At 63.5% G+C, this 55,548-nt stretch carries 57 protein-coding genes (1 of these 57 running past the window's edge); 31 read left to right on the top strand and 26 right to left on the bottom strand.

Annotated elements, in window-relative coordinates; all coding sequences use genetic code 11:
* Window positions 1–293: 293 nt before the first annotated feature.
* Window positions 294–1,667, bottom strand: a complete 1,374-nt coding sequence (locus M2281_RS10265; RefSeq protein ID WP_280820957.1) for an ammonium transporter — start codon at window positions 1,665–1,667, stop codon at window positions 294–296.
* A 91-nt stretch (window positions 1,668–1,758) separates the two neighbouring features.
* On the bottom strand, window positions 1,759–2,097 hold the full coding sequence (locus M2281_RS10260) for a P-II family nitrogen regulator (protein WP_280820956.1): 339 nt from the start codon (window positions 2,095–2,097) through the stop codon (window positions 1,759–1,761).
* On the opposite strand from M2281_RS10260, the gene M2281_RS10255 reads away from it, so the two are divergent.
* On the top strand, window positions 2,075–2,266 hold the full coding sequence (locus M2281_RS10255) for a hypothetical protein (protein WP_280821186.1): 192 nt from the start codon (window positions 2,075–2,077) through the stop codon (window positions 2,264–2,266). The two genes, M2281_RS10260 and M2281_RS10255, sit on opposite strands and share 23 nt — an antisense overlap.
* Window positions 2,267–2,310: 44 nt before the next feature.
* Here the strand turns inward: M2281_RS10255 and M2281_RS10250 are convergent, their stop codons facing one another.
* The gene (locus M2281_RS10250) at window positions 2,311–3,186 is read right to left on the bottom strand and encodes an acyl-CoA thioesterase (RefSeq protein WP_280820955.1); all 876 of its coding nucleotides are present in this window, start codon (window positions 3,184–3,186) and stop codon (window positions 2,311–2,313) included.
* Between the two features lie 107 nt (window positions 3,187–3,293).
* On the opposite strand from M2281_RS10250, the gene M2281_RS10245 reads away from it, so the two are divergent.
* The 3 genes from M2281_RS10245 (at window position 3,294) to M2281_RS10235 (ending at window position 5,789) form a co-directional block, all read left to right on the top strand.
* A complete protein-coding gene (locus M2281_RS10245; protein WP_280820954.1) occupies window positions 3,294–4,541 on the top strand; it encodes a ubiquinone biosynthesis hydroxylase in 1,248 nt (415 codons plus the stop codon).
* Between the two features lie 110 nt (window positions 4,542–4,651).
* Window positions 4,652–5,089, top strand: coding sequence for an OsmC family protein (locus tag M2281_RS10240; protein WP_280820953.1), 438 nt, complete (start codon window positions 4,652–4,654; stop codon window positions 5,087–5,089).
* Window positions 5,090–5,246: 157 nt separating this feature from the next.
* Complete coding sequence (locus M2281_RS10235) at window positions 5,247–5,789, top strand: hypothetical protein (protein WP_280820952.1); 543 nt, start codon at window positions 5,247–5,249, stop codon at window positions 5,787–5,789.
* Window positions 5,790–6,060: 271 nt separating this feature from the next.
* Here M2281_RS10235 and M2281_RS10230 read toward each other — a convergent pair whose 3' ends face one another.
* Both M2281_RS10230 and M2281_RS10225 read right to left on the bottom strand, forming a co-directional pair.
* The gene (locus tag M2281_RS10230; protein ID WP_280820951.1) at window positions 6,061–7,128 is read right to left on the bottom strand and encodes a TraB/GumN family protein; all 1,068 of its coding nucleotides are present in this window, start codon (window positions 7,126–7,128) and stop codon (window positions 6,061–6,063) included.
* Between the two features lie 67 nt (window positions 7,129–7,195).
* On the bottom strand, window positions 7,196–8,137 hold the full coding sequence (locus M2281_RS10225; RefSeq protein ID WP_280820950.1) for a tyrosine recombinase XerC: 942 nt from the start codon (window positions 8,135–8,137) through the stop codon (window positions 7,196–7,198).
* A 116-nt stretch (window positions 8,138–8,253) separates the two neighbouring features.
* Between M2281_RS10225 and rimM the strand changes: the two genes are divergently transcribed.
* The 7 genes from rimM (at window position 8,254) to leuC (ending at window position 14,831) form a co-directional block, all read left to right on the top strand.
* Entirely contained in the window at window positions 8,254–8,829 is a 576-nt protein-coding gene (gene rimM / locus M2281_RS10220; RefSeq protein ID WP_280820949.1) for a ribosome maturation factor RimM, read from the top strand.
* Window positions 8,826–9,554, top strand: coding sequence for a tRNA (guanosine(37)-N1)-methyltransferase TrmD (trmD, locus tag M2281_RS10215; RefSeq protein ID WP_280820948.1), 729 nt, complete (start codon window positions 8,826–8,828; stop codon window positions 9,552–9,554). The genes rimM and trmD overlap by 4 nt, the downstream gene beginning before the upstream one ends.
* A 192-nt stretch (window positions 9,555–9,746) precedes the next feature.
* Window positions 9,747–10,289, top strand: a complete 543-nt coding sequence (gene rplS / locus M2281_RS10210; protein WP_280820947.1) for a 50S ribosomal protein L19 — start codon at window positions 9,747–9,749, stop codon at window positions 10,287–10,289.
* A 78-nt stretch (window positions 10,290–10,367) separates the two neighbouring features.
* A complete protein-coding gene (locus tag M2281_RS10205) occupies window positions 10,368–11,189 on the top strand; it encodes a class I SAM-dependent methyltransferase (RefSeq protein ID WP_280820946.1) in 822 nt (273 codons plus the stop codon).
* 167 nt (window positions 11,190–11,356) lie between these two features.
* Window positions 11,357–12,154: a basic amino acid ABC transporter substrate-binding protein gene (locus tag M2281_RS10200; RefSeq protein WP_280820945.1), complete on the top strand. Its 798-nt coding sequence runs from the start codon at window positions 11,357–11,359 to the stop codon at window positions 12,152–12,154.
* Window positions 12,155–12,301: 147 nt separating this feature from the next.
* Entirely contained in the window at window positions 12,302–13,117 is an 816-nt protein-coding gene (locus tag M2281_RS10195) for an amino acid ABC transporter permease (protein WP_280820944.1), read from the top strand.
* A gap of 304 nt (window positions 13,118–13,421) precedes the next feature.
* Window positions 13,422–14,831 (top strand): 3-isopropylmalate dehydratase large subunit, encoded by a 1,410-nt coding sequence (gene leuC, locus M2281_RS10190; RefSeq protein WP_280820943.1) that lies wholly within the window; start codon window positions 13,422–13,424, stop codon window positions 14,829–14,831.
* Between the two features lie 23 nt (window positions 14,832–14,854).
* On the opposite strand, the gene M2281_RS10185 is transcribed toward leuC, so the two are convergent.
* On the bottom strand, window positions 14,855–15,172 hold the full coding sequence (locus M2281_RS10185; protein WP_280820942.1) for a hypothetical protein: 318 nt from the start codon (window positions 15,170–15,172) through the stop codon (window positions 14,855–14,857).
* A 248-nt stretch (window positions 15,173–15,420) separates the two neighbouring features.
* On the opposite strand from M2281_RS10185, the gene M2281_RS10180 reads away from it, so the two are divergent.
* Window positions 15,421–16,611, top strand: a complete 1,191-nt coding sequence (locus M2281_RS10180; RefSeq protein ID WP_280820941.1) for a GGDEF domain-containing protein — start codon at window positions 15,421–15,423, stop codon at window positions 16,609–16,611.
* A gap of 12 nt (window positions 16,612–16,623) precedes the next feature.
* Here the strand turns inward: M2281_RS10180 and M2281_RS10175 are convergent, their stop codons facing one another.
* On the bottom strand, window positions 16,624–16,974 hold the full coding sequence (locus M2281_RS10175; protein ID WP_280820940.1) for a hypothetical protein: 351 nt from the start codon (window positions 16,972–16,974) through the stop codon (window positions 16,624–16,626).
* Window positions 16,975–17,155: 181 nt separating this feature from the next.
* On the opposite strand from M2281_RS10175, the gene M2281_RS10170 reads away from it, so the two are divergent.
* The 8 genes from M2281_RS10170 to msrA all read left to right on the top strand — a co-directional run bounded on the left by M2281_RS10170 (window position 17,156) and on the right by msrA (window position 23,285).
* Window positions 17,156–17,557: a hypothetical protein gene (locus tag M2281_RS10170; RefSeq protein WP_280820939.1), complete on the top strand. Its 402-nt coding sequence runs from the start codon at window positions 17,156–17,158 to the stop codon at window positions 17,555–17,557.
* 275 nt (window positions 17,558–17,832) lie between these two features.
* The gene (sdhC, locus tag M2281_RS10165; RefSeq protein ID WP_280820938.1) at window positions 17,833–18,237 is read left to right on the top strand and encodes a succinate dehydrogenase, cytochrome b556 subunit; all 405 of its coding nucleotides are present in this window, start codon (window positions 17,833–17,835) and stop codon (window positions 18,235–18,237) included.
* Between the two features lie 2 nt (window positions 18,238–18,239).
* Entirely contained in the window at window positions 18,240–18,623 is a 384-nt protein-coding gene (sdhD, locus tag M2281_RS10160; RefSeq protein WP_280820937.1) for a succinate dehydrogenase, hydrophobic membrane anchor protein, read from the top strand.
* 3 nt (window positions 18,624–18,626) lie between these two features.
* Window positions 18,627–20,465: a succinate dehydrogenase flavoprotein subunit gene (sdhA, locus tag M2281_RS10155; RefSeq protein WP_280820936.1), complete on the top strand. Its 1,839-nt coding sequence runs from the start codon at window positions 18,627–18,629 to the stop codon at window positions 20,463–20,465.
* 15 nt (window positions 20,466–20,480) lie between these two features.
* Window positions 20,481–21,260 carry a succinate dehydrogenase iron-sulfur subunit gene (locus M2281_RS10150; protein ID WP_280820935.1) on the top strand — a complete coding sequence of 260 codons (780 nt, stop codon included), beginning with the start codon at window positions 20,481–20,483 and terminating at the stop codon, window positions 21,258–21,260.
* Between the two features lie 43 nt (window positions 21,261–21,303).
* Window positions 21,304–21,831 carry a hypothetical protein gene (locus tag M2281_RS10145; RefSeq protein WP_280820934.1) on the top strand — a complete coding sequence of 176 codons (528 nt, stop codon included), beginning with the start codon at window positions 21,304–21,306 and terminating at the stop codon, window positions 21,829–21,831.
* Window positions 21,832–21,887: 56 nt separating this feature from the next.
* Entirely contained in the window at window positions 21,888–22,523 is a 636-nt protein-coding gene (locus M2281_RS10140; protein ID WP_280820933.1) for a YceH family protein, read from the top strand.
* A 153-nt stretch (window positions 22,524–22,676) separates the two neighbouring features.
* Window positions 22,677–23,285, top strand: coding sequence for a peptide-methionine (S)-S-oxide reductase MsrA (msrA, locus tag M2281_RS10135; protein ID WP_280820932.1), 609 nt, complete (start codon window positions 22,677–22,679; stop codon window positions 23,283–23,285).
* Window positions 23,286–23,343: 58 nt separating this feature from the next.
* Here msrA and lpdA read toward each other — a convergent pair whose 3' ends face one another.
* The 11 genes from lpdA to M2281_RS10080 form a co-directional block, all read right to left on the bottom strand.
* A complete protein-coding gene (gene lpdA / locus M2281_RS10130; RefSeq protein WP_280820931.1) occupies window positions 23,344–24,747 on the bottom strand; it encodes a dihydrolipoyl dehydrogenase in 1,404 nt (467 codons plus the stop codon).
* A gap of 21 nt (window positions 24,748–24,768) precedes the next feature.
* Window positions 24,769–25,524 (bottom strand): SDR family oxidoreductase, encoded by a 756-nt coding sequence (locus tag M2281_RS10125; protein ID WP_280820930.1) that lies wholly within the window; start codon window positions 25,522–25,524, stop codon window positions 24,769–24,771.
* On the bottom strand, window positions 25,524–25,952 hold the full coding sequence (locus tag M2281_RS10120; protein WP_280820929.1) for a VOC family protein: 429 nt from the start codon (window positions 25,950–25,952) through the stop codon (window positions 25,524–25,526). Before M2281_RS10120 ends, M2281_RS10125 begins: the two co-directional genes overlap by 1 nt.
* A gap of 148 nt (window positions 25,953–26,100) precedes the next feature.
* Window positions 26,101–27,378: a 2-oxoglutarate dehydrogenase complex dihydrolipoyllysine-residue succinyltransferase gene (odhB, locus tag M2281_RS10115; RefSeq protein WP_280820928.1), complete on the bottom strand. Its 1,278-nt coding sequence runs from the start codon at window positions 27,376–27,378 to the stop codon at window positions 26,101–26,103.
* Window positions 27,379–27,413: 35 nt separating this feature from the next.
* Window positions 27,414–30,404, bottom strand: coding sequence for a 2-oxoglutarate dehydrogenase E1 component (locus M2281_RS10110; protein WP_280820927.1), 2,991 nt, complete (start codon window positions 30,402–30,404; stop codon window positions 27,414–27,416).
* A 131-nt stretch (window positions 30,405–30,535) separates the two neighbouring features.
* Entirely contained in the window at window positions 30,536–31,438 is a 903-nt protein-coding gene (sucD, locus tag M2281_RS10105; protein ID WP_280820926.1) for a succinate--CoA ligase subunit alpha, read from the bottom strand.
* A gap of 4 nt (window positions 31,439–31,442) precedes the next feature.
* Window positions 31,443–32,639 carry an ADP-forming succinate--CoA ligase subunit beta gene (sucC, locus tag M2281_RS10100; protein WP_280820925.1) on the bottom strand — a complete coding sequence of 399 codons (1,197 nt, stop codon included), beginning with the start codon at window positions 32,637–32,639 and terminating at the stop codon, window positions 31,443–31,445.
* Window positions 32,640–32,652: 13 nt separating this feature from the next.
* A complete protein-coding gene (gene mdh, locus M2281_RS10095) occupies window positions 32,653–33,621 on the bottom strand; it encodes a malate dehydrogenase (RefSeq protein WP_280820924.1) in 969 nt (322 codons plus the stop codon).
* A gap of 211 nt (window positions 33,622–33,832) precedes the next feature.
* The gene (zapE, locus tag M2281_RS10090; protein ID WP_280820923.1) at window positions 33,833–35,038 is read right to left on the bottom strand and encodes a cell division protein ZapE; all 1,206 of its coding nucleotides are present in this window, start codon (window positions 35,036–35,038) and stop codon (window positions 33,833–33,835) included.
* Between the two features lie 79 nt (window positions 35,039–35,117).
* Window positions 35,118–35,660 carry a protease inhibitor Inh/omp19 family protein gene (locus M2281_RS10085; protein WP_280820922.1) on the bottom strand — a complete coding sequence of 181 codons (543 nt, stop codon included), beginning with the start codon at window positions 35,658–35,660 and terminating at the stop codon, window positions 35,118–35,120.
* A 202-nt stretch (window positions 35,661–35,862) separates the two neighbouring features.
* Complete coding sequence (locus tag M2281_RS10080; RefSeq protein ID WP_280820921.1) at window positions 35,863–36,300, bottom strand: hypothetical protein; 438 nt, start codon at window positions 36,298–36,300, stop codon at window positions 35,863–35,865.
* A 170-nt stretch (window positions 36,301–36,470) separates the two neighbouring features.
* Between M2281_RS10080 and M2281_RS10075 the strand changes: the two genes are divergently transcribed.
* The 8 genes from M2281_RS10075 to M2281_RS10040 all read left to right on the top strand — a co-directional run bounded on the left by M2281_RS10075 (window position 36,471) and on the right by M2281_RS10040 (window position 43,735).
* The gene (locus M2281_RS10075; protein ID WP_280820920.1) at window positions 36,471–37,487 is read left to right on the top strand and encodes an MBL fold metallo-hydrolase; all 1,017 of its coding nucleotides are present in this window, start codon (window positions 36,471–36,473) and stop codon (window positions 37,485–37,487) included.
* Window positions 37,488–37,583: 96 nt separating this feature from the next.
* A complete protein-coding gene (locus tag M2281_RS10070; protein WP_280820919.1) occupies window positions 37,584–38,105 on the top strand; it encodes a Dps family protein in 522 nt (173 codons plus the stop codon).
* 86 nt (window positions 38,106–38,191) lie between these two features.
* Window positions 38,192–39,073 carry a diaminopimelate epimerase gene (dapF, locus tag M2281_RS10065; protein WP_280820918.1) on the top strand — a complete coding sequence of 294 codons (882 nt, stop codon included), beginning with the start codon at window positions 38,192–38,194 and terminating at the stop codon, window positions 39,071–39,073.
* Window positions 39,073–40,356: a tRNA (N(6)-L-threonylcarbamoyladenosine(37)-C(2))-methylthiotransferase MtaB gene (gene mtaB, locus M2281_RS10060; protein ID WP_280820917.1), complete on the top strand. Its 1,284-nt coding sequence runs from the start codon at window positions 39,073–39,075 to the stop codon at window positions 40,354–40,356. The genes dapF and mtaB overlap by 1 nt, the downstream gene beginning before the upstream one ends.
* A gap of 11 nt (window positions 40,357–40,367) precedes the next feature.
* Window positions 40,368–42,122 carry a signal recognition particle-docking protein FtsY gene (gene ftsY, locus M2281_RS10055; RefSeq protein ID WP_280820916.1) on the top strand — a complete coding sequence of 585 codons (1,755 nt, stop codon included), beginning with the start codon at window positions 40,368–40,370 and terminating at the stop codon, window positions 42,120–42,122.
* A 57-nt stretch (window positions 42,123–42,179) separates the two neighbouring features.
* Window positions 42,180–42,827 (top strand): septation protein A, encoded by a 648-nt coding sequence (locus tag M2281_RS10050; RefSeq protein ID WP_280820915.1) that lies wholly within the window; start codon window positions 42,180–42,182, stop codon window positions 42,825–42,827.
* A 72-nt stretch (window positions 42,828–42,899) separates the two neighbouring features.
* Window positions 42,900–43,430 (top strand): NADPH-dependent FMN reductase, encoded by a 531-nt coding sequence (locus tag M2281_RS10045; RefSeq protein WP_280820914.1) that lies wholly within the window; start codon window positions 42,900–42,902, stop codon window positions 43,428–43,430.
* A gap of 137 nt (window positions 43,431–43,567) precedes the next feature.
* On the top strand, window positions 43,568–43,735 hold the full coding sequence (locus tag M2281_RS10040; RefSeq protein WP_280820913.1) for a DUF1127 domain-containing protein: 168 nt from the start codon (window positions 43,568–43,570) through the stop codon (window positions 43,733–43,735).
* Between the two features lie 43 nt (window positions 43,736–43,778).
* Here the strand turns inward: M2281_RS10040 and M2281_RS10035 are convergent, their stop codons facing one another.
* The 5 genes from M2281_RS10035 to ccmA form a co-directional block, all read right to left on the bottom strand.
* Complete coding sequence (locus tag M2281_RS10035) at window positions 43,779–44,837, bottom strand: DUF2332 domain-containing protein (protein WP_280820912.1); 1,059 nt, start codon at window positions 44,835–44,837, stop codon at window positions 43,779–43,781.
* Window positions 44,838–44,869: 32 nt separating this feature from the next.
* Complete coding sequence (locus tag M2281_RS10030; protein ID WP_280820911.1) at window positions 44,870–45,451, bottom strand: DsbE family thiol:disulfide interchange protein; 582 nt, start codon at window positions 45,449–45,451, stop codon at window positions 44,870–44,872.
* On the bottom strand, window positions 45,448–45,618 hold the full coding sequence (gene ccmD, locus M2281_RS10025; RefSeq protein ID WP_106723249.1) for a heme exporter protein CcmD: 171 nt from the start codon (window positions 45,616–45,618) through the stop codon (window positions 45,448–45,450). The genes M2281_RS10030 and ccmD overlap by 4 nt, the downstream gene beginning before the upstream one ends.
* A gap of 197 nt (window positions 45,619–45,815) precedes the next feature.
* Window positions 45,816–46,481, bottom strand: coding sequence for a heme exporter protein CcmB (ccmB, locus tag M2281_RS10020; protein WP_280820910.1), 666 nt, complete (start codon window positions 46,479–46,481; stop codon window positions 45,816–45,818).
* Window positions 46,481–47,086 carry a heme ABC exporter ATP-binding protein CcmA gene (gene ccmA / locus M2281_RS10015; RefSeq protein ID WP_280820909.1) on the bottom strand — a complete coding sequence of 202 codons (606 nt, stop codon included), beginning with the start codon at window positions 47,084–47,086 and terminating at the stop codon, window positions 46,481–46,483. Before ccmA ends, ccmB begins: the two co-directional genes overlap by 1 nt.
* Window positions 47,087–47,366: 280 nt before the next feature.
* Between ccmA and acnA the strand changes: the two genes are divergently transcribed.
* From acnA to M2281_RS10000, 3 genes are all read left to right on the top strand, one after another.
* Window positions 47,367–50,057: an aconitate hydratase AcnA gene (acnA, locus tag M2281_RS10010; protein WP_280820908.1), complete on the top strand. Its 2,691-nt coding sequence runs from the start codon at window positions 47,367–47,369 to the stop codon at window positions 50,055–50,057.
* A gap of 227 nt (window positions 50,058–50,284) precedes the next feature.
* Window positions 50,285–51,055: a DUF1223 domain-containing protein gene (locus M2281_RS10005; protein ID WP_280820907.1), complete on the top strand. Its 771-nt coding sequence runs from the start codon at window positions 50,285–50,287 to the stop codon at window positions 51,053–51,055.
* A gap of 424 nt (window positions 51,056–51,479) precedes the next feature.
* On the top strand, window positions 51,480–51,869 hold the full coding sequence (locus M2281_RS10000) for a DUF2794 domain-containing protein (protein WP_280820906.1): 390 nt from the start codon (window positions 51,480–51,482) through the stop codon (window positions 51,867–51,869).
* A gap of 15 nt (window positions 51,870–51,884) precedes the next feature.
* Here the strand turns inward: M2281_RS10000 and M2281_RS09995 are convergent, their stop codons facing one another.
* The 3 genes from M2281_RS09995 to M2281_RS09985 all read right to left on the bottom strand — a co-directional run.
* Window positions 51,885–52,457, bottom strand: coding sequence for a GNAT family N-acetyltransferase (locus M2281_RS09995; protein ID WP_280820905.1), 573 nt, complete (start codon window positions 52,455–52,457; stop codon window positions 51,885–51,887).
* 126 nt (window positions 52,458–52,583) lie between these two features.
* Entirely contained in the window at window positions 52,584–53,363 is a 780-nt protein-coding gene (locus tag M2281_RS09990) for a Bax inhibitor-1/YccA family protein (RefSeq protein WP_280820904.1), read from the bottom strand.
* A gap of 233 nt (window positions 53,364–53,596) precedes the next feature.
* Window positions 53,597–55,548: the 3' portion of an ABC transporter permease gene (locus tag M2281_RS09985; RefSeq protein WP_280820903.1), read on the bottom strand. It continues 598 nt past the right edge of the window; 1,952 of the gene's 2,550 nt are visible here — the last part of the coding sequence; its start codon lies off the right edge, out of view; it ends in the stop codon at window positions 53,597–53,599.

Genomic DNA, 55,548 nt, shown 5'->3' with positions numbered 1-55,548 from the left:
CGCCACATAAGAGGCCTATCTGAGGCAACTGTGGCAGATATGTCATAATCGGAGGACCTGACCAAATTAGTCATTTTCTCCATACTAGTTGGTCATTTTTTCCATACCAGGAAGCCAAATGACCCAGAGGATGCCGAATCGGCAGTCGATTCGTTTCGTCGGGTAAAGACCGCGATTCGGTCATGCTCAGAAAAAAGGAGGCCCGGACGAACCGGGCCTCAAGCGCGTGACACGGCTCCTTCAAACCGGTCACGACGGGATCGGTTTCCGGCGGGCGCACCGCCGGATAGAACTCAAGCGTGATAGGCAACCTCGCCGTGCGAGCTGAGGTCGAGGCCCTGCGACTCGGATTCCGCCGTCGGGCGCAGTCCGACAAGCACGTCAACGATCTTGTAGAGGATGAACGAGCCGACACCGCACCAGACGATAGTGACAAGCACTGCGATGACCTGCGTGCGCACCTGGCCAGCCATCGTCACGCCATCGGCATAGCCGACGCCGCCAAGCGTCGTCGAGGCAAAGACGCCCGTGCCGATCGCGCCGATGATGCCGCCGATGCCATGCACACCGAACACATCGAGCGAGTCGTCATAGCCGGCCCGGATCTTCACGACCGTGACGAAGTAGTAGCAGACGACGCTGGCAATCGCGCCAAGGACGATGGCGCCGACCGGCCCGACATAGCCGGCGGCCGGCGTGACGGCGACGAGGCCGGCGATCATGCCGGATGCGGCGCCCAGCATCGACGCCTTCTTGCGGGCAAGCGATTCCACCACCACCCAGGCGATGATCGCGCCGGCCGTCGCGGTGAAGGTATTGATCATGGCAAGTGCCGCGCCGCCATTGGCTTCAAGGTTCGAGCCGGCATTGAAGCCGAACCAGCCCACCCACAGGATTGAGGCGCCGACCATGGTCAGTGCCATCGAGTTCGGCGCCATGTTGTCACGCCGGTAGCCATTACGCTTGCCGACCAGGAGAGCGCCGACCAAACCGGCAATGCCGGCATTGATGTGAACGACCGTGCCGCCGGCAAAATCCAGCGCGCCCCAGTTGAACAACAGGCCATGCGAATCCCAAACCATGTGGGCGATGGGGAAATAGACGAAGGTGACCCAGAGCATCACGAACAGGATCACCGCCGAGAATCTGACGCGCTCTGCGAAGGCGCCGATGATCAGCGCCGGCGTGATGCAGGCGAAGGTCATCTGGAAGCAGATGTAGACGAACTCGGGAATGACGACGCCATTGGTAAAGGTGGGCGCGGTGCTGTGCGGGGTCACGCCTGCAAGGAATAGCTTCCCGAGGCCACCCCAGAAGGGGTTGGTGCCGCCGCCGAATGCGAAGGAATAGCCATAGAATACCCAGATGATGATGACGACGGCGACGATCATCGTGCACTGCACGAGAACCGAGAGCATGTTCTTGGCCCGCACGAGCCCACCATAGAAGAGCGCAAGCCCCGGCAGCGCCATGAACAGCACCAGCAGGCTGGACACCAGCATCCAGGCCGTGTCGCCCTTGTCGGGCACGGGAGTCGCAGCCGCGGCGCCCGTGGCAGCCGGCGCCGCTTCCTGCGCGAAGGCCGAGAGCGTGCCCAGGGCGCCGAGTGCGAGCGCGCCTAAAATGGCGGCGCGCACCATCGGCGGAAGAAGGGACGGAATCTTCATCGAAATCTCCATCGGATGTGGGTTGCCCGGATGCGGCGCTGTTCGTGGCTTGAAAGCAGGCGGCGTCGCGAAAGCGCCTGCGCCTGGAAATTCAGAGGGCGTCGGCGTCGGTTTCGCCGGTGCGGATACGCACGGCCTGGTCGATGCTGAAAACGAAGATCTTGCCGTCACCGATCTGGCCGGTCTTGGCCGTGGCGATGATTGCCTCGACCACTTTTTCCGCCATCTCGGAAGGCACAGCGACCTCGATCTTCACCTTGGGCAGGAAGCTCACCGCGTATTCGGCCCCGCGATAGATCTCCGTATGCCCCTTCTGGCGCCCGTACCCCTTGACCTCGGTGACGGTCAGCCCCTCCACGCCAACAGCCGTGAGCGCTTGCCGCACCTCGTCCAGCTTGAACGGCTTGATGATTGCCATCACTATTTTCATCAGCTTTACCCCTTGCTGGTGCGGAATCCCGCGCTTGCGTGACGTCGCCGGCGCGCTGCCGGACGGCGTTCAGGGTAAATCAAGCTCCGTGCCAGTTTGGACGGAGGCAATCAACTTATTGAAAATAAAAGGGTATCTCCCACAGAGCGAGCTGAACCGCACCGCGTAGCAGCACTCTGTTTGATTATGAATTAGGCAGTCTCTAAAAACTGCCTATTCCGTAGGCGACTGCCGGAGCCGGATAAGCCCTTCCTGGGCTACGGAGGCGATCAGCGTGCCGTCCTGCGCATAGAGCGCGCCGCGCGTAAAGCCGCGCCCGCCCGAGGTGGAGGGGCTGTCCTGTGTATAGAGCAGCCAGCCGTCGAGCGGATGGGTGCGATGGAACCACATGGCATGGTCGAGGCTGGCCGCCTGGATGTCGCGGTCGAAAATCGCCCGGCCATGCGCAAAGGTCGAGGTATCGAGCAGCGTCATGTCGGACAGATAAGCGAGCACCGCCGCTTGCGTGGCCCGGTCCGACGGCACCGGTCCGGTGGTGCGGATCCAGATCTTCTGTTCGGGCGCGAGTTTTTCGCGGCTGGTGTAATGCTTCAGCATCACCGGCTTCATCTCGATGGGCCGGTCGCGCTCCCAGTAGCGCCGGATGCCCTCTGGCACCGCGTCGCCAAACTTGGCGATCAGGTCCTGCTGGGTGCCGAGCGTCTCCGGTGCAGGCACATTGAGCGGCATCGGCAACTGGTGGTCGAGCCCGTCTTCATCCACCTGGAAGGATGCTTCCAGCGAAAAGATGGCCTTGCCGTGCTGAATGGCGACCACCCGGCGCGTGGTGAAGCTGCCGCCATCGCGGATTCGGTCAACCTCGTAGACGATCGGCACCTTGGTATCGCCGGGGCGCATGAAATAGCCGTGCAGCGAGTGCACATGGCGATCGGGGGACACAGTGCGCTGGGCAGCCACCAGCGCCTGGGCGATGGTCTGGCCACCGAACACGCGCTGCCAATCGGACTGGGGGCTGCGACCACGATAGAGGTTGTGTTCCAGCTCCTCGAGGTCGAGAATGGCGAGAAGCTCTTGCATGGCCGCCGTCATGTTTCGCACCTTTCAATGCAACGCGAACACTGACGGTTTCGGACAGAACGTTCGGCCGAGTCAAGGCGACTGACAGATTGATGATGCGAGACCCGGAGGACAGGGCGATGGGCGAAACAGAAACCGCGACCGGAACGCACCCGGCACTCGACGTGCTGATTGCCGGTGCCGGCTATGTCGGGCTTGCCGCCGCCGTGTCGCTGAAGCAGTCGCGGCCCAACCTTGCCGTGGCGGTCGTCGATGCAGCCCCCAAGGACGCCTGGAAGCGCGACACCCGCGCATCCGCCGTCGCCGCAGCCGCCTGCCGCATGCTTAGCCAGCTCGGCTGCTGGAGCGAGATCCTGCCCGAGGCACAGCCCATTACCGACATGGTGATCACCGATTCGCGCACCGCCGATCCAGTCCGTCCGGTCTATCTGACCTTCGACGGCGAGGTCGCGCCCGGTGAGCCCTTCGCGCACATGGTCGCCAACAAGGTGCTGAATGGCGCGCTGCGCCGGCGCGCAGCCGAACTTGGCATCGACATCATTGAAGGCGTTGCGGTTCAGGCATTTGAAACCGGAATCGCCAGCGTCACCATCCATCTTGCCGACAGCACGTCGCTCAACGCCAGGCTTCTGGTCGCGGCGGACGGCGTCAACTCCCGCCTGCGCGACATGGCCGGCATCAAGGCGGTCAGGTGGGAATATGGCCAGTCAGGCATCGTCTGCACCATCGCCCACGAGCGCCCGCACAATGGGCGCGCCGAAGAGCATTTTCTCCCCGCCGGCCCCTTCGCCATCCTGCCGCTCAAGGGCAATCGCTCCTCCATCGTCTGGACGGAGCGGGCCGAGGACGCCGAGCGGCTGGTCAACAGCGACGAGCTGGTGTTCGAAACCGAGCTGGAACATCGATTCGGGCTGCAGCTGGGCGAGTTGCGCGTGGAAGACAAGCCGCGCGCCTGGCCGCTCGGGCTTACGCTCGCTCGCGATTTCGTAGCGCCGCGCTTCGCGCTGGCGGGCGACGCCGCCCACGGCATCCATCCGATTGCCGGGCAAGGGCTCAATCTCGGCTTCAAGGATGTCGCCGCGCTTGCCGAGACCCTCGTGGAGGCGGATCGTCTGGGCCAGGACATCGGCGCGCTCGACGTCCTGCAGCGCTACCAGATCTGGCGGCGGTTCGACACGGTGCAGATGGGCGTGACCACGGACGTGCTCAACCGGCTTTTCTCCAACGATTTCGGCCCGATCCGAGCGATGCGCGACTTCGGGCTCGGCCTGGTCGACCGCATGCCGCGGCTTAAGTCGTACTTCATCCGCCAGGCGTCCGGCCTTGAGGGAGACATGCCGAGGCTCCTGAGGGGCGAAGCGATCTAGCGTCTGTGCCTTCGTCAAAATCCCCGTAGCCTGCATCGTTCCAGGCCCTATATTCGCGAGATCGCCGGAGCGATTGCCGGCGTCTCATCATGAGCCAGGAGGAACGCGCCATGCATCGCCAAGCAACCGCTATCTGGAAAGGAACGCTGACCGAGGGAGGCGGCACGCTGGATACGCAAAGCGGCGCCTTCACCAAGACGCCATACTCGTTCAAAGGACGTTTCCAGGACGAGAGCGGCAAGTCGGGCACCAACCCGGAAGAGCTGATCGCCGCTGCCCACGCCGGTTGCTTCGCCATGCAGCTGTCGTACTTCCTGGCCGAGAACGGAACCCCGGCCGAGAAACTCGATGCAACGGCGGTGGTGACCTATGGCCCGGCCGCCGATGGCGGCTTTGAAATCACCGAGAGCGCCCTCACCCTGGTCGGCACCGTGCCGGGCATCGACGCGGCAAAATTCAAGGAACTGGCCGAACAGGCCAAGGCCGGCTGCCCGGTTTCCAAGGCACTCGGGGCGATCAAGCTTTCGCTGGACGCCAGGCTCGCCTGAAACGCGCGTCGGATGCGGGGTGCGCTTGCTTTCGGCCCAGCGCCGCTAACGCCAAGTCCGGCTGCCGCAATTTTCGGCTTGCCCAAAATGCCAACGGCCCGCTGCGCAGCGGGCCGTTTATATTTCGCGCGCCAGCATTATTGTGCAGGCGCCGCCGGTGCTGGTTGCGCGGGAGTGGCCGGGGCTGCCGGCTGGGCAGGAGCCGGAGCGGCTGGAGCCGGCGCATTTGATTGCGGTGCTGGTGCTGCCGGTGAGGGTTGGACCGGGGCGGCCGGCGTCGCGGGAGCCGGAGCCGCAGACTGTGGCGCGGGCGCTGCTGGAGCAGCGGGAGCCGGAGCGGCTGGGGCAGCTGGTGTCTGTGCCTGAGGTGCCGGAGCAGGAGCGGGAGCTGGGGCAGCAGGAGCTGGAGCCTTGTTCTCCGGCGCTGGTGTGGCTGGAGTATTGGGCGCCGCCGGTGCCTTGTTTTCCGGCGCCGGCGTGGCAGGAGCCGCTGGAGCCTTGTTCTCAGGCGCTGGTGCGGCTGGCGCAGCTGGCGCCGCCGGCGTTTTGGTCTCCGGCGCTGGCGTTGCTGGAGCAGCGGGAGCGGCCGGGGTCTTGGCTTCAGGCGCTGGCGCAGCCGGAGCCGCGGGCGCGGCCGGCTGGGTCGTCGCCGACTGACCCGTCGTATCGACGGGCGTATGTGACCGCGGGAAGAAGATGAAATAGGCGATCACGGCAAGCACGAGCGCAATCGCCGCGATGAGAATGCTGCTGGCGCCACTCACGGTCTGCTGGGTTTCGTCCTGCTCGTGCGCCGAACTTCTTGACCTGCGCGACGGCGTAGATTGCGACGGATTGCCCGTATGTGGCTCGGCCTTGGCCATGATCGTCTCCGTCAGTCGCGCGGCAACTAAGCGGAAAGTAAACGAACAAGACCTTGTTTGGTTTCATTTGCCGCAAGACGGCGAGCAAATGAAAGCTGCCGACCTGCCTCAGTTGACGGCAGTAACCGTGTAGCCGTCCTTGCGCAGAAGCTCGACCAGACCATCGGGGCCGGGCAGGTGCATCGCGCCGACCGCGATGAAGGCCTTGCCCTTGGCAAGGATCGGCTCGGCTCGCTCGGCCATTGTGTGGTTGCGCGACTTGACCATCGCTTCGTCAAATGCGGCATAGCCTTCGTCGCCGCCCGTTTCATCCGGCAGCACGGCGCGGAACAGCGGCCAGAACATGCCGGTGTCACCGCGCTGGTAGAGCACGATCATGGTCTCGACGACATCGTCCATGCGGTCGCCGAGCTTCAGCGTGTCGACAAGACCCCGCACGTGAAAATCCATCGGCAGCGATGCCATGGCGCGAAGCTGATCGGCGACGGTTTCCAGCCCGTCGATCTCCTTGCCCTCGGCCTTTGCGTCCTGCGCCAGCTTGATGTCGAGCACCGGTTCACCCTCGGACTTGCGGGCGAGTTCGCAAGCCGGCAGCGCAACCATGGCCGACAGCATCCACGGCTTCATCTTGGCAACGCTTGCCAGCGGAATGCCGCGCTCGGTGAGCGCCTTGTCGACGATGGCCGCGTCCTCCGGCGACAGCAGCGACGCCAGCGTCGTGTTGTCGGTGAACATCGTCAGCTCCGGCTCCTTCATGATGGCGGCAACCATCTTGGACTGGTCGAGGATTTCAGTCGTCTCGATCACCACGGTCCCCGAGGCATTGAAGGCTTTTTGGGCGGCGAGCGGCAGGGCAGTGACGCGCGGGTCGGTCATGTGCATGGTGCCGAAGAGGAAAGACGGCGTCTCGCCTGCCTTTTCGATCTTCCACAAAAGGCCCTGGCCATTCGGGGTCGCGGCCGCTTCGGCCTTGATCTTGTCGAACAGCGCCGGATCGCTCTTCTGCAAAGCGGCCAGCATATCCGAGCCCTTGCAGGCCGCGGCTTCGGCCTGAGCCTCGCCCATGGCGAGCATGGTCACGATCAAGAAGGTGATGAAGAACAGCACGTTGAGCGCCGCAAGCAGCAGCAAGGCCTTGTTCGCGGTACGGTCAGCAATGGCGATAGCGCGTTTCATGCCCTCATCGTTAAACGCAAAAAACGGCCAAACCGTTAACCGCCGCGGCCAAATTGTCGCGTTACGCTCATGCTCGCGGATGCGCTGCTTCATAGATATCGAGCAGACGGGCCGTATCGACGCCGGTATATATCTGCGTGGTCGACAGGCTGGCGTGACCGAGCAGCTCCTGGATCGTACGCAGGTCGCCACCTCGGCCGAGGAGATGGGTGGCGAAGGAATGACGCAGCGCATGCGGCGTGGCGGTGTCGGGCAGGTTCAGCGCCGAGCGCATTTTCTGCATTTCGCGCTGGAGGATCGCCGGGTTGAGCGGCCCGCCCCGCGCGCCACGAAACAGCGGCGCCTCGGGACCGAGATGAAACGGGCAGAGCTTGCGATATTCGCCAACTGCTGCAAGCGCCACCGGGAGCACGGGCACCAGCCGCGTCTTTCCGCCCTTGCCGGTGATGCGCAGCACCGTGTCGTCGGACGAGGCGAGCTCGCCGCCATTGAGCCCGAGCGCCTCGGAAATGCGCAGGCCACAGCCATAGAGCAGGGTCAGAACTGCCGCGTTGCGGGCCGCGATCCAGGGCTCTTCCGCCAGCTGCTCTCCGGCGGAGACGACGCGCTTGGCATCCGCTGCCGTCAGAGGCTTGGGCAGCGATTTCGGCTGTTTGGGTGCACGCAGAGCTGCCGCCCCGGCCGCATTGGCAAGGCCACGCCGTTCGAGAAAGCGCAGCAAGGAGCGTACACCCGCCAGCCCACGTCCCAGAGTCCGCGCGCCGGCGCCATCGCCGCGGCGTGCCGCAAGGAAGGCGCGCAGATCGGCGGGCCGCAATTCCTTGATGTCCTCAAGACCGGGCGCGCCGCCGCAATGTCCGGTCAGGAACTGTAAGAACTGGCGGGTATCGCGCTCATAGGCTTCGACGGTCAGTGCCGATAGCCGGCGCTCATGCGCCAGCGTTTTCAGCCAGGCTTCGCGGGTCGACTGCAGGTCAGGTCTGGCGGAGACGAGAAATTCTTGCTGCATGGCTTTTCGACGATTCTTTTCAGCCATGCTGAGGCCAGCCGGTTAGCAACGCGTGAAGGCCGCAATTGAATTAGACGCGCGCAAGGGCTAGGGACGGGCAAAGGATAAAGAAACCCATGCCCAAGCCGCAAAACCCAATCCAGATGGCCGTGATCGGCGCCCCGCACGGCGTCAGAGGCGAGCTGCGCGTCAAAACCTTTACCGGCGATCCACTGGCGCTCGGAGACTACGGGCCGCTCTATTCTCGCGATGGACGCAGCCTTGAGGTGCTCGATATCCGCTCCGCTAAGACCGTCGTGGTCGTTCGCTTCAAGGGCGTGAACGACCGCAGCGCCGCTGAGGCGCTGAATGGCACCGAACTGTTCATCGATCGCTCTGCGCTGCCGGACGATGGCGAGGAAGACGAATTCTATCACGCCGACCTGATCGGCCTCGCCGTGAAGGACGAGACCGGCGCCTCGGTCGGCAAGGTGATGGCCGTGCAGAATTTCGGCGGCGGCGACATTCTCGAAATCACCCATGCGGGCAAGAAGGGCGTGCTCGTCCCGTTCACCGAAGCGGCTGTGCCCGAGATCGACATCAAGGCCGGCTTCGTGCGCATCGACACGCTGGCCGCCGGGCTTGTGGAGTCGGAAGAAGACTCCGACGAAGAAGAGATGCCCGCCCCGAAGGATGGCGGAGGCGACCGGTGAGCGGCTTTCGCGCTTCCGTCCTGACGCTCTACCCGGAGATGTTTCCGGGCGCGCTGGGGCTGTCGCTGGCGGGGCGCGCGCTTGAGCGTGGCGACTGGTCGCTCGAAGCGGTTCAGATTCGCGACTTCGCTACCGACCGCCACAGGACCGTCGATGACACGCCCGCCGGCGGCGGCGCCGGCATGGTCATGCGCGCCGACATTCTTGCCAAGGCGATCGACGCTAGCGCCCCCACCGACGATCCGCGCCCGAAGCTTTTTATGAGTCCACGCGGAAAACCGCTGACGCAGGAGCGGGTGCGCGAGCTGGCGGCGGGACCCGGCGTGATGATTCTGTGCGGACGCTTCGAGGGCATCGACCAGCGCATCATCGACGCGCGCAGGCTCGAAGAGGTCTCGATCGGCGACTTCATCCTATCGGGCGGCGAGCCGGCCGCACTGGTGCTGCTCGATGCGGTCGTGCGCCTGCTGCCCGGCGTGATGGGCAACGATACGTCGGGCGACGAGGAGAGCTTCGAGAACGGACTTCTGGAGCACCCGCACTACACGCGGCCGCAGGAATTCGAGGGAAGACCGATTCCCGAAGTGCTTCTGTCGGGCAATCACGGCAAAATCGCGGCCTGGCGGCGCGAGCAGGCCGAGAGCTTGACCAAGGAACGGCGCCCCGACCTGTTTGCGGCCCATGAATTGCGCGAAAGCGCCAAAAAACCAGCACCTAAGAGGTGACAAAGTAGGCGGAAGCGTGTATGTGCGCCCCGCAACTGGGAGTATGATGCTCTCGGACCCGTCAACAAAGACGGTGAAATCGCCCCTGCCTCTGCTTCTCGATGAGAAGGATAGGCATAGCCAAGCGGTCTTCGAACTGGGTGGCAAGTGCCGGGCGCTCTGGCTGTTGAGAACGAACAAGAGGTTATTGCGATGGACATTCTCCGTCAGCTCGAGGCCGAACAGGCCGCCAAGATCGAAGCAAAACGCAAGCTCCCCGAATTCCAGCCGGGCGACACCGTCCGCGTTCTGGTCCGCGTCACCGAAGGTACGCGCACCCGCGTGCAGGCCTATGAAGGCGTCGTGATCGCGCGCTCGGGTTCGGGCTTCCAGGAAAACTTCACCGTCCGCAAGATCTCCTACGGCGAAGGCGTGGAACGCGTGTTCCCGGTCTACTCGCCGATGATCGAGGGCGTCGAGATCGTCCGCCGCGGTAAGGTTCGCCGCGCCAAGCTGTATTACCTGCGCGATCGTCGCGGCAAGTCGGCTCGTATTTCCGAGAACACCGGCGTGCGCGCCCGCAAGCTGAACGATGCCGAGCGCGACGCGCTGAACGCCGAGAAGGCACGCATCGAAGCCGAGAAGATCGCTGCCGCCGAAGCCCTGGCCGCCGAGAAGGCCGCGCAGGAAGCTGCTGAAAAGAAGGCCGCCGCCGAGGCAGCAGCCGCTGCTGAGGCCGAGAAGGCCGCCGAATAGTTCTTCCCGCACAGGGATTTGCTTTCGAAAAGGCGGCTTCGGCCGCCTTTTTGTTTGTCCGCAGCGCCAGGAGGGGCGATGAACGAGTTCACCGAAGCCAATCTGCGCAACTGGGACAACCGCGCCGAACTCCACTCCACCGACAGCACCGGCAGCTACCGCATCGCCGAGGTGCTCGCCGGCGGATCGTCGCTGCATGCGCTTGAGGCGAGCGAGATCGGCGATATCCGCGGCAAGGACATCGTCCATCTGCAGTGCCACATCGGCCTCGACACGCTCAGCCTGAAGCATCTTGGGGCCAAAAGCGTAACCGGGCTCGACTTTTCCTCCAAGGCGATAGAGGCGGCTCGCGACTTTGCCGCCCAGGCCGGCACCGAGGCCCGTTTCGTCGAGGCTTCGGTCTACGACGCGGCGGAAACGCTGGGCGCCACCTACGACATGGTGTTCGTCACCTGGGGCGCGATCAACTGGCTCGACGACATCTATCGCTGGGCTCGCGTGGTTGCGGCGCTGCTGCGCCCCGGCGGCAGGCTCTATCTGCTCGAGGGGCATCCGCAACTGAACCAGGTCGAAGCGAGCGATGGCGCGTTCAGAGTGGAATATGGCTGGCGCACCCCCAAGGACAGCCCGCTGATTTGGGACAACAGCCAGACCTACACCGGCGACGAGCGGCAACTGACCGACACCCGTCACTACGAGTGGGTTCACCCACTAGGCGACATCGTCAATGCGCTGATCAAGGCGGGCCTTAGCATCGATTTCCTCAACGAACACGAGATCGTCGTGTGGCGCGCCTTTCCCGATCTCGTGGAGCTTGGAGGGAACCAGTTCGCTCTGCCGGATTCCTGTCCGAAGTTCCCGTTGTCCTTCTCCATCGGCGCCTCGAAACCGCAGAAATAGAGCCCGCCGCCCGCGCCGATCGCACATTAGGTCGGCGGCGGGGCGCATTTTTTGTTAAGGCCGGCCTCTGGCAGCATGACCGTCTCTTGCAAGCCGGTGGCAGTTGGCTAATCTTGCGCGCAATTCTTCCCTTTAGATCCAAGATATTTCCCGAACTGGAGCGCCCCATGAACAGGTTCAAACTCGCACTGGCCGGCCTGCTGGCTTGCGTCCTTTCGCCGACGCTGGCTTCCGCCGACACGCTGCCTGATCTGGGCGGAAAGACGGTGACGGTGGTGACCGAGAACGCCTACCCGCCGCTGCAGTTCATCGACCCCAAGACCGGCGAGCAGATCGGCTGGGAATATGACGCCATGAACGAGATGGCCAAGCGCCTGAACTTCAAGATCGAGTACCAGAACACCTCCTGGGACGCGATGATTCAGGCCGTGTCTGACGGCCAGTACAACATCGGCATGACCGGCATCACCATCAAGGAAGACCGCAAGGAGAAGGTCGACTTCTCCGATCCTTACATGCGTTCGCAGCAGTTCATGCTGGTGCGTAGCGACGAGAGCCGCTTCACTGACGCCAAAAGCTTCGGTGCCTTCAAGGATGGGCTGATCGCCGCGCAGCCGGGCACCTCGCCCTTCTACACCGCGGTCTACGAAATCCTCGACGGCAATGAGCAGAACCCGCGCATCAAGCTGTTCGAAACGTTCGGTGCAACAGTGCAGGCTCTGAAGTCGGGCGACGTCGACCTGGTGCTGACCGACAGCGTGGCGGCGAAGGGCTATGTCGATTCCTCCGGCGGCGCCCTGAAAGTGGTGGGCGAACCGCTCGGCACGGAAGATTTCGGCTTCATCTTCAAGAAGAGCTCCGACCTCGTCGCGCCGATCAACGCCGCGATCGCCTCCATGAAGGCCGATGGCACGTTCGATGCCCTGAACAAGAAGTGGTTCCTCGACTACAAGATGGGCGAGTGACGGACCAAGTGAAGGCGGGCGGTTTCGGCTGGAGCATGATCCTGAAAAGTTGCAGACTTTTCGGACAAGATCATGCTTCAGAAACAAATGCTTAGAGCGAGTTATCTCGCTCTAAGGCGCCGAACCTCCCGGCCTTCGCTCGTTCAGATGCTTCTTCTTCCCACGACTTCGTCCGACAAGAAGGAATTTCCCTGGTGGCTGGCGGTCGCAGTAGCGATCGCCGTCGCCGTGGCAATCTTTATCGTCACCAACGACATCTACCGCCAGGTCTTTCAGACGGTTGCCAAGGGTATCGGCATCACCGTCTTCGTCACGCTGGTCGGCTTCTCCCTCGCCTCTCTCCTTGGTCTCGGCATAGCGCTGATGGGCCTGTCAGGTTCGGTCTGGCTGCGCCAGATCGCACGCTTCTACGTCGAGATCATCCGCGGCATCCCGATCCTGGTGCTCCTGTTCTGGATCGCCTTCGTCGGCGCGCCCGCCTTCGTGGCCGGATGGAATGTGGTAACCGCGCCGCTGCAGGACGCCGGCCTGATCTCGCCGCTGCAGGTGCGCGACGTCTCCCTTCTCTGGCGCGCCATCATGGCGCTTACCATCGGCTACTCGGCCTTCATCTCCGAAGTGTTCCGGGCCGGCATCCAGTCGGTTGACGCTGGGCAGATCGAGGCGGCAAAGGCGCTCGGCCTGACGCGCTACCAGCGCTTTCGCCTGATCATCCTGCCGCAGGCGATCCGAACCATCCTGCCGCCGCTCGGCAACGACTTCGTCGCCATGGTCAAGGACTCTTCGCTGGTTTCGGTGCTGGGCGTGGCCGACATTACCCAGATGGGCAAGGTCTACGCCTCGGGCTCGTTCCGCTTCTTCGAGACCTATTCGATGGTGGCCTATGTCTACCTCGTCCTCACCATCGGGCTTTCGCTTACGCTGCGAGGCTTGGAAAGGAAGCTGCGCCGCCAGCACGCCTGACGGTGAAAACCTTCGTCATCGAGGTTCTCCGAGCCGCTGGTGCAATCGGTGTGGCAAGGCGCCGATTGCCGATCTGACAAAAGATTGCTATTTAGCGGGCATGGAAGAACTTTTCGGTCATCCGGCCTACAAGGGTTTCGTGCTGCAGGACAAGAAGCGCCTGCCGGCCCGTTTCTTCGCGCGGATTTCCGGCGCATTGACCAGCCGACTTATCTAGCCGCCCTCGCCTGCTCGCGCCTCTGGCCGGCAGGATATTCGGCATGACCGGCCCCTTTCCATTCCTTACATCGACGGATTTACGCAAATGAGCGCACCGCGCACCCTCTACGACAAGATTTTCGATGATCACATTGTCGACCGCCAGGACGACGGCACCTGCCTGCTCTATATCGACCGCCACCTCGTCCACGAAGTGACGAGCCCGCAGGCCTTCGAGGGCCTGCGCATGTCCGGCCGCCAGGTTCGTCATCCCGAAAAGACGCTCGCCGTGGTCGACCACAACGTGCCGACCTCGCCCGACCGCAAGCTGGGCATCAAGAACGAGGAAAGCCGCATCCAGGTCGAGGCACTCGCCAAGAATGCCGCCGACTTCGGCGTGGAATATTATTCGGAAAACGACGTCCGCCAGGGCATCGTCCACATCGTCGGCCCTGAGCAGGGTTTTACGCTGCCGGGCATGACCATCGTCTGCGGTGACAGCCACACCTCCACCCACGGCGCTTTCGGCGCGCTGGCCCACGGCATCGGCACCTCCGAGGTCGAGCACGTTCTGGCCACCCAGACGCTGATCCAGAAGAAGGCCAAGAACATGCTGGTGCGTGTCGACGGCCAGCTGCCCGAGGGCGTGACCGCCAAGGACATCGTGCTCGCCATCATCGGCGAGATCGGCACCGCCGGCGGCACCGGCTACGTCATCGAATATGCCGGCGAAGCGATCCGCGCGCTGTCGATGGAAGGCCGCATGACCATCTGCAACATGTCGATCGAGGGCGGCGCCCGCGCCGGCCTGATCGCGCCGGACGAAACCACCTTCGCCTATGTGAAGGACAAGCCGCGTGCCCCGAAGGGCAAGGCCTGGGACATGGCCGTGGAATATTGGAAGACGCTGCACACCGAAGAAGGTGCGCATTTCGATAAGGTCGTGGTGCTCGACGCCGCCAAGCTGCCGCCCATCGTCACCTGGGGCTCCTCGCCCGAGGACGTCGCTTCCGTCACCGGCGTCGTGCCGAACCCGGAAGAGATCGCCGACGAGAACAAGCGAAACTCCAAGAAGCGCGCGCTCGAATATATGGGCCTGACCGCCGGCACCAAGATCACCGACATCGCCATCGACCGCGTCTTCATCGGCTCCTGCACCAACGGCCGCATCGAGGACCTGCGCGCTGTGGCCAAGGTGGTCGAGGGCAAGAAGGTGGCTTCGACCGTGTCAGCCATGATCGTGCCGGGCTCGGGCCTGGTCAAGGAACAGGCCGAGGCGGAAGGTCTCGACAAGATCTTCATCGCCGCGGGCTTCGACTGGCGCGAGCCGGGTTGCTCGATGTGCCTAGCCATGAACGACGACCGCCTGAAGCCGGGCGAGCGCTGCGCCTCGACCTCGAACCGCAACTTCGAGGGCCGTCAGGGCTTCAAGGGCCGCACCCATCTGGTGTCGCCGGCCATGGCCGCCGCCGCCGCGATCGCCGGCCACTTCGTCGACATTCGCGACTGGCACTGATCGAAAATTCGGGCCGGGCGACATCACTCGCCCGGCTCGGGCCTCCTGACGATTTCGTGGAATTCGTCACGCACGCCCGGCCGGTCCACGGGCACGACCAGCGCAAGATGACGCTTGTCGAAGAGCTTGAACCACTCATCCCATTCGATCAGCTCGATGGCTCCGGTCGCTTCGGTTCGTTCGGGCTGGTCTTCGTCCTCATAGGCAATCTGGCCGAACACGATGCGCAGAACCGGCTCGTCGCCCGCCGAGGTCGCCTCCTGAAGCCCCGGGCTTCCGGCTCGGGCCGCAACCCAGTCTCGAATGGCTTCGTGATCGACGAGCATGATGGTGTTCGTCATGGCAAGCTCTCCTTGTCTCGCTTGCGGCGCAACGCGAAGATCACATGCGAGTTCCCAACAATTTGATGAGCGGATCCGGGGCGCGCGCTCCCGACCTCCCCCTGCGTTAACGGCTTTTTCGTCTAGCGATGCTCTAATGCATCTCAGCCGCATTTCACGGACCGGCTTCTCCGGCCGACGAGATGCGCGAATTCACGCCACGCGCTTCCTTCCGTGTGGGACCGAAGCGCGCCGGGGAGCGCAACCGAATGAGCGGGGCGGTAGCTGTCCTTGTAATCAACCTGGTCGTCGCCGGGCTGCTTTCGGCGTCCTTTGCCATGGTTGCGATCTATGACCGCAAGCAGGTCGCCGCATCCTGGCTGTCCTTCGCATACGGCCTGGGGGCCGTTTACTACTCCATCGAGTTCGGCATCTCGACCATCGGCGCGGCGCGCCCTGCGGTCGTCGTCTCCTTTTCCGTCGTTCTTGCCGCCATGCTGCTCTTCAACGTGGGCGCTGCGCGCAAGTTTGAAGTGCCGGTGCCTTGGCGGTTGCTCGGCGCCGTGTTCTTCATCTCGGCAGTGGCATGCGACCTGATCCAGGACATGCCGCGCGCATCCTTCACGCGCATGATGATCTACCAGGCCCCCTATTTCGTCATGCAGGCGATCGGGGCATGGATCCTGTGGTCGGCGCGGTCGCGGCGGCGGCTGGACACGATCCTGATGTGGCTGCTCGCGGTCAGTTCGCTGCAGTTCCTGAGCAAACCTTTTCTTTTGTCGAGCCTGGGCGGCACCGGCGCTACCCCGCAACACTACCTGCAGACGCAATATGCGCTGATCTCGCAATCCATGGGAACGGTCTTCGCGATCGCCATTGCGCTGCTGTTCCTCGTCATTCTGGCGCGCGACGTCATCGCGGACGTCACCAAGCTGTCGAATACGGACGCGCTGTCCGGCCTGCTCAATCGTGGCGGCTTCGAACGTCACGCTACGGCCGTTCTGCAAGCGGAACTACGAAAGGGGCGGTCTCTGGCGCTGGTCATCTGCGACCTCGACCACTTCAAGGCGATCAACGACACCTTCGGCCACGCCTCGGGCGACAATGTAATCAAGGCCTTTGCCAGCTTCCTGAGAACGATTGCGGTGGGCGAATATTTCGCCGGCCGCATCGGCGGCGAGGAATTCGCGATAATCCTGCCCGGCAGCAATCTGGTGACGGCGCGCCTCTTTGCCGAAACCGCGCGCAGTGCATTTTCGGGATTGCCGGTTGATGGATTGCCGGACGACCTGCGCTTCACCGCCAGCTTCGGCGTCGCCGAACTCGTTTCGGGCGAAGACCTCTCCGAACTGCTCTCGCGTGCCGACAAGGCTCTTTACGAGGCCAAGGAGAATGGCCGCGACTGCGTTCGCACCGCATTGCCGACTTTCGACGGCATGCGCGCTTTCCGGTCCTTCTGAGCGGAAGCTGCGTCAACGGCAGGGAAGGCCCAGCAGCGGCATTGCTCCCTGGTAGAAGCCGTACATGTAGCTGCGCCCTTTGACATAATAGGGCTGATAACAGTCTGAAGCGCCGTATCCGCCGGAATAGGCCATCTTCGACTGCTTGGGATGTATATAGTTCGACAGCTTGCTCGCGTTATGCCCCTGGCCGACGATGATGCGCTTGTAGCCGGCTGCGCTGTTTACGATGAGATTGCCGAAAGAGTCGGCATAAACATCGTCCTGGGTGTAGCCATCGGCGACAGCGGGCAGACTGCCCCCGGCAAATACACAGGCCAAAAGCACGGGCAGCAGGCGATTTTTCGATCTGTTCTTCTGCATGATGCATTCTCCTCTGCCGGGACACTGCTTCGCTAAGTCGAAAATTAAACATTTATTAATCTTTGTTAAGGGCGGGCTCGCCAAAAAATTGACGGGCATGGTTGGTGACCGGCAATGCGCTGGACAGGTTGCTGCTGTGTTCTCGTTGATCTGGTCGGGCCGAAGCAGATAGCTTGCAGCGATGAAACAGCCCCGACCGAACACCAACGCGCGCATCGGCGCAGCGCTGGCCCTTTTCCCGCTTCTGCTGGCCGCCTCCTGCGTGTCGGAGAGCAATGCGGGCGGCGCGGCAACAACCCTTGCAACAGCCGCGATCAAACCGGCCGCGCCCGCAACCGCCGAATTCGGCGCGCCGCAACCGGCCCACGCCACCTACAATTGCGGCCAGCGCGGCTCGCTTACCATCGACAATTTCCGAACCTCCGTGCGGCTCGTCGACCCCGAAGGCGACAATGTCGAACTGCCCGCCTCCCCCGCCACCCAGCAGTCTCGCTACGGAGAGGCACCCTATGCGCTGGTGCTCGACGGCAACGAGGCGCTCTACATGAAAAACGGCAAGGAGCCCGTCACCTGCAACCGCTGATTCGGCTGGCGCTGCGTTGCAACATGGAAGATGGCAGGCATGGGCAATTCCCGCATTTCCGCCATTGCACCCGCGCTTCCCATTAGCTTCAATCGATTGAAGCGGAAACAATGGCTTGACGGCCTCGGCCGTTGACGCAAATTGCCATCACGAAACCATCATCCGGCTTTGACGCGGTGCAAAAACCGCATTAGAACGCCCGCTGTCCAAGTCGCATTCCGAGAAGGGCACGCCGCTTTTGCGCATCGGAATGTCCGGCGCCGGGAAGGGGAGCCATGAGCAAGATACCAGCCACCCAAGCAAGGCCTCTGTCGCCGCATCTGACGATCTACAAACCGCCGATCACGATGACGACGTCGATCTTGCATCGCATCACCGGCGGCGCGCTTTATGTCGGCACCATGCTCGTCGCCTGGTGGCTGATCGCGGCGGCGACGTCGGATAGCTATTTCAATTTCGTCAACTGGTTCTTCGGCACCTGGATCGGCAGGCTTATCCTGTTCGGCTATACCTGGGCGCTGATGCTGCACATGCTTGGCGGCATCCGCCATCTCATCTGGGACACCGGCGCCGGCCTTGAGAAGCACACGGCTTCCAAGATCGCCTGGGCCACCGTCGTCGCGTCGGTTGTGCTGACCCTGGCGATCTGGATCGTCGGCTACATGGTGCGGGGAGCCTGATCATGACGGATATGCGTACGCCTTTGAAGAAGGTCCGCGGCCTCGGCTCCTCCCATGAGGGGACCGATCATTTCTGGCGCCAGCGCCTGACGGCGGTCGCCAACGTGCCGCTCACGCTCTTTTTCGTCGGCCTTCTGGTTTCCCTCAACGGCGCCGGCTACGCGCAGGTGCGCTCGGTGCTGGCCAATCCCTTCGTGGCGTTGATCCTGATCGCGATGCTTTTGTCGGCGCTCTATCATATGCGGCTCGGCATGCAGGTCATCATCGAGGACTATGTCCATGGCGAGGGCAGCAAGCTCGTCCTGCTGATGCTCAACACATTCTTCACGATCGCGGTTGGCGTTGCTTCGGTTTTCGCCCTGCTCAAACTAGCATTCGGGGGCTGACCAGTGGCCAAGGACAACAAAGGCGCGGCATCAGCAGGCAAGGCCTACACCTATGTCGACCACAAGTTCGACGTGGTGGTCGTGGGCGCGGGCGGCTCTGGCCTGCGCGCAACGCTCGGCATGGCCGAGCAGGGGCTGAAGACGGCCTGCATCACCAAGGTTTTCCCCACCCGCTCGCATACGGTTGCGGCACAGGGCGGCATTGCCGCCTCGCTTTCCAACATGGGCCCCGACAACTGGCAGTGGCACATGTACGACACCGTCAAGGGGTCGGACTGGCTCGGCGACGTCGACGCCATGGAATACATGGTGCGTCAGGCGCCGGCCGCCGTCTATGAGCTCGAGCACTACGGCGTGCCCTTCTCGCGCACCGAGCAGGGCAAGATCTACCAGCGCCCCTTCGGCGGCCACATGCAGAATTTCGGTGACGGCCCACCCGTGCAGCGCACCTGCGCGGCTGCTGACCGCACCGGCCACGCCATCCTGCACACGCTCTATGGCCAGTCGCTGAAGAACAACGCCCAGTTCTTCATCGAGTATTTCGCGCTCGACCTGATCATGACGGACGGTGTCTGCACCGGCGTCGTGGCCTGGAACCTCGATGACGGCACCATCCACCGCTTCGCGGCCAAGATGGTCGTGCTGGCGACCGGCGGCTATGGCCGCGCCTATTTCTCGGCGACCTCCGCCCATACCTGCACCGGCGACGGTGGCGGCATGGCGGCGCGCGCCGGCCTGCCGCTGCAGGACATGGAATTCGTGCAGTTCCACCCGACCGGCATCTACGGCTCCGGCTGCCTGATCACCGAAGGCGCCCGCGGCGAAGGCGGCTATCTCGTCAACTCCGAAGGCGAGCGCTTCATGGAGCGCTATGCGCCGTCGGCCAAGGACCTTGCCTCGCGCGACGTGGTTTCGCGCTGCATGACGCTGGAGATCCGCGAAGGCCGCGGCGTCGGCAAGAACAAGGACCATATCTACCTGCACCTCGACCATCTCGATCCGGCCGTGCTGCATGAGCGCCTGCCGGGTATCTCGGAGAGCGCAAAGATCTTCGCCGGCGTCGACGTGACCCGCGAGCCGATCCCGGTGCTGCCGACCGTGCACTACAATATGGGCGGCGTTCCCACGAACTATTGGGGCGAGGTGCTTAACCCGACCGCGGACAATCCCGATCGCGTGCAGCCCGGCCTGATGGCCGTGGGCGAAGCCGGTTGCGCCTCGGTGCACGGCGCCAACCGCCTCGGCTCCAACTCGCTGATCGACCTGGTCGTGTTCGGCCGCGCTGCCGCGATCCGCGCCGGCGAGGTGATCGACCGCGCCGCCCCCATTCCGGCGATCAACGAACAGGCAGTCGAGAAGATCATGGATCGCTTCGACCGCCTGCGGAACGCCAATGGCGGCACGCCGACGGCTGCGCTGCGCGAGAAGATGCAGCGCATCATGCAGGAAGACGCCGCCGTGTTCCGCACCCAGGAATCGCTGGAGCAGGGCTGCCAGCGCATGTCGGCGCTGTGGGGCGAACTGAAGGACATCAAGGTCACCGACCGTTCGATGATCTGGAATTCGGATCTCGTCGAGACGCTCGAGCTCGAAAACCTGATGGCCAATGCGCTGCCTACCGTCTATGGCGCAGAAGCCCGCAAGGAGAGCCGCGGCGCGCATGCCCGCGAGGACTTCCCTTCGCGCGATGACGCGAACTGGCGCCAGCACACGCTGGCCCACGTCTCCGAGGACGGCAAGGTGACCCTGAATTACCGCCCGGTGCACACCGAGACGCTGCTGCCGGAATCGGAAGGCGGCATCAGCCTCGCCAAGATCGCGCCCAAGGCGCGCGTGTACTGATTACGGGAGATCGAGATGGTTGAACTGGCTCTTCCCAAGAACTCCCAGATCAAGCAGGGCAAGACCTGGCCGAAGCCTGAAGGCGCGACCAACCTGCGCGAATTCCGCATCTATCGCTGGTCGCCGGATGATGGCGAGAACCCCAGCATCGACACCTATTTCGTCGACATGGACGATTGCGGGCCGATGGTTCTCGACGCGCTCCTGTGGATCAAGAACAAGATCGACCCGACGCTGACGCTGCGCCGCTCGTGCCGCGAAGGCATCTGCGGCTCCTGCGCCATGAACATCGACGGCTCGAACACGCTTGCCTGCACCAAGGGCTGCGACGACATTTCGGGTGCGGTAAAGATCTATCCGCTGCCGCACATGCCGGTGGTGAAGGACCTTGTGCCCGACCTCACCAACTTCTACGCCCAGCATCGCTCGATCGAGCCCTGGCTGAAGACGGTGTCGCCGGAGCCAGCCAAGGAATGGCTGCAGAGCCATGAGGACCGCGCCAAGCTCGACGGTCTCTACGAGTGCATCCTCTGCGCCTGCTGCTCGACCTCGTGCCCCAGCTACTGGTGGAACGGCGACCGCTATCTCGGCCCGGCCACGTTGCTGCAGGCCTATCGCTGGCTGATCGACAGCCGCGACGAAGCAACCGGCGAACGCCTCGACAATCTCGAGGACCCGTTCCGCCTCTATCGCTGCCACACCATCATGAACTGCGCGCAGACCTGCCCGAAGGGACTTAACCCCGCCAAGGCGATCGCCGAAATCAAGAAGATGATGGTGGAGAGAAGAGTTTAGGCAAGCTATAAGAGACCAGCTTAACCAACGCTGGTTTCTTATTATGCCTTTTCTGTTGGCTATTCTTGGTGCTTTGGGAATCGCGGCGATCTGGTGGTACCGGCTCAAATATTTGAGCGAAGCTGCGAACGAGGCTGCTGACGCAATCGGCCGGGTTCAAGGGCACTTCCGTCGCAAGGAACTGCGAAAGAAGGCGGCGCTTTCCCCCATCAGTGCCATCAACGATCCAGTGGTTGCGGCTGTTACTGTAATAACCGCGATCGCAGCCGAAAACGTTCCGGTTTCCAAGGCGCTGGAAGAGCGCATACGGGCGGAAGCCCGGGAAATTGCAGCCTCGAAAAAGAAGCTGGATGAGGCCGTGATATATGCCAAATGGTCCACAGACCAAGTGGCGGACGTACCCACGGTGATCGATCAGACAGCGAAATTTCTGACCTCCCGACTGGATGAGTCGGAAAAGGAAGATTTGCTGCAGATGCTTGACAGGGTTGTCCTCCGCGGGGAGCGGCAGGCTGAATATCCGCTGCCATGTCCGGCGGCTGCGGCAGGGGCTCGGCCTGGAGGTCTATAGCTGAAAGAAGGCTATCAGCCCTTGTCGCCTCGTCGTCATTTTGCGACAACGCCGGCATGGAACCCACGACAGACCTCCCCATCCTCACCCCTATCGAAGCCCGCGTGCTTGGCTGCCTGATCGAGAAGAAGGAGCTGACGCCGGACGTCTATCCGCTCACGCTCAATGCCGCCCATGCTGCCGCCAACCAGAAGACGGCGCGAGAGCCCGTCATGGCGCTGGAGCAGGTGGAGGTGCACCGCGCCCTGAAAACGCTTGAGCAAAAGGGCCTGGTGCGCCAGGTCTTCGGCTCGCGCGTCGAGCGCTATGAGCATCTTGCCGCGCAACGCTTTTCGCTGACTTCGCCGCAGATCGCCATTTTAGGCCTGCTGCTTCTGCGCGGGGCCCAGACGGCCGGCGAACTGATGGCGCGCAGCGAGCGCATGGCGCGCTTCCAGTCGGCGGAGGACCTGCGCACGGAACTCGACATGCTGATCGGCAAGCGCCCGGCGCTGGTGCAGGAGATCGGCCGCGGCCCCGGCCAGCGCGAGGACCGCTATGCGCATCTCCTGAGCGGGCCTATCGATGTCGCCGCCCTTGCGGCGCTGCGCGGGCCCACGGTCATGCCTGCGTCGGATCTCGAGGCGCGGCTGCAGGCCCTCGAAGAAGAGGTCGCGGCTCTGCGCGCCCGCCTCGACGCGCTGGGCGCCTGATCGCGCCGCCCCTGACGGCTCAATCGTCGAAAGAGATAGCCGCATGGGTCGCCCAAGCGGCTTTTTTCTTGAACGCTTCATCACATCAGCGTGTCCCGGCTTGATTTCGAAGCTACCTGCTATTCCCATAGCCATGGCGCAGGAGGAGTTCGCATGTTCCGCTATATCCTGACCTTCAGCATCGCTCTAATTGGCCTGGCAGCACTTTTCGGCAACGCCCAGGCGGGCACGCAGACCGCGATCTTCGCCGGCGGCTGCTTCTGGTGTGTCGAGAGCGACTTCGACCACGTACCGGGCGTGACGTCCACGACCTCCGGCTATATCGGCGGCAGCAACGATCATCCGACCTATGAGAACCACACCGCCGCCGGTCATCGCGAGGCGGTGAAGATCGAATTCGACGACTCAAAGACCAGCTATGCCAAGCTGCTCGACGCCTTCTGGCATTCGGTCGACCCGCTCGACACCGGCGGCCAGTTCTGCGATCGCGGCCACAGCTACACGACCGCCATCTACGCGGTGAACAAGGACCAGCTGACGGAAGCCGAAAAATCGAAGGCCGAGATCGCGGCCGAACTCAAGAAGCCGATAGCCACCGAGATCGCCATGGCGCCGACCTTCTGGCCGGCCGAGGACTATCATCAGGGCTACTACAAGAAAAACCCGATCCGCTACCGCTACTATCGCTACGCCTGCGGCCGCGACGCACGCGTGGAAACGGTGTGGGGCAAGGCAGCCCATCAGGGCATTGCGGCGCACTGACCCGCCAAATGAAAACGGGCGCCTTGGGCGCCCGTTTCGTCTTTCGCTGTATTTGTGATCAGATGTGGATCGGCTTGAAGAAGGTTGCCATCGCGGCTTCCTTCACCGCTTCCGACATGGTCGGATGCGCGTGGCAGGTGCGGCCAAGGTCCTCGGACGAGCCGCCGAACTCCATCAGCACCGCCGCTTCGTGGATCATCTCGCCGGCACCGAAGCCGACGATATGAGCGCCAAGCACCTTGTCGGTCGCCTTGTCGGCCAGGATCTTCACGAAACCGTCCGTGTGCAGCATGGCGCGCGCACGGCCATTGGCGGTGAAGGGGAATTTTCCGACCTTGTATTCGATGCCGGCCTTCTTCAGCTCTTCCTCGGTCTTGCCGACGGAGGCGATTTCCGGGCTCGTATAGACCACGCCTGGGATGACATCGTAGTTCACGTGACCGGCCTGGCCGGCGATGATCTCGGCAACAGCAACGCCTTCGTCCTCGGCCTTGTGGGCCAGCATCGGGCCGGCAATCACGTCACCAATGGCGTAGATGCCAGGAACGTTGGTGCGCAGGTGGCCGTCGGTCTTCACGCGGCCGCGCTCGTCCATCTCGACGCCCGCTTCCTTGAGGCCGAGGCCTTCGGTGTAGGGGCTGCGGCCGGTGGCGACCAGCACGACGTCGGCTTCGATGGTCTCGGCGTCACCGCCCTTGACCGGCTCGAAGGTCACGCTTGCGCCCTTGCCGTTCTTGGCGACACCCGTCACCTTGGAGCCGAGCTTGAAGGTGAAGCCCTGCTTGGCCAGCATGCGCTGGAATTGCTTTGCCACCTCGCCGTCCATGCCGCCAAGGATGGAGTCGAGATATTCCACCACCGTCACCTTGGCGCCGAGGCGCGCCCAGACCGAGCCAAGCTCCAGCCCGATGACACCGCCGCCGACCACGATCAGGTTCTCCGGAACCTTGGGCAGCGACAGCGCGCCGGTGGAGGAAACGATGACGTTCTCGTCGAAGTCGACTTTGACGCCCGGGATGCCGGCGACATCAGAACCGGTGGCGATGACGATGTTCTTCGCCTCGATCTCCTGCACGCTGCCGTCATCGGCCGTGACGGAAACCTTGCCGGCCGAGACGACGCGGCCGGTGCCGCGAAAACTGTCGATCTTGTTCTTCTTGAACAGGAAAGCCACGCCATTGACGTTGGAGGTGACGGTGGCGTCCTTGTGCGCCATCATCTTTCCAAGGTTGAGCTTGGGCTCCACCTCGACGCCCAGCGTGTCGAAGGAATGCTGCGCCTCGGCGAGCATTTCCGAAGCATGCAGCAGCGCCTTGGAGGGGATGCAGCCGATATTGAGGCAGGTGCCGCCAAAGGTCTCGCGCTTCTCGACCACGGCCGTCTTGAGGCCGAGCTGCGCTGCCTTGATGGCGCACACATAGCCCCCAGGTCCCGTTCCAATCACCACCACATCATATGCCATTTCTTCTTCCTTCAGCTGATGTCAGCGTCCGCCGCTTACGTTCAAAATTCCGCCCGTTGTATAGGATGCCTCGTCCGAGAGCAGCCAGAGCGCGGCATTGGCGACTTCGTCTGCCTTGCCTTCCCGCTTCATCGGCACGACGCCGCGTATCGCCGCTATGCGATCCGGCTGGCCGCCCGAGGCGTGGATTTCGGTGTCGATGATGCCCGGCCGCACGGCGTTGACGCGCACGCCCTCGTTCGCGACCTCGCGGGCAAGCCCGATGGTGAAAGTGTCGATCGCGCCCTTGGAGGCGGCGTAGTCGACATATTCGCCCGGCGATCCGAGTTGCGAGGCAGCCGAGGAGATGTTGACGATGGCGCCGCCCTTGCCCCCATGCAGCGTCGACATGCGCTTCACCGCCTCGCGGGCGCAGAGCATCGAGCCGATGACGTTGATGCGCATCATGCGCTCCAGCCGCGCGACGGTCATCTCGTCCACGCGCGCCTTGGCGTCGACCACGCCGGCATTGTTGACCAGACCATCGAGCCTGCCGAAGCGCGCATCCACGGCCGCGAACATGGTGAGCACATCGGCCTCGCTGCCGACGTCGCCCTTTATGGCAATTGCCTCGCCGCCTCCGGCTTCGATCTCCTCAACGAGGGCAGCAGCTGCCGCTTCGTTGGAAGCGTAATTGATCGCAACCCTATAGCCCGCTTTCACGGCCTGTCGGCAGATAGCCGCGCCGATACCGCGTCCGCCACCCGTGACCAGAAGAACCCGCCCTGCTGTCGTCATTATTCGGGCGTTCCCAGCGGTGCATTGAAGGCCCAGACATGGCCAAAAGGATCGGTGATCTTGGCGTAGCGCGCGCCCCAGAACATGTCGGCTGCCGGCAGGGCCACGGTCGCGCCCGCGCTCACGGCCTGCTCGACCGCGCGGTCGACATCGCCGGGCTTGGGCAGGTTGATATTTATGGTCAGGCTTGCCCCGCCCCGGCTCGTTGGCGACAGCACATCGCCCCCGAATTCCGGAAACTCGTCATGCAGCATGACTTCGGAGCCGAACATGGAAAGATTGGCGTGCAGCACGCGCTCGCCGTCCTCGGCCATCTGCTCATAGGTTTCGACCGCGTCGAAAGCCTTTTCGTAGAAGGCGATCGCCTCGCGGCCGCCCTTGACGCACAGATGTACCTGGATGGGGGGAATGTTCGGTTCGAAGGCCATGGGTCCGCTCCTTTCGGCGGCAGCCTAACGCATGGCCCCGCAAACCGAAATCGGTTTTGCGCAAAGGAGCCATGCGCAGTTTTGGGTGCAGCGGAAGACCTTGCCCGCCGCTGTGGGCGGGCATCGGTATCCTGCGCTGGGCTGTTCCTTAGAGGTCCAGCACCAGGCGTTCCGGATCCTCGAGGCTTTCCTTGACGCGCACCAGGAAGGTCACGGCTTCCTTGCCGTCGACGATGCGGTGATCGTAGGAGAGCGCCAGATACATCATCGGGCGGATGACGATCTGGCCGCCGACCACCATCGGCCGCTCCTGGATCTTGTGCATGCCGAGGATGCCCGACTGCGGAGCATTGAGGATCGGCGTCGACATCAGCGACCCGTAGACGCCGCCGTTGGAGATGGTGAAGGTGCCGCCCTGCATGTCGGCGACCGAGAGCTTGCCGTCGCGCGCGGCGATGCCGAGGCGGCCGATTTCCTTCTCGATCTCGGCGATCGACATCTGGTCGGCGTCGCGCACCACCGGCACCACGAGACCCTTGTCGGTGCCCACAGCCACGCCGACATGGGCATAGTTCTTGTAGACGATGTCGGTGCCGTCGATCTCGGCGTTGACCGCCGGGATTTCCTTCAGCGCATGCGTGACGGCCTTGGTGAAGAAGCCCATGAAGCCGAGCTTCACGCCGTGCTTCTTCTCGAACACGTCCTTGTACTTGGAGCGCAGGTCCATCACCGCCTTCATGTCCACCTCGTTGAAGGTGGTGAGCATGGCGGCGGTCGACTGGGCTTCCTTCAGGCGGCGCGCGATGGTCTGGCGCAGCTTGGTCATGCGCACGCGCTCTTCGCGCACTTCGTCGCCGGGGGCCGAAGGCGCACGGGCCGTAACGGGTGCCGGCGCAGGAGCGGCGGCCGGAACCAGCGAGATGCCGCGTGCAACGGCTTCGAGCACGTCACCCTTCAGCACCTGGCCGCGCTTGCCCGAACCTGCGATCTGGTCCACCGAGAGATTGGCCTCGGCGATCAGCTTGGCGGCAGCGGGTGCCGGCGGCATCTTGCGCTCCTCGATCGGCGACGAGCCGGCGATCGCGGCGGTCTTGGCCACGGCTTCGCTGACGGACGCGGCGCCGGCAGCACCCGCCGCCTGTGCCACGGCTTCAGGCTTGGTCGCCGGCTTGGCAGCGGCCGCACCTGCACCCGCCGAAAGCGTGCCGAGGATTGCGCCGACGCCGACGCTCTCGCCTTCCTGGGCAGTGATCTCGGCCAGCGTGCCGGCGGCCGGCGCGGGCACTTCGATCGTCACCTTGTCGGTTTCGAGCTCGACCAGCGGCTCGTCGGCGGCGATTGCATCGCCGACCTTCTTGAACCACTTGCCGATGGTCGCCTCGCTGACGGATTCGCCAAGGGTCGGGACGCGGATTTCGGTAGCCATCTTTTGCCTATCCGTTTTCTTCTGAACTTATGGAACTATTCGCCGAGCGCGTCGTCGAGGAACGCCTGGAGCTGAGCCAGGTGCTTCGACATCAGGCCGGTTGCGGGCGATGCGGCGGCCGGACGGCCGGTGTAGCGCACGCGCTGATGCTTGGCGTCGATATGGGCGAGCACCCATTCCAAGTAGGGGTCGATGAACGACCAGGCGCCCATGTTCTTGGGCTCCTCCTGGCACCACACCATCTCCGCGCTGCGGAAGCGCGACAGCTCGGTAATGAGCGCCTTGGCCGGGAACGGGTAGAGCTGCTCGACGCGCAGCAGATAGATGTCGTTGATGCCGCGCTTCTCACGCTCCTCGTAGAGGTCGTAATAGACCTTGCCCGAGCAGAGCACGACGCGACGGATCTTCGAGTCCTTCACCAGCTTGATCGGCTGGTCCGGCAGCAGCTGGGCATCGTCCCACAGCAGGCGGTGGAACGAGCTTTCGCCCGACAGTTCCGCCAGGGTCGACACGGCGCGCTTGTGGCGCAGCAGCGACTTCGGCGTCATCAGGATCAGCGGCTTGCGGAAGTCGCGCTTCAGCTGCCGGCGCAGGATGTGGAAGTAGTTAGCCGGCGTCGTGCAGTAGGCAACCTGCATGTTGTCTTCCGCGCAGAGCTGCAGGAAGCGCTCCAGGCGAGCCGACGAGTGCTCCGGTCCCTGCCCCTCATAGCCATGCGGCAGCAAGCACACGAGGCCCGACATGCGCAGCCACTTGCGCTCGCCCGACGAGATGAACTGGTCGAACACCACCTGCGCGCCGTTGGCGAAGTCGCCGAACTGGGCTTCCCACAGCGTCAGCGCCTTGGGGTCGGCAAGGCTGTAGCCGTATTCGAAGCCGAGCACGGCCTCTTCCGAAAGCATCGAGTTGATGACTTCGTAGTTTGCCTGGGCGGCCGACAGGTTGTTGAGCGGGATGTAGCGGTTCTCGTCGCGCTGATCGTAAAGCACCGAATGGCGCTGCGAGAAGGTGCCGCGCTCCGAATCCTGGCCCGAAAGGCGGATCGGATTGCCGTCGAGCAGGATCGAGCCGAAGGCAAGCGCCTCGGCGGTCGACCAGTCGAGGCCCTCACCCGATTCGATCATCTTGCGGCGCGCGTCGAGGAAGCGGCCGATCGTCTTGTGGACCTCGAAGCCTTCCGGAACATCCGTGAGCTTCTTGCCGACTTCCTTCAGGATCTTCACCGGCACGGCGGTCTTGCCGCGACGCAGCTCGTCCTGATTATCCGCAGCCCGGAGGCCCGACCAGGCACCATCCAGCCAGTCGGCCTTGTTGGGCTTGTAGGATTGGCCGGCCTCGAACTCGGCCTCGAGATGAGCGCGCCAGTCGGCCTTCATCTGCTCGAACTCGGCTTCGGTCACCAGTCCTTCGCCGATCAGCTTGTCGGCGTAGAGCTGCACCGTCGTCTTATGGACGCGGATGCTGCGATACATGATCGGCTGCGTGAATGCAGGCTCGTCGCCCTCGTTGTGGCCGAAGCGGCGGTAGCAGAACATGTCCAGAACCACGGGCTTGTGGAACTTCATGCGGAATTCGGTCGCCACCTTGGCCGCGAAGACCACGGCTTCCGGATCGTCGCCATTCACGTGGAAGATCGGGGCCTCGATCATCTTGGCCACGTCCGACGGATAGGGCGACGAACGCGAGAAGCGCGGATTGGTGGTGAACCCGATCTGGTTGTTGATGATGACGTGCAGCGTGCCTGCGACGCGATGGCCGCGCAAGCCCGAGAGGCCGAGGATTTCGGCAATCACGCCCTGGCCGGCAAAAGCCGCGTCGCCATGGATGAGCAGCGGCAGCACCTGGGCGCGCACTTCCAGCGGCACGATCTCGTGGCGCGGATTGCGGCCGTAGAACTGGTCCTGCTTGGCGCGCGCCTTGCCCATCACGACGGGGTCGACGATTTCCAGATGCGAGGGGTTGGCGGTCAGCGACAGGTGCACCTTGTTGCCGTCGAATTCGCGGTCCGACGAAGCACCCAGATGGTACTTCACGTCGCCCGAACCCTCGACGTCGTCGGGTGCGTAGGAGCCGCCCTTGAACTCGTGGAAGATGGCGCGGTGCGGCTTGGCCATCACCTGCGACAGCACGTTGAGGCGGCCGCGATGGGCCATGCCCAGCACGATCTCCTTCATGCCGAGGGAGCCGCCGCGCTTGACGATCTGCTCCAGTGCCGGAATCAGAGATTCACCACCGTCGAGGCCGAAGCGCTTGGTGCCCTTGTACTTGACGTCGATGAACTGCTCGAAGCCCTCCGCTTCGACGAGCTTGTGCAGGATCGCCTTCTTGCCTTCGGCGGTGAAGGCAATGCCCTTGTCCGGCCCCTCTATGCGCTCCTGGATCCAGGCCTTCTCCTCGGGGTCGGAGATGTGCATGAACTCGACGCCGATGGTCGAGCAGTAGGTGCGCGTCAGGATGTCGAGCATCTCGCGGATGGTCGCGTATTCCAGCCCGAGCACATGGTCGATGAAGATCTTGCGGTCATAATCGGCTTCGGTGAAGCCGTAGGAAGCCGGCGAGAGCTCGTTGTAGTCCTCGATCGGCTTGGCAATGCCCAGCGGGTCGAGCTGGGCATGCAGATGGCCGCGCATACGATAGGCGCGGATCATCATGATGGCGCGCACCGAGTCACGGGTCGCCTGCAGAATGTCGGTTTCGGACAGAACCTCGCCCTTGGCGACGGCCTTTTCCTTGACCTTCTTTTCAATGGTCTTTTCGACGAGGCCCCAATTGCCGTCCAGCGCGGAAACCAGCTCGCCATTGGCCTGAAGCGGCCAGCTCGGCTTCGACCAGGAAGCGCCCTGCGCATTCTTGCGCACGTCGTCGGCGCTGTCCTTCAGCGAAGCGAAGAAATCCTGCCACTGCGGATCGACCGAGGACGGATCCGCCTCATAGGCCGCATAGAGGGCATCGATATAGTCGGCGTTGCCGCCGTAGAGAAACGAAGTGAGGGAAAATTGGTCGTTGGCTTGGTCTTGTCGCGCCATCTTTACTCTCGGAGCCTCGGCTCCGTCTCCTTACCTTGACTGCGGCCACGCCGCACCCGAACGGTTTCCCGTGCCTTCTTCGCCTCCAATGTGCCGGGCCTGTGGCGGTCCGGCACATTGCCTGAGGGCGATCAGCCCTTGATCGCCTCGACGAGCGTGGTGCCCAGTCGAGCCGGCGACGGCGAAACGCGGATGCCCGCGGCTTCCATCGCAGCGATCTTGTCTTCTGCACCGCCCTTGCCGCCGGAAATCACGGCGCCCGCATGGCCCATGGTGCGTCCGGGAGGGGCGGTACGGCCCGCGATGAAGCCGGCCATCGGCTTCTTGCGGCCGCGCTTGGCCTCGTCGATGAGGAACTGCGCGGCGTCTTCTTCAGCCGAGCCGCCGATCTCGCCGATCATGATGATCGACTTGGTCTCGTCGTCGGCGAGGAACATTTCGAGCACGTCGATGAATTCCGTTCCCTTCACCGGATCGCCGCCGATGCCGACCGCAGTCGACTGGCCAAGACCGGCATTGGTTGTCTGGAACACAGCTTCGTATGTAAGCGTGCCGGAGCGCGAAACAACGCCGACCGAGCCCTTGCGGAAGATGTTGCCGGGCATGATGCCGATCTTGCACTCGTCGGGCGTGACGAGACCGGGGCAGTTCGGCCCGATCAGGCGGGACTTCGACTTCTCAAGCCGCGCCTTGACCTTGACCATGTCGGCCACCGGAATGCCCTCGGTGATGCAGACGATCAGCGGGATCTCGGCCTCGATCGCTTCGATGATCGCGGCCGCGGCGCCTGCCGGCGGCACGTAGACGACCGACGCATTGGCGCCGGTCTTGTCCTTGCCCTCGGCAACGCTTGCGAAGATCGGCAGGGTCTCGCCCTTCGAGCCGGCCCACATCTCGCCGCCCTTCTTGGGGTTGATGCCGCCGACCATCTGGGTGCCGTGGTAGGCGAGCGCCTGCTCGGTGTGGAAGGTGCCGGTCTTGCCGGTGAGGCCCTGAACCAGAACCTTGGTGTTCTTGTCGATGAGAATGGACATCAGCTCAGTTTCCCTTCACCGCCGCGACGATCTTCTTGGCGGCGTCGTCGAGATCGTCCGCCGACACGGTGTTGAGGCCGCTCTCGTTGATGATCTTCTTGCCGAGCGCGGCATTGGTGCCTTCCAGGCGCACGACCAGCGGAACCTGGAGGCCCACTTCCTTCACCGCCGCGACCACGCCTTCGGCGATGACGTCGCAACGCATGATGCCGCCGAAGATGTTGACGAGGATGCCCTTCACATTCGGATCGGCCGTGATGATCTTGAACGCAGCCGTGACCTTCTCCTTGGAAGCGCCGCCGCCGACGTCGAGGAAGTTGGCGGGCTCGGCGCCATAGAGCTTGATGATGTCCATCGTGGCCATCGCCAAGCCCGCGCCGTTGACCATGCAGCCGATATCGCCATCGAGGGCAACGTAGGCGAGGTCGTATTTCGACGCCTCGATTTCCTTAGCGTCCTCTTCGGTGGTGTCGCGCAGTTCGAGGATCTCGGGGTGACGGAACAGCGCGTTGTTGTCGAACGAGACCTTGGCGTCGAGCACGCGCAGGCGGCCGTTCTTCATGACGATCAGCGGATTGACCTCAAGCAGGCTCATGTCCGTCTCGACGAAGGCCTTGTAGAGGATCGGGAACAGCTTCTCGCCGTCCTTGGCCGCCTCGCCCGAGAGCTTCAGCGCCTCGTTGAGCTGCTTGACGTCGCCATCGGTGACCCCGGTGACGGGATCGATGGCGACCGTGATGATCTTCTCGGGCGTGTCGTGTGCGACCTGCTCGATGTCCATGCCGCCTTCGGTGGAAACCACGAAGGCGACGCGGCCGACCGAACGGTCGACCAGGATCGAGAGATAGAGCTCGCGGTCGATGTCGGCGCCGTCCTCGATGTAGAGGCGGTTGACCTGCTTGCCATCGGCGCCGGTCTGCTTGGTCACCAGAGTGTTGCCGAGCATTTCCTTGGTGAAGGCCACGACTTCGTCAATCGACTTGGCCAGGCGCACGCCGCCCTTGGCATCGGCAGGAAGTTCCTTGAACTTGCCCTTGCCGCGCCCGCCGGCGTGGATCTGGCTCTTCACCACATAAAGCGGCCCGGGGAGCGACTTGGCAGCAGCTTCCGCCTCGCCCGCGCTGAAGATGGCAACGCCATCGGCCACCGGCGCGCCGAAACCCTTCAGCAGCGCCTTGGCTTGATATTCATGAATATTCATCGGCCGACGACCTTTACTTGTTGCCGAGGTTCGGAGCGATGGTCACGCAGGCATCGCAGAGCGCCTTCACGGCATCCACCGACTTCTCGAACATCTTCTCTTCGGTCTTGTTGAAGTCGAGCTCGATGATGCGCTCGACGCCGCCAGCGCCGATCACGACCGGCACGCCGACATACATGTCCTTGAGCCCATACTGGCCGCTGAGATAGGCCGCGCAGGGCAGGACGCGCTTCTTGTCCTTGAGGTAGCTCTCCGCCATGGCGACCGCCGAGGCGGCCGGGGCGTAGTAGGCAGAGCCGGTCTTGAGCAGGCCGACGATCTCGCCGCCGCCCTTGCGGGTGCGCTCGACGATGGCGTCAAGCTTCTCCTGGCTGGTCCAGCCCATCTTGATCAGATCAGGCAGCGGGATGCCGGCAACCGTCGAGTAGCGCACCATCGGCACCATGTCGTCGCCGTGGCCGCCCAGCGTCATGGCGCTGACGTCCTCGACCGAAACCTTGAATTCTTCCGCCAGGAAGTAGCGGAAGCGGGCCGAGTCCAGCACGCCGGCCATGCCGACGACGTGGCTCTTGGGCAGGCCCGAGAACTTCTGCAGAGCCCAGACCATGGCGTCGAGCGGATTGGTGATGCAGATGACGAAAGCGTTGGGGGCATACTTCTTGATGCCGGCGCCAACCTGCTCCATGACCTTGAGGTTGATACCCAGGAGGTCGTCGCGGCTCATGCCGGGCTTACGCGGCACGCCGGCGGTGACGATGCACACGTCCGCACCCTCGATACCGGCATAGTCATTCACGCCGACATAGCGGGTGTCGAAGCCGTCGACGGGCGAGGACTCGGCAATATCCAGCCCTTTACCCTGCGGAATGCCTTCCGCGATGTCGAACAGGACGACATCGCCGAGTTCCTTGAGACCGATCATGTGGGCGAGCGTGCCGCCGATCATGCCGGAACCGATGAGGGCGATCTTGTTGCGTGCCATGTGAGGATATTTCCCTTTGCTGTGGCCCGGCGCGAAAGACGCCGGAGGAGAGCGTTTAGGCCAGAATGAGCGGGCGTATGCAGCCAGAATTCCGCGGCTGAGATAGCGCCAAGACTGTGGAAATTCAACCGATTATTTTGACCCTAAATATTTCAATCGTTTAGAATTGATGGGAATTACGTAAACGTCAAAATTTTGCAGCAAAACGCTTTCACACGGACATTGTTTTGCCGACTTCAAGTGAAGGTCGAGCTTTCCCATGACGCTCCGTCCAGCCGTCGAGCCAATCCCGGCTCTGCATCTCCATCAATCTGGAGACGGTTCGGTCGAATTCAAATGCCTCGACGCCGCGTTTGCCGGTGTACAGCGCCTGCGGCGGGGCCGCGGCACTGACGACCAGCCTGATCTGGTGGTCATATAGAGTGTCGATCAGCAGGATGAAGCGCTTGGCCTCATTTCGCTTGCCTTCCGCCAGCACAGGAACGTGATCGACAAAGACCGTCGAGTAACGCGCGGCAATCGCCAAGAAATCGCGTGCGCCATGCGGCTGCTCGCAGAGATCGGCGAAGGTGAAGCGCGCCGTATCTTCCGTGGCCAGGGGCACTGCGATGTGGCGCCCCTTGAGGGAAATCGTCGCCGGCGCGGCCGCTTGCCCGGCGGTAACGGTCTGCCAGGCCTCGTCCATCTGCCGGTCGGCCTCGGCCCCCAGCGGGCTCATATAGACCGGGAGGCGGTTGAGCTTCTCGAGGCGATAGTCCTTGTCGGCATCGAGGTCGAGCACATCGACATGGCGCTTCAGCACCTCGACGAAGGGCAGGAAAAGACCGCGATTGAGGCCATCCCGGTAGAGGTCGTCGGGCGCCACGTTTGAGGTCGCCACCAGCACCACGCCATTGGCGAATAGGGCCGAGAAAAGCCGCGACAGGATCATCGCATCGGCGATGTCGGTCACTGTGAATTCGTCGAAGCAAAGGACCCAGGCTTCTTCTGCCAGCGCCGCGGCCACCGGGGGGATCGGATCGTCGTCCTTGGTCTCGCCGTTCTTGCGCGCCAGCCGGTGCTTCTGGATGCGGTCCTGCACATCCGCCATGAAGTCGTTGAAATGCATGCGGCGCTTGCGCCGCACCGGCACCAGCTCGAAGAACATGTCCATCAACATGGTCTTTCCGCGACCGACATCGCCATGGATGTAAAGGCCTTTGACGGGAACGCTGCGCTCGCGCCTCTTGCCGAAAAGCCAGCCGAGCGCGCTGGATTTCTTTGCCAGCCGCTTTTGGGAAATCTCGTCGATGAGATGGTCGAGCGCCGTGACGATTACTTCCTGCGCGGGGTCGCGCGCGATCGCCTTGGTCTCGACCAGATGGTCGTAGCGCTGCCTGACCGTCACACGCGTCTGAATACCTTCACGCAGATGCATCGGCCATGTCTCTGGAAAGTCTGTCGTTCATCCTAGTCGCGGCCGCCATGGACTTGCCGGCCGCGCGGGACCACTGTCGTCAGCGGCTGAGCGAGACCGGAACGCCGCTCTCGGTCTGACCGGAGAACTTCTCCGGACCCGACGAGGAGAGCCGTGCCAGCGGGCTGCCATTCTCATCATAGAGCGTAAGCTGGCTTCCGGCGACGCTCCAGGACTTTACAGCGTCGATCGGCGACGGGCAGCGCAGCGGGCCGGCGCGGTAGCCCTGGCCGAACTTGGTCTGCGGCGTTGCCACACGGCAGGTCTGGCCGCCCACCGAGGCGTTCCATACACCGGCAACGCTGCCGGCCGTGATAGCCGGCCCGTTGCCAGCCGGTCCGCCGGATGCCGGCGGCAGCCCGGCAACCTGCGTGCCGCCGCCAGGGGCTGCGGGGAATTGCGAGGGATCGGCGGTGCCCGGAGCAACCGGCGGCGGCAACTGGCCGCTCGTGACCTGTCCGGTCGGCGCGGGCACGAGCGGTGCAGGCTGTGTATCCAGGGAAGAAATACGCGAACTCTGGCAGCCGCTTGCCGCCAACGCCATCACCGATACGGCCAACAGGCCCGTTCTCGAAAAAATCATGCCATACCTCCGTCGGGACGGTCACCCGCCCGATCAAAATCATCGGCCCCACAAACAGGCCGATGTTGGCCAAATTTCAACCGTCTATGGTTAATATCCGGTTTGCATTGCACCGCTGTTGCAAAAATATCGCATGAGTTTTTGCCTCGCGCAGTCAAATCCAAGCCCGTCTCGGGCTGAATTATCCTTTGCGTCCAGGCGGTTATCCGCCGATCGAACGGCTGGGCACGAAGATATAGCCGTCAGGGCCCACCACATGGCATTCACGCAATCCATGCGGTTTGTCGACCGCGCCCGACAGCACAATGTGTTCGTGCTCGCGGGCGAGAGCCTCGACCGCGTCGGGGTCGCTGCCATAGAGCCTGATCTCCAGACCGGCTCCGCGCGCCTCGACGCCTGTCACCGTCCCACTCATCGGATTGTCGCTGTAGGAGTGGTCGGCATGCAGCATGAAAACGGACCCCAGCAGTTCCACCGCCGCGAAATCCTCGTCGGCATAGATGATCGTGGCTCCCAGCACGTCCCGGCAGAAAGCCTCCATGGGCGCAACTTCACGGACCAGGAGATTGATGCCGACGCCGTGCGGCAATGAGCGGCCGAATTCGTCCGCCGACATCCAGGGCTGCTTCGTCCGCTTCATGACCATCGTCGCACCCCCGGCTCGGCTTCTCCCCGCAGCCCGCTGCGGGATAGATCGCGACCCTAGCAAACCGGATGAAACGCTGTTGGCACTTGCCACGGCAAAAGCTTGCGCCAGTCTCCCCGGTCATTATCCTTTACCTACTCCGCAACGATTGCCCAGGAGCCTGCATGGCGAGACGGCCGAAACCTCCCAATCCATATTATCGGGGTCCCCTCAGCGATCATTTCGACGGCCGTGTCTTCTTCAATCCCAATGGAAAGGCCCCCGGCAGCTTTTCGGCGCTGCTGAAGTGGCAGTTCGGCGGCGGGCGCGCCAAATGGCCGGCGTCATGGCCGAGCCCTTTTCCGCGAACGACGCCCGCACGGGCCGTGTCGGACGGCGACCTCCGGGTGACGATGGTCGGTCACGCCTCGCTGCTGGTGCAGATCGAGGGGATAAACATCCTCACCGACCCGGTCTGGTCGGCGCGGGTCTCGCCCCTGCCCTTCGCGGGACCCAAGCGGGTCAACCCGCCCGGGATTTCTTTCGATGAACTGCCGCAGATCCACATCGTCCTGCTCAGCCACAACCACTACGACCACCTCGATCTGGCGACGCTGAAGCGGCTTCAGGCCAAACACGACCCGCTCGTGATAACGCCGCTGGGCAACGACACGATCGTCCGAAGCCGCGCCCCGGAGATGCGGATCGTGACCGGCGACTGGGGCGACCGCTTCGAGTTCGACAGCATCGCCGTGCATATCGAACCGGCGCACCACTGGTCGGCCCGCGGCACCAAGGACAGGCGCATGGCGCTCTGGTCGGGCTTCGTCGTCGACTCGCCGTCCGGCAAGATCTATTTCGCCGGCGATACCGGGTTTCACGAGGGAGCTCACTACCGGCAGATGGCAGAGAAGCATGGCGGCTTCCGCCTCGCCATCCTTCCGATCGGCGCCTATGAGCCGCGCTGGTTCATGGCCCCGCAGCACCAGAACCCGGATGAGGCGGTGCGCGGCATGCAGCTGTGCAACGCCGCCTTCGCCGCCGGCTGCCATTGGGGCACGTTCCATCTCACCAACGAGCCGATAGACGAACCGCGCGCCAAGCTCGAACAGGCGCTGGACGACCAGCAGATCGCCCGCGAACGTTTCCGCGCCATGCTGGCCGGCGAGGTTTGGGACGTGCCAAAGCCGGCGCGGGAATAAAATCAGGCTCGACCGGCCAAACCGCGGCGCGGTTTGGAACGGAGTTCGAAGGTCTGCATTTCTGGATGGCAACGCACACCAAGAGGGAGCTTCACCATGCCGGACACCACCACCGCCGCCAAGGCCCACCGCAAGGCACCGCTCACCACGCCGACGGGGCTTGGCGACAATGCACGCCGCGACATCACGGCCGCGCTCAACGCGCTCGTGGCTGACGTTTTTGCACTCTATCTTAAGACCAAGAATTTCCACTGGCACATGAGCGGTCCGCACTTCCGCGACTACCATCTGCTGCTGGACGAACACGGGGACCAGATCTTCGAGATGACCGACGTGCTGGCCGAACGCGCCCGCAAGCTCGGCGGCGTCACGCTGCACTCCATCGGCGAGATTTCCCGGCTGCAGCGCATCCAAGACAATGACGCCGATTTCGTCACGCCCGAGGACATGCTGAGCGAGTTGCGCGAAGACAACGAGGCGCTGATTGCCAGCATGCGCAGCACGCACGACATCTGCGAAGAGGAAAATGACGTCGCAACCGCCAGCCTCCTGGAAAACTACATCGACGAGGCCGAGCGTCGCGCCTGGTTCCTGTTCGAGTCGACCCGCAAGATGTGAAGCTTCCAACCGGAGGGCCGTGGCGCAATAGCCGCACGGCCTTCTCCATACTGGTAATTCGCCGGCGTTTCCGCCATATAGGCCGGATGAGCACGACTGCGCCTTTCGCCAAGATGAATGGGCTCGGCAACGAGATCATCGTTGCCGACATGCGTGGGCGTATGGATCGCGTGACCCCGGCGGCGGCGATCGCGCTCAATGCCGATCCGGCCACCAAGTTCGATCAGATCATGGCCATTCATGATCCGCGTACCGCCGACACCATCAATTATATCGAGATCATCAATTCCGACGGCAGCCAGGCACAGGCCTGCGGCAACGGCACGCGCTGCGTGGTGCAGGCGCTGTCTGCCGAGACCGGACGGAAGGTGTTCACCTTCGAGACGGTCGCCGGCATCCTGAATGCCCGGGAACATGATGACGGGCTGATCTCCGTCGACATGGGCAAGCCGCGCTTTGGCTGGCAGGAAATCCCGCTCGCCGAGGAATTCCGCGACACGCGCATGATCGAATTGCAGATCGGCCCCATCGATGCACCGGTGCTGCACTCGCCTTCCGTCGCTTCGATGGGCAATCCCCATGCCATATTCTGGGTCGATCGCGACGTCTGGTCCTATGATCTGGACCGCTTCGGCTCGATGCTCGAGAACCACCCCATCTTCCCCGAGCGCGCCAATATTTCCATCGCTCAGGTCACGGCGCGGGACGCCATCACGCTGCGCACATGGGAGCGCGGTGCGGGCCTGACGCGCGCCTGCGGCTCGGCCGCCTGCGCGGCTGCGGTTTGCGGGGCGCGCACCCGCCGGACCGACCGCAAAGTCACGGTCACCGTTCCCGGCGGCCCGCTGGTGATCGAATGGCGCGATGACGACCACGTCATCATGACCGGCCCGGCCGAGTGGGAGTTTTCGGGCGCCTTCGACCCCGCCACCGGCGCGTGGCAGCGCGACCAGCAGGACGTCGCCTGATGGGTATCGACATCATCACCTTCGGCTGCCGGCTCAACACCTATGAGTCGGAAGTGATGCGCCGCGAGGCCGAGGCCGCCGGCCTTGGCGCGCTGCAGAATGGCGCGGTGATCTTCAACACCTGCGCCGTCACGGCAGAGGCCGTGCGCCAGGCCAAGCAGTCGATCCGCAAGGCGCGGCGTGAAAATCCCGACGCCCGCATCATCGTCACCGGCTGCGCTGCCCAGACAGATCCGGATGCCTTCGCCGACATGGGCGAGGTCGACCTAGTGCTCGGCAACGAGGAAAAGCTGAAGGCGCACAATTACCGCGCGCTTCCGGATTTCGGCGTCAACGACACCGAAAAGGCGCGGGTCAACGACATCTTTTCCGTGCGCGAAACAGCCGGCCACATGGTCGATGCCATCGAGGGCCGCGCGCGCGCCTTCGTTCAGGTGCAGAACGGCTGCGACCATCGCTGCACCTTCTGCATCATCCCCTACGGCCGCGGCAACTCGCGCTCGGTGCCCATGGGTGCGGTGGTCGACCAGGTCAAGCGTCTGACCGGCAATGGCTACGCCGAGGTCGTGCTGACCGGCGTCGATATGACGAGCTTCGGCGCCGACCTGCCGGGCGCGCCAAAACTGGGCAAGCTTGTGAAGACCATTTTGCGCCAGGTGCCCGAGGTGCAGCGACTGCGGCTCTCGTCCATCGATTCCATCGAGGCCGACGACGACCTCATGGACGCGATCGCCACCGAAAAGCGGCTGATGCCGCATTTGCATCTGTCGCTGCAGGCAGGCGACGACATGATCCTGAAGCGCATGAAGCGGCGGCATCTGCGCGACGATTCCATCCGCTTCTGCGAGGAGGTGCGGCGCCTGCGCCCCGACATCGTCTTCGGCGCCGACATCATCGCCGGCTTCCCCACCGAAACCGAGGCGATGTTCGAAAACTCGCTGAGGATCGTCGAAGAGTGCGGGCTGACCCATCTCCATGTCTTCCCCTTCAGCCCGCGCGAAGGCACACCCGCCGCGCGCATGCCGCAGGTAGACGGCCGCGCCATCAAGGAGCGCGCTGCGCGCCTGCGCGCTGCTGGCGAGGCGGCCTATCGCCGGCATCTCGAAAGACTGGTGGGAACCAGCCAGTCGATCCTCATCGAGCGCGACGGGCTTGGTCGCACCGAAGGTTTTACGCTTGCGGCCATTGAAGGCGGCGCCCCGGGCAGCATCGTTGCCGCCACAATTACCGGCCAGGACGGCGCCCGGCTGATCGCCGCGCCCGCCGCGATGGCCGCGGCCTGAGTAGAAACAGCATGGCATTCGGCTTCATCAAGAAAGTCTTCTCCTTCGGCAAGAAACCGGCCGAGGAAGCTGCTCCGGAAACGGAAGCTCCAACAACACCAGTTCTGGAACAGCAGACGCCCGCAACCGAGGCGCCGGCCGCGCCCTCACCCGCTAGCGAAGGGTCGATCGACGAGGTTGTCGATCGGGTCGAGAGCGCAGAGCCGTCGAGCGCGACCGAAACGTCTGTCGTTGCTGAAGCGCCGGCAACGGTTGAGCCGACCTCCTCTGCTCCTTCGGACCTTCTCCCCCTCAAGGGGGAAGAAGAGCCTGCGCCTGCCCTGCAAGAGCCCGCTCCCCTGCCCGACGAGCCGGCACCCGAACCTACTCCTGCCGAGCCGACCCCGGCTCCATCGGAAGTTCCGCCAGAAGTTCCTTCCGAGGTCCCGGAAGAGCCCGCGGAACTGCCCGAAGAGCTGCCGGTCGAAATTCCCGAGCCCACACCCGGCCCGACAGAGCCCACGTCCGAAACGGCCGAGCCGCCAGTCGCTGCGCCGACGCCTGCCCGCGAGACTATCGCGGAACTACCAGTTGCGGAGGTGCTGCCGCCGCTTCGCCAGCCTTCGCCGGTAGAAGTCGACCCGCTGCGCGACGAAGTCGCGCCCGAAATCACGCCGATTGAAACAATCTCGGAAGCCGAAAAGCCCGCACCTGCGCAGGATGCGTCGCTCTCCGCCTTGAGCGTAGCGACGGAAACCGCCGTGCCGCCCGCGACGGCACCGCTTGCCCCTGCCCCCGCGGGCAAGGTGACAGTGTCCAAAAAGGTCGAGCAGAAGGCCGAACCCGTCGCCCCGGCTGCGCCTGCGCCAAAACTCACCTGGTTCCAGCGCCTGAAGCAGGGCCTTTCGCGGTCTTCCAAGGAGCTTTCCGGCAGCATCGCCGGCGTCTTCACCAAGCGCAAGCTGGACGAGGACACGCTGCAGGATTTGGAAGACGTGCTGATCCGCGCCGATCTCGGCATGGAGACGGCGATCCGCATTACCGATGCGCTATCGTCCAGCCGCTACGGCAAGGATGTCTCTGACACGGAAGTGCGCACCGTCATGGCCGAACAGGTCGAGAAGGTGCTGAAGCCGGTCGCCATCCCGCTCGAGCTCGACCTGTCGCACAAGCCGCACGTCGTCCTGGTCGTCGGCGTCAACGGCACCGGCAAGACAACGACCATCGGCAAGCTCGCCGCCAAACTCACCGAAGGCGGGCTGTCGGTGATGCTGGCTGCCGGCGACACCTTCCGCGCGGCGGCGATCGAACAGCTGAAGATCTGGGGCGAGCGCACCGGCTCGCCGGTGGTCTCCTCGAAGCTTGGCGCCGACGCCGCGGGCCTCGCCTACGATGCTTTCGAGAAGGCCAAGGCCGCCGGCTCCGACGTGCTGATCATCGACACCGCCGGCCGGCTCCAGAACAAGGCCGAGTTGATGGCGGAACTGGAAAAGATCGTGCGCGTTCTGGGCAAGCTCGATCCCGAAGCCCCGCATACCGTGTTGCAGACCGTGGACGCCACCACCGGCCAGAACGCGCTGAACCAGGTTGAGATTTTCCGCAACGTGGCCGGCGTCAACGGTCTGGTGATGACCAAGCTCGACGGCACCGCGCGCGGCGGCATTCTGGTCGCCATCGCCGCCAAGCACCGGCTGCCGGTTTATTTCATCGGCGTCGGCGAGCAGGTCGACGACCTCGAACCATTTTCCGCAGGCGATTTCGCAAAAGCGATCGCTGGAGTAGCCTAGGCATGATCCCAAGGAGTTTTGGACTCTTTGGACAAGATTATGCGTAAGAAAGAGACCATGAACGCACCAGTCTTTGAACGCGACCCGGCCGACCCGAAGAAGAAGGAAATCAACCCGCTGCTCAAGCTTGCGCTTGAGCTTGGGCCGTTGCTCGTCTTCTTCTTCGCCAATGCCCGGGGCACGTGGCTGGTCGAGAAATTCCCGGTCCTCAGCGACTTCGGCGGCCCGATCTTCGTCGCCACCGGCCTGTTCATGATCGCCACCGCAATTGCGCTCATCGCCTCATGGCTGTTGATGCGCAGCCTGCCGATCATGCCGCTGGTGTCGGGCATCGTGGTGTTCGTGTTTGGCGCCCTGACGCTGTGGCTGCAGGACGACGTCTTCATCAAGATGAAGCCAACCATCGTCAATACGCTGTTCGGCGTTTCGCTGCTCGGCGGGCTTCTGTTCGGAAAATCCCTGCTCGGCTACGTCTTCGACAGCGCTTTCCGGCTCGACGAGGAAGGTTGGAAGATCCTGACCCTGCGCTGGGGGTTCTTCTTCCTGTTCCTGGCCATTGCCAACGAGATCGTGTGGCGGAACTTTTCGACCGACACCTGGGTCGCCTTCAAGGTCTGGGGCATCATGCCCATCACATTGCTTTTCACCTTCAGCCAGATGCCGCTGATCATGCGGCACTCGCTGGACGAGCGCTTCAAGAAATAGGTTTTTAGAGGCCGCCGTGGAGTTCACCGAAACACGCACGGCCTCGACAACTCCGAAGCGACAGGGCCGGCCATGATGAGGCTGCTGTGCATATGCGGCAGCCTGCGCGCGACCTCTACCAACATGGCGCTGCTGCACGCCTTGCGGGATACCGCACCGCCGGAATTCGAGCTTGCCGTCTATGACGGGCTCGGAGGGCTGCCCATCTTCAGCCCGGATGAAGAGGCCGAGCGCACTCCGCCCCAGGTGTCGCGCCTGATCGAGGCGGTCGCCCTTGCCGATGGCCTGATCATCGCCTGCCCGGAATATGCCCATGGCGTGCCGGGCGGCCTCAAGAATGCGCTCGACTGGCTGGTTTCCGGGGAGGCGCCGATCGGCAAGCCAGTGATGCTGGTCCACGCTTCGCCGCGATCGATGTTCGCCCGCGCGGCCTTGCGCGAGATATTGAAGACCATGTCCCTTGCGGTTTTTGACGGCGCGGAGCTGGAAGTGTCACTGATCGGCAAGAAGCCGCCCGACTTCGAGCCTATCCTGAGTGATCCAGTGATCCGCGATATGATGCGGGCAAGCCTGGTCGAATTCGGCCGATTCATAAAGCATTAACCCGGCATGCATTCGCAGCACTCCTGCGATGCAGCAATACTTATTGCACCGCAGCATGACTGTGGCAGACTTTGCGCGTGATCAGGGAGGATCCGAACCGTCGCCGGGAATGCGACGGCCCAGAAGGAGAACCCGTCATGATCTTTGCAAACACCATCGCCATCGCCAAGGACCGCATTGCCAAGCGCCGCCGCTACAATGCGCTCGTAGCCGAAATCCAGAACCTGACCCCGCGCGATCTTGCCGACATCAACGGCAACCGCAGCGAAATGCTCTACCACGCCTATCGTCAGGTCTACGGCTGATCCAATTCTGCGCGCCGCGCTTCCGGCAAGGGAGTGCCGGAAGCTACAGCCACTCGATCCAGCGGCCGTGATAGTCGCATTTGGCAAGATGCCTGGTCTCGCCGCCCGGCCATAGCGTCAGACTGAGCGTCGCAAAGGGGTCGCTGGTCGACAGCGGCTCCATGCGCAGCCAGGCAATGGGCGCATCGCCGGAAGCTTCCTTCCCCGCCTCCTCGAGTGCTCCAGCAATACTGTCCCGCGTCGACTGCGGCATGTATTGCCACATGATCGAATGGAAGAGCACGAAGACCGAGCCAGGCTGGCGCGTCGCCAGTTTCGCGCGCACGAAATCGGCGGCATCAGCCTTTTCCAGCGTGAAGGCGGTGCTCGATGCCAGGCCGATGGCGGCGTCGAGTCGTTCAAGCCGCTGCGCCTGGTCGGCCCAAATGTAGGAACGCAGGCGCAAGCGATCAGCCGCTTTGCCGATATCGACCGGCGCGACGTCGCAGCCGTGGCGGGATAGAACGCCCAATTCCCCGTCCAGCGGCGGCAGCTTGCCGCGCAGTACCGGTGCTAGCCGAACCGGCGAGGCTACATCGCCCCACTCCGCCTCGCCGTAGCGATAGAAGAATCGGTCGAACTGCAGATTGAGCGCCGCACTCGAGCCGATCTCGTGCAGCGCAAAGGGCAGCCCCGTTTCGCGCGCAATGGCCAAGAAGCCGGGAAGCAGCATGCCCGAGCGGGCGATCTCGTTGGTTTGCGGCGCATTGTCGAGTGCAGCGAAGAGCGCCTGGTCGTTGCGCGCGATTGCCTCCGTCAGCACCAGGCGCATCGTCTGATCGTCGACCTGCTGCGGCGGATAGATGGCGGCAAGCTGCCGGTCCGAGCCCAAAAGCACGAGCGCATGCAAACCGCCGCAAAGCCTGAGCGCCAGGGCGTCGTCACGCGGATTGCCCGGCCACTCCAAGACACGCCGACCTGTCCGCGTGCTTTCATCGAGCAAGCCGGCAAGCGTGCGGCACAGCCTTGCGGTAAAAGGAGAGCCAAGCCCATCGCAGGCCTTGGCCTGCATTTCGAAATGGTCCCGGATGGCTGGAGCGGCAGTCGAAGAAATTTCGTTCATGCAACACTCCCAATTTGGTGGAGACGACAGCCTCAGGATGTGGGAGCGGCCAGCGCCTTTTCGATTTCGGGCATCAGCACCTTCTCCGCCGACTCGGGCGTGATCGGGCCGACATGCTTGAAGGCCACCTTGCCGTCACGGCCGATGACGAAGGTCTCCGGCACGCCATAGACGCCCCAGTCGATCGCCGTACGGCCTGCTGCATCGACGCCGATGGCTCGATAAGGATTGCCGAGTTCGCCGAGGAAACGGCGGGCATTCTCGGGCTTGTCCTTGTAGTTCATGCCGACGAGATCGAAGCGTTTGTCCTTCGACAGCGCCAGTAGCACCGGATGCTCCTCGCGGCATGGCGCGCACCAGGAGGCAAAGACGTTCACAAGTGTGACCTTGCCGGCAAAGGCCGAGGAATCGAGCCCCGGCAGTTCGACGCCGTCGAGTGGCGGCAGTTTGGTTTCAGGAGCCACGCGGCCGATCAGGGCCGAAGGCACGGCCGAAATGTCGCGACCCGACAGAAGCTGGGATAGGAACACGGCGGCCAGAACGAGGAACACCGCCAGCGGCAGCAGCACCAGCAGCTTGCGGCGCGATTTAGGCTGTTCGTTCTGCATGGTCATGCTGCGGGCCCCTTGCGGTCGGAGCGGCGGCGCGCACCGCTGGCCTCAAGCTCGGCCATCTCCCTGCGCCTTGCGCGCTGGTCTACGAAAATCCAAGCCACCAGCCCGGCGAGCACCAGGGCCGAAATGCCGTAGGCCGCGGAAACGTAAAGCGCATGCACGGTCATAGAGGTCTCCTGCCCGGCAGTCCGGGACCGAGGCGTTCTGCGCTGTGAGAAGCTGTCTTGCTCATCACCGTTACATAGCCGGGCCGCTCAAGCTCCGCAATCGAATCGCCCTGCGACGAATTCGGGATGATCCGATCGTGATGGCGCCGCTGATTGTTTTAGCCGCATTTGTGCGATGCCGCTTGGCTGCAAAATGCTCAATCCGCCCCGGAACGCAGGGCCAGCGCCGCGGCCACGGGACCGATGACGGCGAGTAACAAGGTCAGCGCGCAAAGGATGAGAAAAGGCTGCAGAAACGGGTTCGGATGGTTCACCGCGCCATAGCTTGCCGAGACGCCGAAGATCAGCACCGGGATCACCAGCGGCAGCACCAGCACCGATACCAGGAGGCCGCCGCGCGGCAGCGACACGGCAACCGCCGCACCCGCCGCGCCGATGAAGGTGATGGCCGGCGTGCCGACCAGCAGTGTCAGCGCGGTCGCGCCGATGCCCACCGGCTCCATGTTCATGAACAGGCCGAGCAGCGGTGCCGCAACCACCAGCGGCAGCACGCTGGCCGTCCAGTGCGCCAGGCATTTGACGAAGACGGTGAGGGCCAAGAGGTGGCGATCGTGGTTGAGCACCATCAGATCCAGCGAGCCGTCCTCACGTTCGGCCTGGAACAGGCGGTCGAGGCCGAGCAGCGAGGCCAGCAGCGCGCCGATCCAGAGAATGGCCGGGCCGATCCGGGCAAGCAGGTTGAGATCGGGGCCGACGCCGAAGGGAATGGTGACGATAACGGCAAGGAAGAACAGCACGCCGGTCAGCGCGCCGCCGCCGGCGCGGATGCCAAGCCTGACATCGCGGAGATAGAGAGCCAGCATCAGTGTCCCCCCATCCGGAGTTCCTGCAGGCCTTCCAGCCCGAGCGGCAAGTGAGTCGCGGCAACGATCATGCCGCCTCCGAGAAGATGGGTGCGCATCAGCTCGGAAAAGTGCGCTTCCGAATGCTTGTCGAGACCGGAGGTCGGCTCGTCGAGCAGCCAGACCGGACGGTGGCTGACCATGAGCTTGGCGATCGAAACGCGCCGACGCTGCCCGGTCGACAGATAGCCGAAGGGCAGGTGGCCGATCGTTTCCAGGCCGACCATTTCAAGCGCCTCGAGGATCGAAAGATGCGGCCGCCCGAAAAACGACTGCCAGAAGGCGAGGTTTTCGGAAACGGTCAGCGCGGTCTTCATCGCATTGTCGGGCCCGAGAAAGTGGCAGGCTGATTCGACCGAGGGAAAGTCCTCGCCGCCGTCCTCGAATACGAGCCGGCCATCGGCCAGCGGCAGAAGGCCCGCTACCACGCGCAGCAAGGTTGATTTGCCGGCTCCGTTCGGACCGGTGACGATCAGCCCGTCGCCCTCGCTGAGGGTGAAGCCAATGCCGGAGAAGATAGCTTCGCCGGCGCGCCGTCCCTCGATATTTTCGGCGATCAGCCGCATCCTGTCCCCTTCGCCAAGCCGCGCTCCGCGCTCGATGTGCGTTGCAGCAAATTTGCTTTTATCGCTCTAGAACTATTCCAGGAAATTCTCTATATCCCAGCCAACCATGCCAGCGGTCGGCGTGGTAACAGAATTAGCGCCGAACCTGCTCGCGCGCCGCCTTGAACGGCCGGGATGCTTGGAAGCGGACAGCGGAAATGGCCGTACCCGCACCTTTGCGCGTGATTGCATGCACTGGCGTCCGTTTCCCCAATCGGCAACCGACAGTTAGGGATCGCACGTGTCCAAATCTCTCGACAGCTTCAATTGCCGCAGAACACTCAAGGTTGGTGATGCGGAATATGTCTATTACAGCCTGCCCGAGGCCGAAAAGAACGGCCTGACTGGCATCGCCCAGCTGCCCTATTCGATGAAGGTGCTGCTGGAAAATCTTCTCCGCAACGAAGACGGCCGCTCCGTCACCAAGGAAAGCATCCAGGCGATTGCCGGCTGGCTCGTCGACCGCGGCACCGCCGGCGTCGAGATCGCCTATCGCCCGGCGCGCGTGCTGATGCAGGACTTCACCGGCGTTCCGGCCGTGGTCGATCTTGCCGCCATGCGCGACGGCATCAAGAATCTCGGCGGCGACCCCGAGAAGATCAACCCGCTGGTGCCCGTCGACCTGGTCATCGACCACTCGGTCATCGTCGATGAGTTCGGCACCCCGCGCGCCTTTGCCCGCAACGTCGAGCTCGAATATCAGCGCAACGAAGAGCGCTACAAGTTCCTCAAGTGGGGCCAGCAGGCGTTCCGCAACTTCCGCGTGGTTCCGCCCGGCACCGGCATCTGCCACCAGGTGAACCTCGAATATCTCGCCCAGACGGTGTGGACCAACACCGAAGACGGCGTGACCACGGCCTATCCGGACACCTGCGTCGGCACCGATTCGCACACCACCATGGTCAACGGCCTGGGCGTGCTGGGTTGGGGCGTGGGCGGCATCGAGGCCGAGGCGGCCATGCTCGGCCAGCCGGTCTCCATGCTTCTGCCTGAGGTCATCGGCTTCCGCCTCACCGGCAAGCTCAAGGAAGGCGTCACCGCCACCGACCTGGTGCTGACCGTCACGCAGATGCTGCGCAAGAAGGGCGTGGTGGGCAAGTTCGTCGAATTCTTCGGCCCTGGCCTCTCCAACATGACGCTGGCCGACCGCGCAACCATCGGCAACATGGCGCCGGAATATGGCGCGACCTGCGGCTTCTTCCCGGTCGATTCCGAGACCATCCGCTACCTCAACATGTCGGGCCGCGCCGAGAACCGCATTGCGCTGGTCGAAGCCTACTCGCAGGCCCAGGGCATGTGGCGTGACACTTCCTCGGCCGATCCGGTCTTCACCGACCTGCTCGAGCTCGACCTCGGCGAGGTTGTGCCGTCCATGGCCGGCCCGAAGCGCCCCGAAGGTCGCGCCGCGCTCGAAACCATCCCGGCCGGCTTCGCGAAGGCGATGGAGACCGAGTACAAGAAGACCGTCGACATCGCCAAGCGCTATGCCGTCGAAGGCACGGACCACGATCTCGGCCACGGCGACGTGGCGATCGCGGCCATCACTTCCTGCACCAACACCTCGAACCCGAGCGTGCTGATCGGTGCGGGCCTGCTCGCCCGCAACGCCAATCGCATCGGCCTCAAGCAGAAGCCGTGGGTGAAGACCTCGCTGGCTCCCGGTTCGCAGGTCGTGGCCGAATATCTGGAGAAGTCCGGCCTGCAGAAGGAGCTCGACCAGATCGGCTTCAACCTCGTCGGCTTCGGCTGCACCACCTGCATCGGCAATTCCGGCCCGCTGCCGGCGCCGATCTCCAAGACCATCAACGACAAGGGCCTGATTGCGGCCGCCGTTCTGTCCGGCAACCGCAACTTCGAAGGCCGCGTGTCGCCGGACGTGCAGGCCAACTACCTCGCCTCGCCGCCGCTGGTCGTCGCCTACGCGCTCGCCGGCACGGTCACCAAGGACCTGACCACCGAGCCGATCGGCGAGGACAAGGACGGCAAGCCGGTGTTCCTCAAGGACATCTGGCCGTCGAGCCAGGAGATCGAGGAGTTCATCGCCAAGAACGTCACCCGCGAGCTGTTCGCCCGCAAATATGCCGACGTCTTCAAGGGCGACGAGAACTGGCAGAAGGTGCAGGCCCCGAGCGGCCAGACCTACACCTGGGACGACAAGTCGACCTATGTGCAGAACCCGCCTTACTTCGTCGGCATGGGCGCCAAGCCGGGTGCCATCGGCGACATCAAAGGCGCGCGCGTGCTCGGCCTGTTCGGCGACAAGATCACCACCGACCACATCTCGCCGGCCGGTTCGATCAAGGCAGCTTCGCCCGCGGGCAAGTACCTCACCGACAATGGCGTGGCCGTCGCCGACTTCAACCAGTACGGCACGCGTCGCGGCAACCATGAAGTGATGATGCGCGGCACCTTCGCCAACATCCGCATTCGCAACCACATGCTGGGCGAAAACGGACGCGAAGGCGGCTACACCATCCACTATCCGTCCAAGGAAGAGATGCCGATCTATGACGCGGCCATGCAGTATCGCCAGGAAGGCGTGCCGCTGGTCATCTTCGCCGGCATCGAATACGGCAACGGCTCCTCGCGCGACTGGGCTGCCAAGGGCACCAACCTGCTCGGCGTGCGTGCGGTGATCGCCCAGTCCTTCGAGCGCATCCACCGCTCGAACCTGGTCGGCATGGGCATCATCCCCTTCGTGTTCGAGGAAGGCACCTCCTGGGCCTCGCTCGGTCTGAAGGGCGACGAGACCGTGACGATCGACGGGCTGGAGAACATCCGTCCGCGCCAGAAGATGGTCGCCAAGGTCACCTTCGCCGATGGCACGGTGAAGGACGTTCCGATCCTCTGCCGCATCGACACGGTCGACGAGCTCGACTACTTCAAGAACGGCGGCATCCTGCAGTACGTGCTGCGCGATCTGGCCGCCTGAGCCAGTCGCTTCGGATAGCTCTTTGAAAGCCGCCGGCGTTCGCGCCGGCGGCTTTTTCTTGGCCACTTCGGCAAAAAATTCCGGATTTGCGGCCTGATTTGCCTAAACATTGCGCCTGCTGTCCCCAGTTGTCACCGCAACGTGACTTCACCTTGAGGTCTGCATCTGCCTATTGTTTTGGCAATGAGAACGGGCTGGCACTACCGGCCGACATCCTTGGAACGGTCATGAAATCGCGTTTGGTTTTCCGGCTAGCGGTGTTGGCGCTGGCAATGCCAGTTTTTGCGGCTACGGCCGGAGCAGGAACTCGGCCTGGCGGCGTGATCGAACTGTTCACCAGCCAGGGCTGCAGCACCTGCCCGCCCGCCGACAAGCTTTTTGAGGAATTCGCGACCAACAGCGACCTGGTGGCGTTGGCTTATCATGTCGACTACTGGGACTATCTGGGCTGGCGTGACACGCTGAGCAACCCGGACAGCACCGACCGCCAATATGCCTATTCACGCTCCTTCGGCACTCGATCCGTCTACACACCGCAGGCGGTGATCAACGGACGGATCCACGTCAACGGAGCCAAACGCGCCGACATCGCCGATGCGCTCGACGAGCTCAACAAGGCCGGCGAGGGACTAAGCGTCGACGTGTCGGTCCAGCAGTCCGGTGACAGCCTGATGATCGAAGCGGGTGGCGCCAATGGCGCAGCCCCGCGCAAAGCGCATGTGGTGCTGGTTTTCTTCGGTCCGCCGCAGCGCGTGGACATGAAGAAGGGCGAGAATGAAGGTCGCTCTATCACCTATTGGAACTCGGTGATCGATGTGAAGACGGCCGGTGTGTGGCGCGGCGAAGCTGCCAAATACGAATTCCCGGCCAATAAGATCGCTGAGAACGGCGGTTGCGCCGTGCTGCTGCAGGCGGTCGGCAAGGATGGCGTGCCCGGCCCTATCCTCGGCGCGGCGATCTTTCGCAAGACGGACGAGCAGAAGCAGTCCCTGAAATAAGCGGTAATAAAAAAACCGGCGCCCAAATCGATGCCGGCACCGGTTAGTTGGTTTGGGATCGTCGCACTCGGTTTTCCATTCGAAAACCGAGGTTGGTTCGATCCGACCCAGACCCGTGGGCGGGGGGCTTGGGGTTTACAGGCCAGTGCCGGACCGAACCGTCTCAGGCAACGCGTACAAACTCGTCTGACAATGGGGCGCGAACGCGGATAAAAAGCGGCAGAAATATGGCGTGGAATCACCAATGAAAACAGGATGTATGCGTTCGTGAGCATCCTGCCGGGAACGGAAATCCTCTTGTGATTGCGGATTGTCCGAACTGCCGATTACCACTGGTTGTATACCCGATGGTTCCGGGGCTTGCAATTCGCAAATGAAAGCGCGACCCTCCTTGTCACTGAGTTGTCACGGAAGGCACATCCGGATGATGGATCGCGGAAAGACAGGGGAGGGTGGGGAGGAATCGGCAATATTGATTCCGCTTCATGAGGCAAGACGCGAAAGACAGAACGCGTTGGTTTCCTTCGACCGGCGCGAATTGGACCAGATCCTCAGGGTGTATGGACGCATGGTGGCCGCCAATGAGTGGCGCGACTATGCCATCGACCATCTCTCCGACCGCGCCGTGTTTTCCGTATTCCGACGCGCCTCGGAGACCCCGCTGTTCCAGATCGTCAAGGACCCGAAGCTGGCCAAGAAGCAGGGCGCCTTCAGCGTCGTCGCAGCCGGCGGGCTGATCCTCAAGCGCGGCCATGAGCTCGCCCGCGTGCTGGGCATCTTCGACAAGAAGCTGAAGCTGGTCCACCAGGCCTGAGCCTGGTGGTGAAAGCTAGCCGCGCCCGGCCGCAAAATTCCGCTCGGGCAGCGATTCGGGATCCGGCGCAGCACTTGCGCCGCCATTCATCTCATACTGCATGAACACCGTATCCAGCCACCGGCCGTGCTTGTAGCCCGAGCCTACCAGCACGCCGGAATGACGGAAACCGGCCCGCTCGTGCAGGCGCACGGAAGGGCTCTGCGGCGAGCCGTCGCCGATCACCGCGATCATCTGGCGGAAGCCGAGCGCGGTCGCCTCGGCCAGCAGGCGCTCCAGAAGCAGCCGGCCGACGCCCTGTCCCTTGGCGCTCGGCGCCAGATAGATCGAATTCTCGACGATGAACCGATAGGCCGGCCGGCTCCTGAACGGGCCGGCATAGGCATAGCCGACGACCGAACCGTCGCGCTCGGCAACAAAATACGGATAGCCTTCTACCTGCAGCGCCGTGAAACGCTCCGCCATCTCGGCACGGGACGGCGGCTCGAGTTCGTAGGTCGCTGTGCCGTGCATTACCGCATCTTCATAGATCGAGGTGATCGCGTCGAGATCGCTCGGCACGGCCGGCCGAATATTGATACTGCTCATTATTTAGGCACCTTTGGATTCTGCCTGAATTCAAGCAGATTGCACCCCAAAAGAAAAGGGGCGACCCAAGGGCCGCCCCAATCTGGTTGCTGATCCAGTCGCAGGCCTGAAGGCCCGAGGCTCCGCTTAGTCGCGGTTGCCGAGGAACTGCAGCAGGAAGGTGAACAGGTTGATGAAGTCGAGATAGAGGCGCAGCGCGCCCATGATCGCCTTGCGACCGGCAACGAGCACATCGTCGCCCTCGAAATACATCTCCTTGATGCTCTGCGTGTCGTAGGCGGTCAGGCCAGCGAACACCAGCACGCCGATCGACGAAATGGCGAACTGCAGCGCCGAGGACTGCAGGAAGATGTTGACGACCATCGCGATGATCAGGCCGAACACGCCCATCACCAGGAAGGTGCCCATGCCGGAGAGGTCACGACGCGTCGTGTAGCCCCAAAGCGACAGCGCGCCGAAGGCGGCAGCCGTGATGAAGAAGGTCTGAACGATGCTCTGCGCCGTGTAGACCAGGAAGATCGACGACAGCGACAAGCCCATCAGGCCCGAGAACACCCAAAACGCGGTCTGCGCACCGGAGACGGTCATCGTCTGAATGCGGGCGCTCAGGAAGAACACCATTCCAAGCGGGGCAAGCATGACCACCCACTTCAGCGGCGAGCCATAGAGCGCCACACCGGCGCTGGTCAGCATCTTGCCGTTGGCGAGCGTGGCGACGGCGGTCGCCGGATCATTCGTGGTGGCCACCATCATGGTGGCCAGTGCGGCCACGCCAGTGATTGCGAGGCCGAGCGCCATCAGGTTGTAGACCTTGAGCATATAGGCGCGCAGGCCCTCGTCGATGACGGCACCGGCGCGGGCACCCGCGGGCGCGGCGCGCGTCTGATAATTACGAAGGTCAGCCATTGATTTCCTCTGTTGCTTCTGCCCCGTCCGGTGTCGGATTTCACTCAAACCCAGGCGCCGCTGGCGGGACTCCAGCATGCCTCGGGCAAATATGATGATTCTTTCAGGCGAGAACAAGACCCGTTACAGACCGAAACGGGGCGTGATTGCCCCGAAAAGCTTAGAAAAAACGCTTCATTAACGAGATTTAATGCTTTTTGACCGGCGGACGCCTCGCCACCGGTCTTCCTTTTCTAGAGGTTGCGAAGGACCGGGGCCGCCTTGTGTCCAAGCACCCGCCAGGTGCCGAGCAATCCGATGCCGACGGTGACGGCGAGCGCGATCAGCAGTGTGGCCACAGCCACTTCGGGCAGGAAGATCGCCGGAAGCTTCATGATACGTGCGACAACGAACCACGCGGCGAGCCCGCCCGCGGCGAGCGCGAAGATGGCCGTCGCTAGCCCGATCAGCATGTATTCGAGCGAGAAGGCGGCAATCAGCGTGCGTCGGGTCGCGCCAAGCGTCTTCAGCACGACCGCATCATGAATGCGGGCCCTGTTGCCGGCCGCGAGCGCGCCCGCCAGCACCAGAACCGAGGCGATCAGCGCGACGCTGGCCGCCACGCGGATTGCCGTGCCAAGCTGGCCGACCAGACGGTTCACCACCTCCAGCGCATCCTTGACGCGCACGCTGGTGACCGCCGGGAAGGTCTTGGTGACCGAATTCAGAATACGTGCCTCTTCACCGATGGAGGCATCCGGGATCGACAGCGTCGCCAGCCAGGAATGCGGCGCGCCGGCGAAGGTGTTGGGCGAAAACACCATCACGAAATTGATGCCCATCGATTCCCACTTCACTTCGCGGAAATTGGCTATCTTTGCCGTCACGTTGCGGCCAAGCACATTGACCGTCACCGTGTCCCCGAGCTTGAGGCCAAGCTCGTTGCCTTCCTCGGCTGAGAAAGAGACCAGCGGCTCGCCCTGATAGTCCTGCGGCCACCAGGTGCCGGCCGACAGCGTCGAGTTTTCAGGCTGGTTCTTGGCATAGGTGAGGCCCCGGTCGCCGCGGAGCACCCAGGCGCCGGCGGGCGGCACCTTCAGCTTCTGCACCTCGACCCCGTTGAGCGCCATCACCCGGCCGCGCAGCATGGGCACTCGCACTAGCTTGCCCTCGGGCGCTTCCTTCCCGATCAGCGCGAAAAAGGCGTCGAGGTCGCTCTCCTGGATATCGACGAAAAAGAAGTTCGGCGCCTGCTCCGGCAGGCTGCCGGCAATCTGGCGGCGCAGATTGCCGTCGATCAGCGCCAGCGTCACGAGAAGCGTCAGCCCCAGCCCGAGCGAGAGCACGACAGAGGGCGTCAGCGCGCCGGGACGGTGGATGTTGCCGATGGCCAGTCGCAGCGCGGTCGAGCGAACGCGCGGGCTTTTACGCGCGAGCCACTGCACGCCGAACCCGACCGCGCGCAGCACCACGAAGGCGAAGATCGTCGCGCCGACGAAGATCAGGGCAATGCGCCGGTCGCTCGAGAACCAGACCGCCAGGGCTGCGAGTAGCACTGCAAGACCCGCTGCGGCCGCAACATAGCGCCAGGGCGCCAGACCGCCGCCGCCAAAGCCCATTTCGCGAAACAGCGCCGTTGCCGGCACGTTGCGTGCCCGGCCGAGCGGCAGCAGCGCGAAAGCCAGCGTCACCAGGAAACCGAACAGGGCAGCCATGGCGAGCGCGACGGGATAGAGACCGCCCTCGGCAGGCACCGGAATGACACTTGAGAGGGCCGCGGCCGCCGCGTAGGGCATCAGCGCGCCGAGCGCGAGGCCGATGGCCACGCCGATCGTCGCGATCATCATGATCTGCACCAGATAGACGGTGAAGACGAAGCCGCCGGAGGCGCCGAGGCTCTTGAAGGTGGCGATCACGCCGCGCTTGCCGTCGAGATAGGCGCGAACGGCATTGGCGACGCCGACACCGCCGACGATGAGGGCCGTCAGCCCCACCAGTGTCAGAAACTGCGAGAAGCGTTCGATATTGGCCGAGAGCGCTGGCGCGGCATTGGTGCGGGTGCGGATGCTCCAGCCGGCTTGCGGGAACTTTTCCTCCGCCTGCTTGCGGATTCCGGCGAGCTGGGCCTCGCTGGCGCCCTCGGGCAACCGGATCTTGTAGGCGTGTTCGACCAGGCTGCCCGGCTGAACCAGGCCCGATGCGGCAA

The sequence above is a fragment of the Pseudaminobacter soli (ex Li et al. 2025) genome, from assembly GCF_029892515.1.
Lineage (GTDB): Bacteria > Pseudomonadota > Alphaproteobacteria > Rhizobiales > Rhizobiaceae > Pseudaminobacter > Pseudaminobacter soli_A.
The sequence above is the reverse complement of the archived record's forward strand: the minus strand, read 5'-3'. Positions and strand labels throughout refer to the sequence as shown.

Bases quoted from the DNA above. Each gene is read 5' to 3' on its own strand.
- M2281_RS10265 (WP_280820957.1), bottom strand. From the start codon at position 1,667: ATGAAGATTCCGTCCCTTCTTCCGCCGATGGTGCGCGCCGCCATTTTA.
- M2281_RS10255 (WP_280821186.1), top strand. From the start codon at position 2,075: ATGATTGCCATCACTATTTTCATCAGCTTTACCCCTTGCTGGTGCGGA.
- M2281_RS10260 (WP_280820956.1), bottom strand. From the start codon at position 2,097: ATGAAAATAGTGATGGCAATCATCAAGCCGTTCAAGCTGGACGAGGTG.
- M2281_RS10250 (WP_280820955.1), bottom strand. From the start codon at position 3,186: ATGACGGCGGCCATGCAAGAGCTTCTCGCCATTCTCGACCTCGAGGAG.
- M2281_RS10245 (WP_280820954.1), top strand. From the start codon at position 3,294: ATGGGCGAAACAGAAACCGCGACCGGAACGCACCCGGCACTCGACGTG.
- M2281_RS10240 (WP_280820953.1), top strand. From the start codon at position 4,652: ATGCATCGCCAAGCAACCGCTATCTGGAAAGGAACGCTGACCGAGGGA.
- M2281_RS10230 (WP_280820951.1), bottom strand. From the start codon at position 7,128: ATGAAACGCGCTATCGCCATTGCTGACCGTACCGCGAACAAGGCCTTG.
- M2281_RS10225 (WP_280820950.1), bottom strand. From the start codon at position 8,137: ATGCAGCAAGAATTTCTCGTCTCCGCCAGACCTGACCTGCAGTCGACC.
- rimM (WP_280820949.1), top strand. From the start codon at position 8,254: ATGCCCAAGCCGCAAAACCCAATCCAGATGGCCGTGATCGGCGCCCCG.
- rplS (WP_280820947.1), top strand. From the start codon at position 9,747: ATGGACATTCTCCGTCAGCTCGAGGCCGAACAGGCCGCCAAGATCGAA.
- M2281_RS10205 (WP_280820946.1), top strand. From the start codon at position 10,368: ATGAACGAGTTCACCGAAGCCAATCTGCGCAACTGGGACAACCGCGCC.
- M2281_RS10200 (WP_280820945.1), top strand. From the start codon at position 11,357: ATGAACAGGTTCAAACTCGCACTGGCCGGCCTGCTGGCTTGCGTCCTT.
- M2281_RS10195 (WP_280820944.1), top strand. From the start codon at position 12,302: ATGCTTCTTCTTCCCACGACTTCGTCCGACAAGAAGGAATTTCCCTGG.
- leuC (WP_280820943.1), top strand. From the start codon at position 13,422: ATGAGCGCACCGCGCACCCTCTACGACAAGATTTTCGATGATCACATT.
- M2281_RS10185 (WP_280820942.1), bottom strand. From the start codon at position 15,172: ATGACGAACACCATCATGCTCGTCGATCACGAAGCCATTCGAGACTGG.
- M2281_RS10180 (WP_280820941.1), top strand. From the start codon at position 15,421: ATGAGCGGGGCGGTAGCTGTCCTTGTAATCAACCTGGTCGTCGCCGGG.
- M2281_RS10175 (WP_280820940.1), bottom strand. From the start codon at position 16,974: ATGCAGAAGAACAGATCGAAAAATCGCCTGCTGCCCGTGCTTTTGGCC.
- M2281_RS10170 (WP_280820939.1), top strand. From the start codon at position 17,156: ATGAAACAGCCCCGACCGAACACCAACGCGCGCATCGGCGCAGCGCTG.
- sdhC (WP_280820938.1), top strand. From the start codon at position 17,833: ATGAGCAAGATACCAGCCACCCAAGCAAGGCCTCTGTCGCCGCATCTG.
- sdhD (WP_280820937.1), top strand. From the start codon at position 18,240: ATGACGGATATGCGTACGCCTTTGAAGAAGGTCCGCGGCCTCGGCTCC.
- M2281_RS10150 (WP_280820935.1), top strand. From the start codon at position 20,481: ATGGTTGAACTGGCTCTTCCCAAGAACTCCCAGATCAAGCAGGGCAAG.
- M2281_RS10145 (WP_280820934.1), top strand. From the start codon at position 21,304: ATGCCTTTTCTGTTGGCTATTCTTGGTGCTTTGGGAATCGCGGCGATC.
- M2281_RS10140 (WP_280820933.1), top strand. From the start codon at position 21,888: ATGGAACCCACGACAGACCTCCCCATCCTCACCCCTATCGAAGCCCGC.
- msrA (WP_280820932.1), top strand. From the start codon at position 22,677: ATGTTCCGCTATATCCTGACCTTCAGCATCGCTCTAATTGGCCTGGCA.
- lpdA (WP_280820931.1), bottom strand. From the start codon at position 24,747: ATGGCATATGATGTGGTGGTGATTGGAACGGGACCTGGGGGCTATGTG.
- M2281_RS10125 (WP_280820930.1), bottom strand. From the start codon at position 25,524: ATGACGACAGCAGGGCGGGTTCTTCTGGTCACGGGTGGCGGACGCGGT.
- M2281_RS10120 (WP_280820929.1), bottom strand. From the start codon at position 25,952: ATGGCCTTCGAACCGAACATTCCCCCCATCCAGGTACATCTGTGCGTC.
- odhB (WP_280820928.1), bottom strand. From the start codon at position 27,378: ATGGCTACCGAAATCCGCGTCCCGACCCTTGGCGAATCCGTCAGCGAG.
- M2281_RS10110 (WP_280820927.1), bottom strand. From the start codon at position 30,404: ATGGCGCGACAAGACCAAGCCAACGACCAATTTTCCCTCACTTCGTTT.
- sucD (WP_280820926.1), bottom strand. From the start codon at position 31,438: ATGTCCATTCTCATCGACAAGAACACCAAGGTTCTGGTTCAGGGCCTC.
- sucC (WP_280820925.1), bottom strand. From the start codon at position 32,639: ATGAATATTCATGAATATCAAGCCAAGGCGCTGCTGAAGGGTTTCGGC.
- mdh (WP_280820924.1), bottom strand. From the start codon at position 33,621: ATGGCACGCAACAAGATCGCCCTCATCGGTTCCGGCATGATCGGCGGC.
- zapE (WP_280820923.1), bottom strand. From the start codon at position 35,038: ATGCATCTGCGTGAAGGTATTCAGACGCGTGTGACGGTCAGGCAGCGC.
- M2281_RS10085 (WP_280820922.1), bottom strand. From the start codon at position 35,660: ATGATTTTTTCGAGAACGGGCCTGTTGGCCGTATCGGTGATGGCGTTG.
- M2281_RS10080 (WP_280820921.1), bottom strand. From the start codon at position 36,300: ATGAAGCGGACGAAGCAGCCCTGGATGTCGGCGGACGAATTCGGCCGC.
- M2281_RS10075 (WP_280820920.1), top strand. From the start codon at position 36,471: ATGGCGAGACGGCCGAAACCTCCCAATCCATATTATCGGGGTCCCCTC.
- M2281_RS10070 (WP_280820919.1), top strand. From the start codon at position 37,584: ATGCCGGACACCACCACCGCCGCCAAGGCCCACCGCAAGGCACCGCTC.
- dapF (WP_280820918.1), top strand. From the start codon at position 38,192: ATGAGCACGACTGCGCCTTTCGCCAAGATGAATGGGCTCGGCAACGAG.
- mtaB (WP_280820917.1), top strand. From the start codon at position 39,073: ATGGGTATCGACATCATCACCTTCGGCTGCCGGCTCAACACCTATGAG.
- ftsY (WP_280820916.1), top strand. From the start codon at position 40,368: ATGGCATTCGGCTTCATCAAGAAAGTCTTCTCCTTCGGCAAGAAACCG.
- M2281_RS10050 (WP_280820915.1), top strand. From the start codon at position 42,180: ATGAACGCACCAGTCTTTGAACGCGACCCGGCCGACCCGAAGAAGAAG.
- M2281_RS10045 (WP_280820914.1), top strand. From the start codon at position 42,900: ATGATGAGGCTGCTGTGCATATGCGGCAGCCTGCGCGCGACCTCTACC.
- M2281_RS10040 (WP_280820913.1), top strand. From the start codon at position 43,568: ATGATCTTTGCAAACACCATCGCCATCGCCAAGGACCGCATTGCCAAG.
- M2281_RS10035 (WP_280820912.1), bottom strand. From the start codon at position 44,837: ATGAACGAAATTTCTTCGACTGCCGCTCCAGCCATCCGGGACCATTTC.
- M2281_RS10030 (WP_280820911.1), bottom strand. From the start codon at position 45,451: ATGACCATGCAGAACGAACAGCCTAAATCGCGCCGCAAGCTGCTGGTG.
- ccmD (WP_106723249.1), bottom strand. From the start codon at position 45,618: ATGACCGTGCATGCGCTTTACGTTTCCGCGGCCTACGGCATTTCGGCC.
- ccmB (WP_280820910.1), bottom strand. From the start codon at position 46,481: ATGCTGGCTCTCTATCTCCGCGATGTCAGGCTTGGCATCCGCGCCGGC.
- ccmA (WP_280820909.1), bottom strand. From the start codon at position 47,086: ATGCGGCTGATCGCCGAAAATATCGAGGGACGGCGCGCCGGCGAAGCT.
- M2281_RS10005 (WP_280820907.1), top strand. From the start codon at position 50,285: ATGAAATCGCGTTTGGTTTTCCGGCTAGCGGTGTTGGCGCTGGCAATG.
- M2281_RS10000 (WP_280820906.1), top strand. From the start codon at position 51,480: ATGATGGATCGCGGAAAGACAGGGGAGGGTGGGGAGGAATCGGCAATA.
- M2281_RS09995 (WP_280820905.1), bottom strand. From the start codon at position 52,457: ATGAGCAGTATCAATATTCGGCCGGCCGTGCCGAGCGATCTCGACGCG.
- M2281_RS09990 (WP_280820904.1), bottom strand. From the start codon at position 53,363: ATGGCTGACCTTCGTAATTATCAGACGCGCGCCGCGCCCGCGGGTGCC.